The following is a 57,671-nucleotide window of genomic DNA, read 5'->3' on the forward strand; positions in this document are numbered from 1 at the left end:
TTGGTCATAAACACCTCTCCATCTGTCAAAATTGAGGTGTCTACTTTTTCGGGGTCGCTCCACGGAAGCCGCGATAGCGGCTATCCGGGACCTCGCATGGTGGGCGGCCTTGGCTGAGTGCCAGCTGAGGTGTGCGAGGTCCCGGCTCTCCGCTTCGCGGAGCCTGCCCCGGACTTGATCCGGGGGCCGGGACGACAGGGGGTTAGGTCGTATTGTCGTTTCGTCGTTTTGTCATCCCGGAAACCGCGGAGCGGTTATCCGGGATCTTGCATGGTAGACAGTGGCATGGCTTGGCTGAGTGCCGGCTGGGATGTGCGGGGTCCCGGATAAGCGCACCGCGCTTTCCGGGACGACAAGGGGAGGGGCGGCGTCGCGGCAGTGGTTTGCGAATCGTACAAAAATGTACGATAATTCTCATGAACGGAAACGAATTCATCAAACGATTGAATCGGCTGGGCAAGCGGCGGAGTGTTTCCGTTCGCTACGAGGCGCATGGGAAGGGCAGTCATGGCCGCATCTATTTCGGTGAGCGGTTCGCCACCCTCAAGGACCGGAAGAAGGAAATCGGCAAGGGGCTGTTGAGAGCCATGTGCAAGCAGTTGGGTATCGATCCAAAGGATCTGGAGCGCTGATCGTCATGCGATATGTTTATCCGGTAACGCTGGAGCGCGATGAAGACGGGCGTTTTGTTGCCCTGGCCCGTGATGTGCCGGAGGCGATGGCTGACGGGGAGACATTCGAGGGTGTCTGTTCGGAGATGTCGGACGCGCTGGGAGCGGCACTGGCGGGATATTCTCTGGAGGGCAGGGGCCTGCCGGAGCCATCGGCCGAGGAAGGTGATGAAGTGTTAATTCCAGTCTCGCCGTTGGTGGCGGCAAAACTCTCCTTGCGTGAGGTGATGCGTCAGAAGGGCATCAGAAACACGGAGCTTGCCAGGCTGATCGGTGTTTCTGAAGGCGCCGTGCGCCGGCTGGTGGATCCGGATCATTCGTCACGGCTGGATCGCGTTGTTGCTGCGCTTGATGCACTGGGACATCATCTGATCATCGAGGACCAGCCTCGGCGGGTGGCGTAGGTTTGTTGTTTCGTCGCTTTCCGGGACGATACGTAGGGGCCTAGTCAGGTTGTCACTTGACAACCTGACTAGTGGGGCGCAATATATATGGCAAGAAAACGGCATCCTAAAAAAGCGGTTGAAGCTGCGGTACGGGTTGCCGAATCAGCGGTGTACTCACTTCGAACCGGAGGAGTCGGACCCATGAATTATGAATTCGAGTTAATTTTCCAGCTTCCTGCCTCTGAACGCCGTTCCTTTTGGGAGTTGGTCGAAGCCTTGATGGAGGCTGGTTGCGATGACGCGATTGTTGGGACGGGGCATCCGGGGCGTTTGGCGCTGCAATTCGATCGGGATGCTGACTCGGCGGAGGCGGCCATATGCTCGGCATTCGACAACGTGGAGAGTGCAGTGCCTGGAGTGGACCTTGTCGAGGCCGTTCCGGATTACGTGGGGCTGACCGAGATTGCCGATATTATTGGAATATCTCGTCAGGCATTGAGAAAGCAGGCCCTGAGTCATCCTGAGTTTCCAAGGCCCATTCATTTTGGAAAACCGTCTCTCTGGCATCTTTCGCCGGCTCTCGATTGGTTGAAACGTTATCGAGGAGATACTGTGGATCCTGAGCTGGAGAGTATCGCGAAAGTTGCCATGAGATTGAATATCAAAGCGCAGCAGGTGCAGGCTGAACGAAGCCACGGAGTTGTTGCGGTTGGTGGGTGAGTCTCATGCGTCGGATGAACGTTTGAAAGTCGCGGCACTGTCCGCGACTTTTTTGTTTTGGGCGGGTGGTTCGGTCTCGTGCGTCGGCGACGTCGCGCCGACCTACGGCTCGGTGGCCCACATCAGGTAGGTCGCGGCAACGTCCGCGACGTCTTGTCATTCCAATTCCATTCCGGAAATCCGTTTGGGCTCGGCCGTGCCCCAGCATTTTGTGTATGCGCCACGGGCTAGCCAGGCATGGAAGCTGCTCCAGCGGTATTGGCAGGCCATGGCAACGTAACCGTGCTTGACGGGGTTGTAGTGGATGTAGTCGAGATGGCGCCGGAAGTCCTCGTCGTCGCGGAGGATGTGGTCGTAGTAGCGGCGCTGCCACAGGCCGTTCCAGGATTGTCCGCGATGGTGGCGCTTGAAGTTGACGGTTTGTTTGAGCCGGGACACCAGTTCCGGCACCGAGGCAGTCGGGCCGGCGATCAGTAGCCAGTGTATGTGGTCATCGAGGATGACGTGGCCGAGATGTCGATAGGGGTGTCGTTGCTTGAGCTCCCGCATCGATTCCAGCAGCAGTTTCTTGTTGGCCGCAGGACGCAGCCATGGCCGCCGGTTGCCGGTGACCAGCGTGAGGAAGACCCAGTAGTGGCGCTCGAAGTAGCGTCGATAGCGTGGCATGGGCCCATGGTGGGCATGTTGTCGGGTGGGGGCATCGGGAGTTTGGTGCGGGGTGGTGTAGGAATTTTGCGTGGCGGTTCCCGATGGTCCGGGATTCTTAGATTTCGGGTGCGGGGGGTGATTCGACCTCGTCCGTCGGCGGCGTTGCGCCGACCTACGGGGCTTCGATATGTGTACGGGGGGAAACGATGGTGCCCAGGGGGAGACTCGAACTCCCACATCCTTTCGGATACTAGCGGTTAAAGCGCTCCGCAGGCGCTTCTTTGTGCTCGCGCACAAAACCGCACCTGCTGCGCGATTTGTTCATATCGCTTCAGGTGCACGAGGCTGCAGAAAGTGGGGGATTAAATGGTGCCCAGGGGGAGACTCGAACTCCCACGTCCTAATGGACACTAGCACCTGAAGCTAGCGCGTCTACCAATTCCGCCACCTGGGCAGGTGGAAGCGCGGCATTATAGTGCAAGCCGCGGGGGTTTTCCAAATTTTTGTCCCCCCAAAAAGAAGGCGGCCGGAGTGCGGGTACTCCGGCCGCCGGGGTAGGTGTGGCCCGGGCAAGGGGGGAACCCGGGCCACGATCCGGATGGGGAAGGGGGGAACCCCGGTCCGGAGATTATGATTGTACGGGGCGCTCAAGCGCTGTCAAGCGCGATTTTGCGGGTTCGTGAGGCAGTTCTCATTCGAGATTTCGAGCTGTCGGGGAGTTCATGTTTGCCCTGCGGGGGTGCCTGGGGCTCGCGGTGGGGCTTCAGGCACTCGCATTGCCTGTCTTCACCGGTCTGGGGGAGTATAATCGCGAGCCTGAATTCACTTGCCAGGAAAGCGATTCTGATGGATTTTGCACTGACCGACGAGCAGCAGATGATCCAGGCTGCTGCACGCGATTTTGCGCGTGACGAGATTGCCCCGATTGCCCCCGAATTCGACGCCTCCGGCGAGTTTCCGCTCGAGACGATCCAGCGCATGGGCGAGCTGGGCCTGATGGGCATCGAGGTGCCGGAGGAATACGGTGGCTCCGGGCTGGACACGATCGGCTATGCGCTGGCCATGATGGAGGTCTCGGCCGCCGATGCCGCCCACGGCACCATCATGTCGGTCAACAACTCCCTGTTTTGCAACGGCATTCTCAAGCACGGCACCGAAGAGCAGAAGCAGCGGTACGTGCGCGCCATCGCCTCGGGCGAGGAAATCGGCGCCTACGCGCTGACCGAGCCGCAGTCGGGCTCGGATGCGGCCAACATGAAGTCGCGTGCGGTGCTCAGCGACGACGGCAGCCACTACGTGATCAACGCGCGCAAGTCCTGGATCACTTCCGGGCCGGTGGCGCGCTACCTGGTGCTGTTCGCCATGACCGATCCGGATGCCGGCGCCAAGGGCGTGACGGCGTTCATCATCGACGCGGAAAAGGAAGGCTTTCACCGCGGCAAGCTCGAACCCAAGCTGGGCATCCGCGCCTCGGCCACCTGCGAGATCGAGCTGACCGACTACAAGTGCCCGGTCGAGGATCGACTGGGCGAGGAAGGCCAGGGCTTCAAGATCGCCATGGGCGTGCTCGACGCCGGTCGCATCGGCATCGCCGCACAGGCCGTCGGCATTGCGCAGGCGGCTTTCGACGCCAGCGTGGAATATGCCCAGGAGCGCAAGGCCTTCGGCCGGGAAATCGGCACGTTCCAGATGATCCAGGCCAAACTGGCCGACATGAAGACGCGCCTGGAAGCCGCGCGGCTGCTGACGCTCAAGGCCGCCTGGACCAAGATGAAGGCGATGGAGACCGGCGGGCGCTTCACCCAGGAAGGCTCGATGGCCAAGCTGTTCGCCTCCGAGGCGGCGATGTGGATTGCCCACCAGGCGGTGCAGATCCACGGCGGCATGGGCTACAGCAAGGAAATGCCGGTCGAGCGCTATTTCCGCGACGCCAAGATCACCGAGATTTACGAGGGCACCAGCGAGATTCAGAGGATGCTGATAGCGCGCATGGAAACCGGCCTACGCTGAGGGCCCGCCGCAAAACTACTGCGCGTGCGGCTGACGGCGTCCGGCAATGATATTCGGGGTAATAAACAGGGTTTGATGGAATGACCCAGCACAGCGAGAAAAAAGAGCGGATTCTGGAGGAGGTTGCCGGGATCGTGGCCCGGGGCGAGGGCCGTGAGCTGGGCAGCGGGTTTGCCCGGCGATTGTTCCGGCGGGTGCCGGTCAACGAAATGGCCGAGCATTCGGTCGAGGACCTGGCCGCGATGGCGACCGGTTTTCTCGACTTCGCCCGCCAGCGCGTGGGCGACGAGATCCGCTTTCGCATCTACAACCCCCACAGCGACCGGCACGGCTGGGAGTCGAGCCACACGATCATCGAGATCGTCAACGACGACATGCCGTTCCTGGTCGACTCGGTGGTCCTGGCGCTGTCCGAACTCGGCATTTCGGCGCATCTGATCATCCACCCGGTGATGCGCGTGGTGCGTGATCAGGGCGGACACATGATGACGCTGGCCGCCGACGACGACAAGGACACCGGCCATCCCGAGTCGATGATGCACCTGCAGGTCGACCGCCAGAACTACCCGGAAATGCTGGCGAAGATCGAGCGCCGCATCCTTTCGGCCCTGGCCGACGTGCGCCTTGCGGTGGCGGACTGGAAGTCGATGCTGGCGCGCTCGCGCGAGATCGCCGCCGAACTGCCCAAGACCCACACCCACCTGTCCGAAGAGGCCCGCCAGGAAGCGCGCGACTTCTTCGACTGGCTTGCCAACGATCATTTCACCTTCCTGGGCTATCGCGAATACGTGATCGAGGAAGGCGACGACGGCCGCGTGCTGCGCGCCGTGGCCGACAGCGGGCTGGGCATCATGCATCCCGAGCATCGTGATGCGCCGGTGCGCCCGCTCAAGGAACTGGGCCGCGGCAGCGAGCAGCCCTCGCCGGACGACCCGATCATCATCACCAAGACCAACGCCACCTCCAGCGTCCACCGCGGTGGCTACATGGACTACATCTCGGTGCTGTATTTCGACAAGAACGGCACGGTGACCGGCGAGAAACGCCTGATCGGGCTGTTCACCTCCGGCGCCTATATCCGCCGTTGCCAGGACACGCCACTGGTGCGCCGCAAGGTTACCGAGGTGGTCGAGATGTCGGGCCTGCAATCCGGCAGCCACGCCGGCAAGGCGCTGATGCACATCCTCGAGACCCTGCCGCGCGACGAGCTGTTCCAGGCCTCCAGCGAGGAGCTGCTGGACATGGCGATGGGCATTCTCGACCTGCAGGAACGCAGCCAGACGCGCCTGTTCATCCGGCGCGAGCGTTTCGGCCGCTTCTTCTCCTGCCTGGTATTTATTCCGCGCGACCGCTTCAACACCGAAAACCGCGAGAAGATCCAGAACATTCTCAAGCGCGCGCTCAAGGGCGAGCGGCTGGATTTTGCCGTGCAGGTCGGCGAGTCGAAGCTCGCGCGCGTGCACCTGGTCATCCGGCCCAAGGGCGATGCCACGGTCGATTTCGATATCGAGGCCATCGAAAACCGCATCAAGCAGGCCATCCGATCCTGGGAAGACGAGTTGACCGAGATCCTCGTGCGCGAGCACGGCGAGGAACACGGCCTGGAACTGGCGCGGCGCTTCGGCCGGGCCTTCCCGGTGTCGTATGTCGACGACGTCTCGCCCAATGTCGCCAGCTATGACGTGATCAACGTTTCCAGGTTGCGCGATCTCGACGACTTGCGCATGAGCCTTTACAAGCCGCGTCGCCGCGGTACCGGCCTGCTGCGCTTCAAGGTCTTCAAGCACAGCCAGCCGCTGCCGCTTTCCGACGTGCTGCCCATGCTCGAGAACCTGGGCATGCGCATCGTCTCCGAGCGGCCCTACGAGCTGACCGTCTCCGACGGGCATCGCGTCTGGATCCAGGACTTCGACATGCGCCCGCCCAACGACAGCGAGGTCCAGCTGGATCGCGTTCGCGACAAGTTCCAGGAGGCCTTCGAGCAGATCTGGCGACGGCGCTGCGAGAACGATGGCTTCAATCGCCTGGTCATGGTGGCGGGGCTGGACTGGCGGCAGGTCAAGCTGCTCAGGGCCTGCAGCAAGTACCTGCTGCAGACCGGCATGCCGTTTTCGCAGAACTACATGGAGCAGACCCTGGCGGCCTGGCCGCTGGTCGCCCGCCTGCTGGTCGAGTATTTCGAAATGCGCTTCGACCCGGCCCGGCGGGGCGAGGGGCGCCAGCACCGAAGCAGCGCCCGCAAGCGCCTCGAGGCCCAGTGCCGGGAATTGTGCGCGAGTTTCGATGACGATGTGCTCTTTGAATACCTCGACGAGGTCTGCCGCTCGCGCGAGTCCGAGCCGTCGGAAAAAACTGAATTCCACCTGCGCAAGACCATCCTGCGCGCGGTCGACAGCGTCAGTTCCGCCGACCAGGATCGTATCCTGCGCGCCTTCTACGACCTGATCCGCTCCATGCTGCGCACCAACGTCTACCAGCGCGACGCGCGGGGCGAGTGGCACGAATATTCCAGCTTCAAGCTGGACTCCTCGATCGTGCCGGAGTTGCCGCAGCCGCGTCCCTGGCGCGAGATCTGGGTCTATTCGCCGCGGGTGGAAGGGATTCACCTGCGCGGCGGCCAGGTCGCCCGTGGCGGCCTGCGCTGGTCCGACCGGCGCGAGGATTTCCGCACCGAAGTGCTGGGCCTGATGCGTGCGCAGAGCGTCAAAAACACCATGATCGTGCCGGTCGGCGCCAAGGGCGGCTTCGTGGCCAAGCAGCTGCCCGAGGGTGACGACCGCGAGGCGATGATGGCCGAGGTGGTCTACTGCTACCGAAGCTTCATCAACGGCATGCTCGACATCACCGACAACCTCGACGGCGACGACCTGCTGCCGCCACGCGATGTCGTGCGCCATGACGATGACGACCCCTACCTGGTGGTCGCCGCCGACAAGGGCACGGCAACGTTCTCCGACATCGCCAACGCGATTTCGGCCGAACACGGCTTCTGGCTGGGTGACGCCTTTGCCTCGGGCGGTTCCAACGGCTACGACCACAAGCAGATGGGCATCACGGCCAAGGGTGCCTGGGAGTCGGTCAAGCGCCATTTCCGCGAACTGGGGCTGGACACCCAGAACGAGGACTTCACGGTTGTCGGCATCGGCGACATGGGTGGTGACGTGTTCGGCAACGGCATGTTGCTGTCGCAGCATATCCGGCTCAAGGCCGCCTTCAACCACATGCACATCTTCATCGACCCCGAACCGGATGCAGCGGCCAGCTTCAAGGAACGCAAGCGGCTGTTCGAAACGCGGGGAACGACCTGGGCGGACTACGACGAAAAGCTGATCTCGAAGGGCGGCGGTGTGTTTTCGCGCCAGGCCAAGACGATCGAACTGTCCGACGAGGTGCGTGAGTGGCTGGGCGTGGATAAAGAGGCCCTGGCGCCGCACGAGCTGATCAAGGCCCTGCTCAAGGCACCGGCCGACCTACTGTGGAACGGCGGCATCGGCACTTACGTCAAGGGCGAGAACGAGGCCCAGTCCGATGTCGGCGACCTGGCCAACAACCTGGTGCGCATCAACGGCCGCGAGATCGGCGCACGCGTGGTCGGCGAGGGCGGCAACCTGGGCCTGACGCAGGGCGGGCGCATCGAATTCGCCATGGCCGGCGGTCGGATCAACACGGATTTCATCGACAACTCCGCCGGTGTCGACTGCTCCGACCACGAGGTCAACATCAAGATCCTGCTCAACGACGCCGTCGAGCGCGACATGATCACGCTCGAGGACCGCAACGAGCTGCTGGCCGACATGAGCGACGAGGTCAGCGACCTGGTGCTGCGCTCGAACTACCTGCAGAACCAGGCGCTGAGCATGATGGAGTCGATCACCAGCGACCGGCTCGGCGCCGAAGCGCATTTCATCGCCGTGCTCGAACACCAGGACGTCATCGACCGCGATCTCGAGCAGTTGCCCGACGACGAGGAACTGCGCGAGCGCGTCGCACGCGGCCAGGGCCTGACCCGGCCGGAGCTGTCCCTGCTGCTGTCCTACAGCAAGATCACGCTATACCAGGACCTGGTCGCCTCCGACGTGCCCGAGGACCCCTATCTCTCGGCCGAGTTGAAGGATTATTTCCCGACGCCGTTGCAAGAGCGCTTCAGCGACCTGATGCCGGAACATCGCCTGTGGCGCGAGATCATCGCCACGCGGGTGACCAACAGCATCGTCAACCGCATGGGTGCGCCGTTTGTCATGCGCATCCGCGAAGACACCGGCGCCAGCTCCGCCACGGTGGCCAAGGCCTACACGGTGGCACGCGAGATCTTCGCGGCACGGGATCTGTGGCAGAAGATCGAGTCGCTGGACAATCAGGCGCCGGCATCGGTTCAGCTCGATGCACAGCTGGAGATGTGGAACCTGCTGCGCCAGGTCACCCGCCGGCTGATCACATTGCCCGGCGGTTATGCCATCGATATATCCAGCAAGGTCGAGCGCTTCGCCCCGGGCATCGAGCGCTATCGCCGGGCGCTGCCCGAGATGCTGCACGGCGATCTCAGGGAAGCACTGGATTCACGCCGGGAGGAACTGGTGGAGGCCGGTTTTCCGGAAGAGCTCGCGTACGATATCGCCGGCTTGCGCTATGTCTTCTCCGCGCTCGATATCGTCGACGAGGCGCGCCGGCAGGAGCTCGAGGTCGAGGCAGTCGCGCGGGTCTACTTCCGCCTGTTCGACTACCTGTGCCTGAACTGGTTGCGCACCCAGATCGAGGAGCTGCCGGTCGAGCGTCAGTGGCACGCCCACGCACGCGGCCACCTGCGTGATGACCTCTACCGCTGCCACCGCGAGCTCACCCGTCGTATCCTGACCGAGACCGGCGACAATCCGGAGCCGGTCAAGGCCTGGATGGAACGCAACGACGAGGCCGTCGACCGCATCAGCCTGATGCTCGAGGAGATGCGCAATACCGGTTCACGCGACTATGCCGTACTGCAGGTGGCGGTGAATGGGCTCGGACAACTCCTGCACGCGACATCGGAATGATTGTCGATTGGGCTTGTTGTCGCTTCGCCGCTTTGTCGTCCCGGCCTTGAGCCGGGACCTCGCACGCGGAGTATCGGCACGGCTTTAGATATGCCATGCTAAACGGTCAGGTGCGAGGTCCCGGATAATCGCATTCGCGATTTCCGGGACGACAAAGTGACAAAACGACCAAACGACGAAGCGACGCCGATGAAGTTCTCCATCCTCGCCAGCGATCACCCCGGCTCCCAGGAAGCCGCGCGGGCGTTGCGCGAGCGGTATGGCGAAGTGGACCTCGATGATGCCGAGGTGTTGGTGGTACTCGGTGGCGACGGCTTCATGCTGCACACCCTGCACGAGCACGTCGATCGCAACCTGCCGGTTTTCGGCATGCGCTTGGGCGAGGTCGGTTTCCTGATGAACCGCTTCGCCGACGATGACCTGCCCGAGCGTATCGCCGCCGCCCGCGAGGTGGTGCTCAATCCGTTGGAGATGCTGGCCACCAACGTGGACGGCGGGAAGCACCGGGCGGTGGCCATCAACGAAGTCGCACTGCTGCGCCAGATCAACCAGGCGGCCCATATCCGCATCCTGGTCAACGGCCGCGAACGCGTCGCGCAACTGGTCGCCGACGGCGTGCTGCTGGCCACGGCCGCCGGCTCGACCGCCTACAACCTCTCGGCCCACGGCCCCATCCTGCCGCTGGGCACCGAGGCGGTGGTGCTCACACCCATCTCCCCCTTCCGACCACGCCGCTGGCAGGGCGCCATCCTGCCGGCCTCCGCCGAGGTGCGCTTCGAGATCGTCCACCCCGAAAGACGCCCGGTCAGCGCCACGGCCGACTACGACGAATTCCGCAACGTGGTCAGCGTCGACGTCAAGCAACAGCGCAATGTCACGCATCGGCTACTGTTCGACCCCGAGCATTCCCTGGAAGAGCGGATCCTCTCGGAGCAGTTTTTCCAGTGAGGATCTAAGTGTGAAGTGTGAAGTATTGAGTGTGAAGTGTGAAGTGTGAAGTGTGAAGTGGCGGGCGCTAGATTGCTTACACTTTACACTTCACACTTTACACTTAGACCCTTCCTCCCCACCGTTATAATCAACCCATGGCGAAGAACGCAGCCAAAAAACCCGACGAAAATCCCGGCCCCCTGACCATCGGGATCTCCTCGCGGGCGTTGTTCGATCTCGACGCTTCGCATCGGGTGTTCGAAGAGGAAGGGCTCGAGCGCTACATGACGTATCAGCGCGAGCGCGAGGACAAGATCCTCGGCAAGGGCGTGGCCTTTCACCTGGCCGAAAAACTGCTACGGCTCAACGACGACGGCATGGACCACCCCGGCGTCGAAGTCGTGTTGATGTCGCGCAACAGCGCCGATACCGGGCTTCGCATCTTCAATTCGATCGAGCATTACGGGCTCAATATCGAGCGCGCGGTTTTCACCAACGGCGCCAGCCCGGCCGACTACATCGAGCCTGCGGGTGCGCAGCTGTTTCTCTCGGCCAACGAGGACGACGTCCGGCGCGTGCTGATGGCCGGCTACGCGGCTGCGACCATTCTGCCGACGGCCATTCGTGAGAATCGGTCGGATCAGCTCAAGCTCGCCTTCGACGGCGATGCGGTGATCTTTTCCGACGAGGCCGAGCGCATCTACAAGGAACAGGGCCTGGAGGCGTTTTCCAGCAGCGAGCGCACGCAGGCGGGCAGTCCGCTCTCGGCCGGTCCCTTCAAGAGCGTGCTGGAAGGTATCCAGCGCATCCAGGCCGCCTATCCGATGGAAGAAAACCCCATCCGAACGGCGCTGATCACGGCACGCTCGGCGCCGGCCCACAAGCGCGTGATCCTGACGCTACGCGCATGGGGCATCCGCATCGACGAGGCGATGTTCCTCGGCGGCCGCGAAAAGACGCCTTTCCTGCGCTCCTTCGGCGCCGATATCTTCTTCGACGACCAGACCCTCCACACCGGGCCGGCAAGCCGAGAGGTTGCTACTGGTCATGTTCCGCATGGCGTTGCTAATGAACAGGCCAGCGAAGACGATTGATGAAATTTAAGTGTTAAGTGTTAAGTGTGAAGTGTGAAGTTCGGCAGCCTGAACACTTCACACTTCACACTTAACACTTCACACTCAAGTTCCATAACCCAACCCAAGAGACTTAAAGATGCCCCATAGATTGCTGTTGATGCTTCTCCTTTTCGTTCTGGCTCTGCCGCTTGCGGCGCAGGAAAACGGGGAGGGCGATGATGCCGAGAAGGAGTCCGCCGCCGACTGGTCGGTGACCGAACCGCCGGGTGACTGGGAGACGGTCACCATCGATACCGACGAGGTGACCTGGTCGGATGTCGATGTTCATCCCGACGGCGAGATGCTGGTCTTCCACATGCTCGGCGATATCTACACCGCTTCCATCGACGGTGGCGGGGCGACGGCGTTGACCGGCGACCTGGCCTGGAACTTTCAGCCGCGCTACAGCCCGGATGGCTCGAAGATCGCCTTCGTCTCCGATCGTGACGGTGCCGAGAACGTCTGGATCATGGATGCCGACGGCAGCAACCTGACCCAGGTGACGGATGAAAGCGATCACCTGCTGCACAATCCGGCCTGGTCGCCGGACGGCGACTACATCGCCGCGCGCAAGGGCTACGTCTCGCGCCGCTCGATTCCGGCCGGCTCGATCTGGCTCTATCACCGCGGCGGCGGCAAGGGCGTGAGCCTGGTCGATCGCCTGCACGGCGAGGACTCGCAGAAGAACATTGCCGAACCGGACTTCTCGCCCGACGGTCGCTACGTCTACTACAGCCAGGACATGACGCCCGGTTCGACCTGGGAATACAACAAGGATGCCAACGAGGGCATTTTCGCGATCCGTCGTATCGACCGCGAGACCGGCGAGACCGAAACCGTCGTCTCCGGCCCCGGCGGCGCCATCCGGCCGGTGCTCTCGCCCGACGGCAGCAAGCTGGCCTTCGTGCGCCGCAACCCGACCGAGTTGACTTCCCGGCTGATGGTCAAGGATCTCGAGTCCGGCATCGAGCGCACGCTGTTCACCGAGCTCGAACGCGACAAGCAGGAAACCTCGGGCGACATGGGTAACTTCCCCGGCTTTTCCTGGACGCCGGACGGCGAGTCGCTCGTGGTCTGGACCGACGGCAAGTTCCACCGCATCGGCACCGATGGTTCGCATGAACCGATCGAGGTTCGGGTGACCGCCGAGAAGAAGATCCACCCGGCGCTCAAGCGCCAGGTCGAGGTCTCGCCGGATACCTTCCCGGTGCGCATGGCGCGCTGGACGCAGCGCAGCCCGGACGGCCGTTACGCCATTTCCCAGGCCATGGGCTATCTGTGGCTGCACGACCTCGAAAGTGACAGCCGGCGCCGCCTGACCGATCAGGACGAGCACTGGGAGTTCTACCCGCGGTTCTCGCCCGACGGCCGCTCGGTGGTCTATACCACCTGGCACGACGAGGAACTGGGCTCGGTGCGTATCACCCCGGTCGGTCGCGGCCGCACCCGCACGATCACCGATGAACCCGGCCACTATATCGAGCCGGCCTTCTCGAGCGATGGCGAGCGGGTGGTATTCGTGCGCACCACCGGCGGCTACCTGACTTCGCCGGCCTGGTCGGAGCGGACCGGCCTGTACGTGGCCGAGGCCGACGGTGACGGCATGCGCCGCGTTCACGATTCGGGCGGCAATCCGCAGTTCTCGGCCGATGGCGAACGGATTCTCTTTTCGCAGAACGGCGGTGACGGCCTGGCGCTCAACAGCGTCAACCTGGAAGGCAACGACCCGCGCGAACACCTGCAGGGCAAATGGGTGACCGAGTACCAGGTCTCGCCCGACGGGCGCTGGGTGGCCTTTACCGAGCACTACAATGCCTATGTCGCGCCCTTTTTCCCGGCCGGCGGCAAGCTCACCCTGGGTGGCAATGCCAAGGCCTTTCCGGTGCGACAGGTTTCAGCGCGAGCCGGTGATCACCTGCATTTCGACGCCGACAGCTCGACCATCGGCTGGTCGCACGGGGCGACGCTCTACCGGCGTGAGCTGACCGATGCCTTCGCTTTCCTGGAGGGCGCGCCCGAGGAACTGCCCGAGCCGGAAACCGAGGGCATGGACCTGAGCTTCGAGGTGGAATCCGATCGCCATGACGGCCGCATCGCGCTGGTCGGCGGCCGCGTCGTGACCATGCGCAACGCACAGGAAGAAAAGGAGATCATCGAAGACGGCATCGTGCTGGTGGACGGTCATCACATCGAGGCGGTGGGCTCGCGCGACGAAGTCGAAGTGCCGTCCGGCTACGAGACCATTGATGTCTCCGGCAAGACCATCGTGCCCGGTCTGTTCGACGCCCACGCCCACGGACCGATGAGCTCGCGCCAGATCACGCCGCAGCAGAATTGGGCGCAGATGGCCAACCTGGCCTTCGGCGTGACCAGCATCCACGACCCGTCCAACGACAATGCCGCCATCTTCTCGATGGCCGAGCTGCAGCGTGCCGGGGAAGTGCTGGCCCCGCGCATCTGGTCCACCGGCCGGATTCTCTACGGCGCGATTTCGCCGGGAGCGACGGCCAAGGTCAATTCCTACGAAGATGCCGAATTCCACGTCCGGCGCCAGAAGGAGCTGGGCGCGATCTCGGTCAAGAGCTACAACTACCTCCGGCGCGATCAGCGCCAGCAGGTGCTCGAGGCCGGTCGCAATCTCGACGTGATGGTGGTGCCCGAAGGCGGCATGCGCCTGGAGCAGAACCTCAACCACATCGTCGACGGTCATACCGGCCTGGAACACAGCCTCTCGGTCAAGACCGCCTACGACGATATCCGTCAGCTCTGGCGCCAGACCGACGTGGTTTATTCACCCACCTTCGTGGTGGCCTACGGCGGCCTGATGGGCGAGGAGTACTTCTACGATCGCTTCGATGTGTGGAAGAACGAGCGGCTTTTGAACTTCGTGCCGAAGTTCATCGTCTACCCGCGCTCGATCCGCCGCCAGAAGGCGCCGGACGAACACTACAACCATATTTTCGTGGCCGAGCAGGCCAAGGCCCTGAACGAACTGGGCGTGCCGGTGGTCATCGGTGCCCACGGCCAGCTCGCCGGCCTGGGCGCGCACTGGGAGATGTGGTCGATGGTGCAGGGCGGTTTCTCACCCTGGGAAGCCCTGCGCGGGGCGACCATCGACGGGGCCGAGTACTTCGGAATGGGTGAGGACGTCGGCTCGATCGAGGCCGGCAAGCTGGCCGACCTGATCGTCATCGACGGCGACGTGCTCTCCGATATCCACCAGAGCCAGAACGTGGCCTACACCATGCTCAACGGCCGGCTGTATGAGGCCGCGACCATGAACCAGGTCGCCCCCGAACAGGTCGAGCGGGATGAATTCTTCTTCGAGCGCGAAGGCGGTGACGCCTGGGTGCCGGAGACGATGGAGTACATCGAGAGCCTGGGAAGGGAGCACGGCTGGCATCACCACTGAGGTGGCCATCGAAAGGAGATTAGTGAACCCCTCGCCTTTGGGCGATGGGTTCACTCTTGTAATTTTCAAATTCCAGGCACCAATTCTCAAACAAGGACCAATGTTTCAATGACCGAATGATCAAAACAGGGCCGCAGGCGTTCGAAGCGCCCCGATTCGTTTCGGTCACTTGAAATTTCGGTCATTGAGATTTGTTTGTAGATTGGTGCTTGGTCCTTGGACATTGAAGTCCTGAGGCAATCGGCCGCATGGCCGATCAATCCCGATTTAGACGGTGGTCGTTGACAGAATCGGAGCCCCGCCGGGACTTCCCGGCGGGATCGAAGCAGGTGGGTTATCAGTTGCTGCGTTCTTCGCGCATATTGGCGGCGCGCTCGATGATTTCCTCGCCGGTCATGCCGTCGAGCGTCTTGTAGAGATTGGGCAGGCCCTTCCAGGCAGCCGTGTCGTAAGTGCCGAGGAAACGCAGCGCTGAATCGAGCTGCCGGTACTGATCCTTCGAGGTGTCCATGGCGATCAGCTCGAGGCTTTCCTGGAACGCCTCGGGGCTGGAACCGTCGACGACCATCGTCAGGCCGTAGCCTTCCTCGTCGGCGCTGCCGTCAATGCGCGGAATCTTCTTTTCGGGATCCGCATCGCGGTCGCGCAGCGACTCGGGCTCTTCTTCCTGTTGCCGCTCGTCGCGTCGAACGATTTCGCGCTGGTCATCCGCCGATTCCTCCTGGGCGGCCTGCGTGGTTTCTTCGGGCGGCGGTTGTTCGTCGGTACCGCAGCCGATCGCCAGAAAGGCGACGCTCAGAATGCAGATGGTTTTTTTCACTGTGTTCTCCATGAGTTTGCGTATCGGGAAAGCTTTCAGCCTGCTTAGATGGCCTTGGAGCGCTGCAGTTCCGATTCATCGACCGCTTCGGCCTGCAGGTCGTATTCGTCGGCCCGGGTGATGCGCACCATCAGCGCGTCGCCGGGCTGCGGGTCGATCGCGCCGGATACGACCACCTGGCCGTCGATCTCCGGGGCGTCACCATAGCTGCGCGCAATGGCAATATCGCCCTCGATCGAGTCCACCAGGACCGGCTCGATGCCGCCCACACGCCGCTGCAGGCGGCGGGCGCTGATGGCGGACTGATGCTGCATGAACCTATGCCAGCGTTCCTCGGCGACTTCGTCGGGAACCGGATCGGGTAGTTCGTTGGCGGCCGCGCCTTCGACCGGTGAGTACTTGAAGCAGCCGACCCGGTCGAGTTGGGCTTCGTCGAGCCAGTCGAGCAATTGCCGGAAGTCGTCTTCGGTTTCGCCCGGGAAGCCGACGATGAAGGTCGAGCGGATGACGAGTTCGGGGCACTGCTTGCGCCATTTGTGAATACGCTCGAGCGTATTCTCGGCCGCGGCCGGGCGGCGCATGGCCTTGAGTACCGAGCGGCTGGCATGCTGGAAGGGGATGTCCAGGTAGGGCAGGATGCGCCCGGCGTTCATCAGTTCGATGATGTTGTCGACGTGCGGGTAGGGATAGACGTAGTGCAGTCTCACCCAGATGCCCAGTTCACCCAGGGCGTCGCACAGATCGTACAGTCGGGTCTGGTATTCGCGGTCGCGCCAGTAGTCGGTCTGGTATTTAAGATCGACGCCGTAGGCGCTTGTGTCCTGGCTGATCACCAGCAGTTCCTGCACACCGCGCTCGGCCAGTTGTTCGGCTTCGCGCATGACCATGCCCAGCGGGCGGCTGACCAGTCGGCCGCGCATCGAGGGGATGATGCAGAATCTGCACTTGTGGTTGCAACCCTCTGAAATCTTTAGGTATGCATAATGCTGCGGGGTCAATTTCAGCCCGCCGGGCGGCACCAGGTCGAAGCGCGGGTCGTGCGGTCGGGGCAGGTTCTGATTGACCGATCGCACCACGGCCTCGGCCTGGTGCGGGCCGGTGATGCCGAGCACTTTCGGATGAATGCGCGTGATGTCTTCGGGCTTGGCCCCCATGCAGCCGGTGACCAGCACCTTGCCGTTGGCGTTGAGCGCCTCCCCGATGCTCTCGAGCGATTCGGCCTTGGCCGAGTCGATGAAGCCGCAGGTGTTGACGACCACCAGGTCGGCGTCTTCGTGGGACGGCGCAATGTCGTAACCCTCGCTCTTAAGACGCGAGACGATATCCTCGGAGTCCACCAGGGCCTTGGGGCAGCCCAGGGAGACCAGGCCGACCGACGGTCGCTTGTGGGATTGGGGTTGCGTCATGGGGGCGTATTCTACTCTGACGAGTAAAGTGTGAAGTGTTCAGTGTGAACGTCTGTAGTGTGAAGTGTAAAGTGTTAAGACTCAACGAGTTGGCTTTGTGCCAACACCTGACATGCAACAGCTAACATGGACCACATCACCCGCAAGTCGAAAAATCCAAAACATGAACCATCAGCCTAACGCCCGCCACTTCACACTTCACACTGAACACTTCACACTTTCAACGACTTCGCGCAACTTCCTGATCCCGTCGATGAGCCTGGGCCCCGGCCTTCCCAGCCACGCCTCGCTGATGGGAAAGATTTGCTCGTTCGCGATTGCAGGGATGTTCGACCAGCCCTCGCGACGGCTGACGATATGCGGCCGGTACTTGCTTTCGTCGACGCCGCACCAGCTCATCACCACCGCTTCGGGCGATGCTGCGCGGGCCATGTCGGTGTCGACTTCCAGGCTTTCGGCGTCGCGGTCGTGCCAGGGATTGATGCCGCCGGCTAGCCTGAGCATCTCGTTGACCCAGGAATGCTTGCCGGGGACGATCACGGGCTTGGGCCACCATTCGACCAGGATCGGGACCGGTTCGTGGGCTGGCGGATCCGAGGCCAGTGCGGCCTCGAATTGCGCCGTCAGTTCTTCAGCTCGCTGCCGGGCATCGATAGCCTCGCCGATGCGACGTATATCGGCGGCCACATCCGCCAGGCCGTGAGGCCGGGTGACCAGCAGCGGCAGCCCGGCTTTCTCCATGCGCTCCAGGCAGCGTTCGTGTCCCGGAACGGTCAGGGAGGTGATCACCAGGTCCGGCTCGAGCGCGAGGATCTTTTCGACATCCACTTCCAGATCCGGCCCGATCCGCGGCAGGCGCTCGACCACCTCGGGCGGGTAATCGGAGTGATCGTCGACACCGACGAGCCAGTCGGCCCGGCCTAAGGCGCAGACGATCTCGGTGTTCGAACAAGTATGGCTGACGATCCGCATGGCGGATAGTGTGAAGTGTTCAGTGTGAAGTGTGAAGGTATGTAGTGTTAAGTGTGAAGTGTGAAGTGTGAAGTGGCGGACGTTGGACAGGTGGTGCATGTTTTGATTTTTTCGGCTTGCGGGTGGCGTGGCCCGTGTTAGGTGTTATGTGTTGGGTGTTAGCGCAAAGCCATCTCATTGATTCTTAACACTTTACACTTCACACTTTACACTCCTCTTTCACACTTCACACGCGGAAACTATCCGCAGCGCGATGTCCGCGGGCTTCGTTGATTGGCCAGGCGGTGAGGATCGCGGCGCCAAACAAAACCAGACAAAAGACGATGGCGGTGGCCAGCCCCAGCCAGGCCTGGAGGAGCCCCAGGCCGAGGATGCCGAAGATGGCGGCCAGTTTGCCGGCCGTGCCCCAGAAGCCGAAGAACTCCGCGGCCTTGCCGCGCGGCGTGAGCATGCCGACCAGGGCCCGTCCGGCCGACTGGGACGAGCCCAGGCTCAGCCCGGCCAGCAGGCCGGCGAACAGGAAGACGTGCTGGGCCTGCCAGTTCAGGTCGAACCAGTCCCGGGCCAGGGCGGCCACCGTCGGCGTCTGCCAGATGGCGGTAATGGCCGCCAGCCAGAGGAAGAGGGTCAGCAGGTAGGTGAAGCGGGCACCCAGGCGATGCTGCAGCAGGCCGAATATGACCGCGCCGAGTGCGGCGGTGATCTGGACGGTGACGAACATGGCGATGCGGACCGACTCGTCCCAGCCGATGACCTGCGCGCCGTAGATGAACGCGAAGCTGATGACGATGTAGATACCGGCCATCTTGAAGAAGATCGACACCAGCAACCAGCGCAGGTCGGGGAAATGCGCCGCCTGGGTAAAGGTGTTGGCCAGGCGTCGAAAACCGGCCCTGACGGCGGACTCGCCGGGTGTGAGTTCTCGTTGCCGTCCGCGGTCGCGCACCCACAGGAAAGTTGGAAGGGCCGTGATCAGGAAGAAGACGGCTGCGAAGGGTCCGACCCAGCGCACGTTGTCGTAGTTGGCCAGGCTGACCTCGCCGAGAAAGAGCAGGGCGAAGGCCGTCGACACCAGCCCGCCGATGTAACCGAGCGACCAGCCGAGCCCGGAGATCCAGCCCAGATCCTTTCGCGGCCCCAGACCGGGCAGGAAGCTGGCGATGAAGCCCTCGCCGATGGCATAGGCGAAGTTCGAGACGATGACCAGGATCATCGCCACCGTGATCCAGCCCGGCTCGACGAACCAGAGCAGGGCGGTGGCGACCACGGTGAGGGCGTAGCTGGCGAACAGGAAGGCCTTGCGCCGGCGGCTGTGGTCCATGATCGCGCCACAGATCGGGTTGGCAACGACCACCAGGGCGTAGGAGACAGCCAGCGCGATGCTCCAAAGCAGGTTGCCCAGGCGATAGTCGGGCCCGTCGCCGACGATCACGCGCGTGAACAGATCGCCGAAGACCACCGTGATGATCAACAGCGTGTAAGCCTGGTTGGCGAAGTCGAACATGGCCCAGCCGAAGATCTCTCTGGGGCGGGCACGTTTTTGGGTGACCATTACGTTTCAAGAAAGTAGTAAAAAGAAAATTTTGGGAACAGAAAATAGTGAATAGAAAATAGTGATGAACCGCCACAGAGGTTCGGAATGCTCCGAGGCTTCATTTCTATTTTCTATTTACTATTCTCTATTTTCTCCCTGACTAATGTCTGTTCGCCATCGGCTTTGCCGATCAGCTAGGATGAGGCAATGACCGACTTCCAGCAACTCATCCGCCGGCTTATCGCTGACCTCGAGGGCCGGGCCGAGTCCAGTCGTGAGGCGACGGCGACGGTGGAGCTGGACCAGACGCGACAGGGGCGGCTCAGCCGTATGGACGCGCTGCAAGGGCAGGCCATGGCCCAGGCGGCAGAGCGGCGTCGGGCGCATGAGATCCAGCGGCTGAAGGCTGCGCTGGCGCGTCTCGAGCGCGGCGAGTTCGGCGAGTGTCTGGAGTGCGGCGAGCCGATCGCCGAGGCGCGACTGCGCGCCGATCCCGGCGCGACGCTGTGCCTGGATTGCGCGAGCGAACGCGAGCGGGGCTAGACCAGGAAACGTCGCCGGAACCACATATAAAGCCCGACGCCGAGGACGGCCATGAGGCCCAGCGCCCCGAAGTAACCCCACTCCCAGCCCAGTTCGGGCATGTTTTCGAAGTTCATGCCGTAGATGCCGGCAACGAAGGTCAGCGGGATGAAGATGCTGGCCATGACGGTCAGTGTCTGCATGGCCTGGTTGCTGCGCTGGGCGCTGAGCGACATGTGGAGTTCGATCAGGCTCGCGGCCAGCTCGCGCGTGGCGTCGACCATATCCTGCAGTTGTGTGGTGCGGTCGTGTACGTCCTGCAGGTAGATGCGCAGCTGAGGCCGGAACATGGTTTCTTCGCGCAGTAATCTCGAGAGCAGGTCGCGCTGGCGCCAGCAAAGCCGGCTCAGGGCGATCAGGCCACGGCGTTGGTCATGGATCTCGGACAGGATCTCCGTACCGCGGCCTTCGAGGACCTGATCCTCCGTCTGGTCGATGCGCGCGGCAATGGCTTCGAGTACCGGAAACAGGTTGTCGATGGCGACGTCAAGCAGGGTATAAGCCAGGTAATCCAGGGGATCGGTCCGCAGGCGGCTGTCGGGTCGCTCCAGTCGATCGTAGATGGGGGAAAACAGGCCACCCTGCCGCTCGCGAAAGCTCAATAGCCAGTCATCGCCGAGGGCCAGGCCCAGAGTGTCGAGGCCAGGATGACCATTTTCCGGATCGAGCTGCGGGACCTGGGTGACGACCAGGTGAACCCCCTCGGCGCTATCGGTCTTGGTCTGTGGTTCGCGGTTGACCAGGTCGGCGAGCATCAGGGGGTGCAGGGCGAATTCCTGTCCGATCGCCTTGAGCGTTTCATCGCTGCCGAAGCCGGTCAGGTCGATCCACAGGCGATCGCTGTTCGCCCGGGCATCGCGTAGCGTGGCCAGGTCCGGGTCGGTGAGGATTTCGACTTCGCTGCCGCGGAAGCATACGGCGGTCAGCCGGGTCGGCGCGGCCTCGGGATCGATGAACAGCGTGCCCGGTACGGTGCCGGGCGGACGGCGCGCCCCGGAAAGGGCCACGCCGAGCAGATGCTGTGCCGGCAGCGCGACGAGTTGGTGAACGAATCGCTTGCTCAGATCCTGGAGATGATTGAGCTGGTCCGTGATGCCCATGTGCCGCTTTCCTGACTTGTGTTCATGTCAACCCTCGCCGAGAATGCCGCCATGGACGAATCGACGAAATCGCATCATACCGCGCTGATCACCGGTGGTGCATCGGGGCTGGGCGCCGCCATGGCGCGACGTTTCCATCAGGCCGGGTGGTCGGTGGTGGTTGCTGACCGGGATGCCGAGGGGGCGCGTTCATTTGCCGACGAACTGGGAGAGCGGGCGTCGGACCTGGCCATGGACGTGACCCGCTGGGAAGACTGGGAGCACGCCCGTGAGCAGGTGGGTGAGGTGGATGTCCTGATCAACAACGCCGGTGTCGCCGTGGGCGGCTCCCTGGAAGAGACCCCGCTGGAAGACTGGCAGTGGGTCATGGATATCGACCTGATGGGCGTGGTCGCCGGATGCAAGGCCTTCGTACCCGGTATGCGTGAGCGCGGCCGCGGGCACATCATCAATGTCGCTTCCTTTGCCGGGCTGGCCGGTGCGCCCCAGATCAACGCGTACGGCACGGCCAAGGCCGCGGTGATCGCCATGTCCGAGATGCTCAGGACCGAGCTCGCGCCGGCGGGTGTGCATGTTTCCGTGCTGTGCCCGGCCTTCGTGCGTACCCGATTGACCGAGACCATGCGCGCGCCCGACAGCGGATACCACAAACGCGTCGAGCGCTGGATGGACAAGTCCGGGGTCAGTGCCGAGGACGTTTCCGAAACGGTGTACCGGGCCGTCGAGAAACCGCGTTTCATGCTGCTGACCCACGCCAATACGCGTTGGCTGTGGCGGCTCAAGCGGTGGTTCCCCAACCTCTACTTCCGTTTGATGATGCGCGGCGTTCGCCGCGCAACCCGACGCTGATCCGTCAGTCGATCACGCCCAGGCGTTTGCCAACCCGGGTAAAGGCGTCGACGGCCTGCTCGAGATGCTCGCGGGTGTGCGCTGCCGAGATCTGCGTTCGAATGCGTGCCTGGCCCTTGGGCACGACCGGGTAGAAGAAGCCGATCACGTAGATGCCTTCCTTGAGCAGTTCGTCGGCCATCTTCTGCGCCAGCGGGGCATCGTGCAGCATGACCGGCACGATCGGGTGCTCGCCCGGCAGCAGTTCGAAGCCTGCGTCGGTCATGGCCTGACGGAAGAAACGGGTGTTTTCGGCCACACGATCGCGCAGCTCGCTCGACTCGGTCAGCATCTCGAAGACCCTGAGGCTGGCGGCGACCAGGTGCGGCGCCAGGGAATTCGAGAACAGGTAGGGCCGCGAGCGCTGGCGCAGCATGTCGATGACCGGCTGGCTGGCCACGGTGAAGCCGCCCATGCCGCCGCCCAGAGCCTTGCCGAGCGTTGAGGTGAAGATGTCGACCTTGTCCATCACGCCATGATGTTCGGCCGAGCCGCGGCCGGTGGGGCCGAAGAAGCCGGTGGCGTGACAGTCGTCGACCATTACCAGGGCGTCGTACTTTTCGGCCAGGGCGGTGATCTCGTCGAGCCTGGCCACGTAGCCGTCCATGGAGAACACGCCGTCGGTGGCGATCATGCGCGTGCGCTTGTCCTGGGTCTCTTTCAGGATGTCCTCGAGCGCGTCCATGTCGGAGTTGGGATAGCGGTAGCGCTCGGCCTTGCACAGGCGCACGCCGTCGATGATCGAGGCGTGGTTGAGCTGGTCGGAGATGATCGCGTCCTCCGGCCCCAGCAGCGGCTCGAACAGGCCGCCGTTGGCGTCGAAGCAGGCGGCATAGAGAATGGCGTCGTCCTTGCCGAAGTACTCGGCCAGGGTCTTCTCCAGCTGCTTGTGCAGATCCTGCGTGCCGCAGATGAAGCGCACCGAAGCCAGGCCGAAACCGTGATCATCCAGCGCTTCCTTGGCCGCGGCAATGACGTCGGGATTGTCGGCCAGGCCGAGGTAGTTGTTGGCGCAGAAGTTGAGGACCTTGCCGCCTTCGAGCGTTTCGATTTCGACACGCTGCGGCGTCGTGATCTGCCGCTCGCGCTTGTAAAGCCCGTCGGCCTCGATCTGCGCCAGTTCGTCTTGTAGCCGATTCAATGTTGTCTGATCACCCATTGCACCATCCTCGGTATTCCAGAATCTATTGGCTTGCGGAGAGAGCGTCGAGCAAGGTGCGGTCGGGGATGTGACCCCGACCTACAAGCACCCACTTCACACTTCACTCTTCACACTTTACACTTCTCCCGTCCAATCGCAGACGATCTTGCCGCACTGGCCCGAGGCCATCAGTTCGAAGCCCTTTTCGAAGTCGTCGATGGCGATCTGGTGGGTGAGCACCTTGTGCAGCGGAAAGCCGGTGAGCACCATCTGGGTGATCTTGTACCAGGTCTCGTACATGCGCCGGCCGTAGATGCCGTGCACCTCCAGGCCCTTGAAGATGACCTGGTCCCAGTTGACGCCGGCGTCCTTGGGCAAGAGTCCCAGCAGGGCTACCTTGCCGCCGTTGTACATCAGGCTGAGCAGGTCGCGGAAGGCGTACGGGTTGCCCGACATTTCCATGGCCACGTCGAAACCGTCGATGTTGAGCTCTTCACGGATGTCGAGCAGGTTTTCGTTCTTGACGTTGACCGTGCGCGTCGCACCCATGTCGCGAGCGAGTTGCAGGCGGTAGTCGTTGACGTCGCTGACGACGATGTGGCGCGCACCAACGTGCTTGGCGATACCGGCAGCGATGATGCCGATCGGGCCGGCACCGGTGATGAGCACGTCTTCGCCCACCAGGTCGAACTGCAGCGCGCAGTGCGCGGCATTGCCGAAGGGGTCGAAGAAAGCGGCCAGCTCGGACGGAATCTCGTCGGGGATCGGCCACAGATTGGTGACGGGCACGACCACGTACTCGGCGAAGCCGCCGTCGCGGTTGACGCCGATGCCCTCGGTGTTGGGGCAGAGGTGCGGCTTGCCTGCGCGGCAGTTGCGGCACACGCCGCAGACGACGTGACCTTCGGCGGAGACGCGCTGGCCTTCCTCGTAGCCCGACACGCTCGCTCCGAGTGCCTTGATGCGTCCGACGAATTCGTGGCCCAGCACCAGCGGCGGACGAATCGTGCGCTGCGACCACTCGTCCCACTGATAGATGTGCAGGTCGGTACCGCAGATCGAGGTCTTGTCCAGTTCGATCAGGACCTCGTTCGGGCCCGGCGTGGGAACGGGAACCTCGCGCAACTCCAGGCCGGGAGCGGCATCGGGCTTGACCAGCGCGCGCATGGTGCTCGTCATGGGATAACTCCGCTTGAAATAAGGTCGCCCATTATAGTCGACAGACCCAATTCCCCGAGGAAGCTCTGAACAGTTCAGTGCGAGCGCAAGGCCGCGGTGCCCTATCTCCGGCCGTTTGCAAGTGAATCGACCAGCGCGGGCAGCCAGGTTGCCGACGGTCCTGCGAGATGCCAGTCGGCCAGTTGGGTGAGTTCGTTTCCCTCCGGATTGATGTCGATCACGGTCGCCCCGGCACGGGCGGCCGTCACCGGCAGGCTGGCGGCCGGCTGCACGGCGCCGCTCGTCCCGGCGGTGATCATGACGTCGCAGGTCTCGGCGGCCGAGAATGCCGATTCGAGCATGTCGCGATCGAGCGCCTCGCCGAACCAGACGACATCGGGGCGCGCGAACCCCTCCGGGTGATGTGGCGAGGGCGGCGGCCTGTGCGCTCGGTGCTGCTCGATCCAGTCGGCGTCGATCGGCCGTTTGGTGCGCGAGCAGATGTTGCGCTGGATATTGCCGTGCAGTTCGAGCACATCGTTCGAGCCGGCCAGGGCGTGGAAGCCGTCCACGTTCTGGGTGACGGTCACCAGCCCGGGGATATGGCGCTGGAGCTCGGCCAGCGCCTCGTGGCCGGCGTTGGGGCGTGAGCGGGCAATGAGTTCACGGCGCCACTGGTACCAGTCCCAGACCGTGGCCGGATCGCGCTCGAAGCCTTCGGGCGAGGCCAGCTCCATCGGGTCGTGCCTGGCCCACAAACCGGTCCGGGCCTCGCGGAAGGTCGGAATGCCGGACTCGGCGGAAACGCCGGCGCCGGTGAGCACGACAACCGCCCGTGCCCACGAGAGACACTCGACGAGGGTGTGGGGTATGCTTTGGATATCGGTGCAGGGGGTGCGCGCCATGATCACTCCGTTGCTCCGGGGCCAATTGTTGCACAGGGAGGCATCATGCGGGGTACGCAAAAGCGCAGATGATCGACTGGATCGGACATTGGGGGCCGGGGATTCTCGCTGGGTTGCTCATTGGCCTGGGTTGTGGCTGGTTCGTCTTCAAGCGCCGCCGACCCGGCCGGGATGGTGCTGCGAACCCCGATGACGACCAACACGGGCGCTCGCGCGCGACGGTCCTGCATGCCCTGGCCCGGGCGGCGCGCATCCTCTTCAGCGCCGAAGGCAACGACGAGGTGATGCCCTCGGCGCTGGCCGTGCTGGGTGAAGCCGTCGACGCCGACCGCGTGTATGTTTTTGAAAACCATCGGGATCCGGACTCCGGCGAGTTGCTGGCCAGCATGCGATACGAGTGGTGCGGAGAAGGGGTCAGCGCGGAAATCGACAATCCCGACATGCAGGCCATGTCCTACGATGGCTTGCTGCCCAATTGGCGCCCGATATTCGAAGCGAGGCAGCCCGTCGCCGGCCTGGTCGAGGACATGCAGCCGGCCGAACGGGATCTGCTCAGGCCCCAGGGCATCCTGTCGATTCTCGTGGTGCCGATCTTCCTCGACGGCGCGTTCTGGGGCTTGATTGGTTTCGACGACTGTTCCAGCCGTCGCACCTGGGGGCAGGCGGAGGTCGATGCACTGGAAGTCGCTTCCGGCACGATCGGCGGGGCGATACGCAGCATGCGGGCCGAGGAGGAATTGCGTCGCCTGGTCAGCACCGATTCCCTGACCGGCGTAAGCAGCCGCCGCGCCTTCATCGAGCAGGCTCGCGAATCACTCGAGCGGGCATCCCGCCGGGGCGAGCCGGTCTCGCTCATGATCATGGATCTGGATCATTTCAAATCGATCAACGACAACCACGGTCACCCGGCCGGCGATCAGGCCCTGGTGCGTTTCGCCCAACTCTGCCAACAGATACTGCGCGACGACGACATCATCGGGCGGACGGGGGGCGAGGAGTTCGCGGTGGTACTTCACGGCGCCGGGCAGGCACAGGCCAGGCGGCTGGCCGAGTCGTTGCGCCGTCACGTCGAGTCCTCCAGGATCGACACCGCCGCCGGGAGCTTTCGGCTCAGTGTCAGTATCGGCGTGGCCATGCCGGCCGAGGGCGAGCGTAGCCTCAACCGGCTACTCAAGCGTGCCGACGATGCCCTTTACACGGCCAAGCGAGCCGGCCGCAACCGTGTCGAAACGGCCGATCAGCTTTCCTGATCGCTGTCGCGACCGATGTCGTGCTTGCGCAGGATGCCACGCAACTGGTCATAGCTGAGGCCCAGTCTTTCCGCGGCTTTGCCCCGGTGCCCGCCGGTCGCCGCCAGCGCTGCTTCGGTCAGGCGTTTCTCCTGGGCATCGAGCCACGCCCGCAGGTCGATCGGTTCCCGGGCCGGGTCCGGCAACTGTTCGGGTCCGTCGGTGGGGCGGGTGGGTCGCCACGGCGAGTCGAACGGATCGAACTCGATAGTCCCGACCGGGGCTTCGGGCTCGTCCAGCCGGTAAACGGCGCGCTCGACCACGTTCTTGAGCTCGCGTACGTTGCCCGGCCAGGGGTGGACGAGCATGGCTTCAAGCACGGGCCGGCTGAAGCCGGCGAAAAGTTCGCGTCCGAGCTCCCGGCTCATGCGCATGGCGAAATGCTCGGCAAGCGGCAGGATGTCCTCGCGGCGTTCCCGCAGCGGGGGCAGGGTGATGACGTCGAAGGCGAGGCGGTCGAGCAGGTCGGCACGGAAAAGCCCCCGGTCGGCCAGTTCCGGCAGGTCGACATTGCTGGCGCCGACCAGGCGGACATCCACTTCCAGCGGCCGGGTCGAACCCAGGCGCTCGAACTGGCCGTACTCGATCACGCGCAGGATCTTTTCCTGCACGGCCAGCGAGGTGTTGGCCAGTTCATCGAGAAACAGCGTGCCGCCGTCGGCCCGCTCGAATCGCCCGGCCCGCTGGCGCGAGGCATCCGTGAAGGCGCCGGCCTCGTGGCCGAACAATTCGGATTCGAGCAGCGATTCGCTGATGGCCGCGCAGTTGAGCTTGACCAGCGGCCCGTCCCAGCGCGGCGAGAGAAAGTGCAGGCGCTCCGCAATCACTTCCTTGCCGGTACCGCGTTCGCCCACGATCAGCACCGGCCGGTTGAGCCCGGCCGCGCGCGAGACCTCCTCGAGCACGCCGAGGAAGGCGGGAGATTCACCAATAACAGGCTGGTCGGTGGGGTTCATCGTTTCCCTGTGGCTTCGAAAGCGGGAGTGTCAAAATGGCGAGTCCGCTGCCGATAGGCGCTGAAATCCGAAATCCGAAGCACCAAATCCGAAACGGGTGAGTCGTAAGCAGCCGCCTCGGCTCGTGCACAGCTTGGTTTCGTATTTGGGTTTTCGAATTTGTTTCGGATTTCGAATTTCGGATTTCGAATTTGGAGTCCCTCTTTCAGCACCGCCCTCTCGATCTTCATCTCTGCCAGAATAACCGCATGCCCAAGCCGAAGTCAGTCTATACCTGCCGCGAATGCGGCGCGAGTTTCCCGAAGTGGACCGGGCAGTGCCCGGACTGCCAGGCGTGGAATTCCCTGGAGGAGGGCGTGGTCGAGTCGGGCCCGGCCGCCAAGGGGCCGAAGGGGCGCGGTAACTGGTCGGGCACGGCATCGGCGAGTGTCAGCAACCTGGCCGAAGTGCGCGCCGAGGCGGCGTCCGACCGCCTGTCCTCGGGCCTGAGCGAACTCGACCGGGTGCTCGGCGGCGGCCTGGTGCCCGGTTCGGTGGTGCTGCTTGGCGGCGATCCTGGCATCGGCAAGTCGACCCTGCTGTTGCAGGCCCAGGATGCCCTGGCCGCCGGCCACGGCAGCCTGTACGTGACCGGCGAGGAGTCGGCCGCCCAGGTTGCCATGCGCGCACGCCGGCTCGGCCTCGATCCCTCGCATCTGGACTGCCTGACCGAGACCAGCCTCGAAGTCATCCTCGCCACGGCGGCCGAGCGCAGGCCGGCCTTCATGGTGGTCGATTCCATCCAGACCTTGTGGACCGAGGCTTTGCAGTCCGCGCCGGGGGCGGTCGCCCAGGTGCGCGAGTGCGCCGCCCGCCTGGTGCAGTTCGCCAAGCAGACCGGCTGCGCCGTGGTATTGGTCGGTCATGTCACCAAGGAAGGTGCGCTGGCCGGCCCGCGCGTGCTCGAGCACATGGTCGATGCCGTGCTCTATTTCGAGTCCGATTCCGGCAGCCGTTACCGGCTGGTGCGGGCGGTCAAGAACCGCTTCGGCGCGGCCAACGAACTGGGCGTGTTCGCCATGACCGACAAGGGGCTCAAGGCGGTCGCCAACCCTTCGGCCATCTTTCTTTCGGGCCAGGAGGAGCCGGCCGCGGGCAGCTGCGTGCTGGTCACCCGCGAAGGCACCCGGCCGCTCATGGTCGAAGTGCAGGCCCTGGTAGCCCCTTCCAATCTTTCCAATCCACGGCGCGTGGCCGTCGGCGTGGATCCCAATCGCCTGGCCATGCTGCTGGCGGTCATGAATCGTCATGCCGGGATCGTGGTGGGCGACCAGGACGTGTTCGTTAACGTTGCTGGCGGGATGCGCATCAGCGAGACCGCCAGCGATCTGGCCATCGCCCTGGCGCTGCAATCCTCCCTGCGCGAGAAGCCACTGGCAAAGGGGTTGGTGGCTTTCGGTGAGGTCGGCTTGTCCGGTGAGCTACGACCGGTCTACAACGGCGAGGAGCGCCTGCGTGAGGCGGCCGGGCAGGGCTTCGACCAGGCTCTGGTGCCCGAGGCAAACCTCAAGGGCGCCAAAGCGAAAATTGCCGCGCGAGGTTGCCGCCGCCTGGCCGACGCCCTGATGGTCGCACGTGAAGGCGGCGACTGAGCGTTCCCACAGCAGTTTGTCAGGGCGTCTGTTCAAACCGGTCGGAGAACAAGTCGTTGACGAACAGCGCAGCCGCACCCAGATCGTATGGCCCCAGATCTACGGTGTGATTGGGGGTGAGCGTACCGCGCTGCTCGAACTTGATATCGGTGTTCATGGCATCGGCCCCGAGGAAGACTTGGTCACGGTCGTCGCAGATATTCACCGCTGGCGAGCCGGGCTGGAGAAAGTAGTTTTCGTCGAACATGGGGTCGGCGGTAATCACCGAACCCGCGTTGGGCAAGTTGGTCGTGGTTGACGACAGCAGGCAGTCGCCGTGAGTCAGGCTCGACTGGCCGTCGGCGTCCTCCCACAGCGTGTCATCGCCGTTCCAGTAGATGCCGCCGACCACGTGCACTTCCATGTCGCCTTCGCTACGGATGCCGGCAACTTCGTTGAGGTCGGCAAAGGTGTTATACATCAAATACATGGAATTGGCCGAGTCGGCGGTAAACAGGTAGTCACCGCCCCCAGCGATACGGTCGCTGACCAAGCTATTGTGCATGACCATCCGACTGCCAGGCGTCAGATGGGCAACGGCCGCTTCGCCATCACTTCCGTTGTCTTCCAAGTGGACGCGCTCGAGCAGCAGGTAAGGCAGACCGTTGTTGCCTTGGCCGCCATTGTCGAGGTAGGCGAAACCGCCGCCGTGCAGTTCGCTGGAAGCGCCGGCATGGTTGCGCCAATGCCAGGAGCAGCTGATGCCGGCACTGCCGGGGCAGCCCGGCTCGGTCTCCGATTGCTGCCCGATACGCGCCTGCACGCCCTGTACCAGATGCAGAGCACCGCCGGTATCCCCGGCGTTATTCGTTCTCAGACTGGTGTTGCCCAGGTTGAGTTCGATAGGCGCGGAGGCATCGCCAGCGATATAAATGGCGCCCCCTTCTTCGGCGGAGCCACCATGGATGCTGAGATGCCGATGGGCCAGAGATTCCGGGTCGCCGGTGGTGATTTCAGTTCCCAGGCTGAATATGGCGCCGCCACTTAGAGCGGCCGTATTGCCGGCGAAAATGTGTCGCGGATAGGTCGGACCCGAACCGTTGTACAAGCGCAGTGCCTCGCAGCCGTTGGTCAGCGCAATGGCACCACCGGATCTGGCCTGGTTGTCCCGGAAACTGCTGCTACCCAATTCGATATGGGCGCCGGCTTCACCGCAGGCTATGGCGCCGCCGAAGATCGCGGCCCGATTGTCCCGGAAGATCGTTCGGCCCTGGGTTTCGAGGCGGGTATCGACGCCCAGATAGACGGCGCCGCCGCTGGCGGGGTTCGATTCGACTGCGCTTACACGGCCATTCTCCAGGGTCGTGTTGTCCAGCAGCAGGTGAACTGAACCGCTGATGTGGACCAGGCCGCCGAGGCCGACGCCATTGTCATGTCCCTGACCGTCGAGCAGCAGATTCTCGAGGGAGATCTTGCGGCGACTTGGGTCGAGATTGGCGTTGATTGTCAAAAGTCTCGCCTCATTTGCTTGCAGCAGCCTGATCGTCGTTGGATCACCGGTCAGGGGTTGATCGTCGGCACAGGACTGAAAGCCACCGATAATGCGAAGGTCACGCTGCAATTGCCCGATCACAAGGTCCTGGGCAGTAAACCCGTCGGGGACGGCCAGCCGGATAGTGGCCGTATCGCCCGCGGGCATCGACTCTACCGCGTTGATCGCGTCCTGGAGGTTCTGGTAGGCGTAGTCACAGTCGCCATCGCCGCCATCGATGTCGCCGACGGTAAGTAGCGGTTGCGCGTATGCCTGACCCCACACGAGGACGGATCCAAGGAGCAGGAGGTGGAGCAGTGATGTTCCTGGTCGCATGAGTGTTTCCTGATAACGTGAAATGTCGAATGCACTCAACGAACTTTGTGGACGGAATATGCCACCGACATGCTGAGGCGTGCCATCGGATGATTCCGATTCAGGCATAATTCAGCCTACGCATGCGACATTGCAAGCAGATCATTCCGGGAGTACCGACCATGCATCGTTTCCTTTCCATGACATCCATCGCCGGCGTGCTGTTGTTGGCGGCCTGCGTAACCATCAACGTGTACTTTCCCGAGGCAGCGGCGGAGCGTGCGGCCGACCGGTTCATTCGCGATGTACTGGGCGACGATGTGCCGGCTGCGCCGTCGAGCGAGCCGCAGGCTGCGCGTACATCCTGGTTGCACGCGCTGTCGCCCGTCGGTGTGGCGAATGCCCAGAGCGTGGATATCGATATCGATACGCCGCAGATCCAGCGCATCAAGGAACGCATGGCCGAACGCCAGAGCGAGCACCTGGCCGCCTGGTTCGACGCCGGCGCCATCGGCTTCACGCGTGACGGCCTGGTCGAAATCCGGGACCGTTCGGCCGTGGGGCTGTCGGAGCGGCGCAACCTCGAACGTGTCGTCGGCGAGGAAAACGCCGATCGCAATGCCGTCTATCGCGAGATTGCCATCGCCAACGGCCATCCCGAATGGGAGGACGATATCCGCAGGACCTTCGCCCGGCGATGGATCGCCAATGCGAGATCCGGTTGGTATTACCAAACCGAAGACGGGAGCTGGACGCAGAAGTGAATTTCAGTGTGAAGTGTTCAGTGTGAAGTGTTAAGTGGTGGCGTCTAAGGTGGTTGAGCGCGAAACGACGAAGCGACAAAACGACGAAAAGACGAACTAGCCAACCAGCCAACTAGCAAACAAGCGAACCAAGATTTACATGGGTAGAAGACGCCGGCGTCTGCCGACTGAGCCGATTACTGTCGACATCACCGATCTTTCGCACGACGGGCGCGGCGTGGGGCGGCATGGGGAGAAGGCCGTGTTCGTGCACGGCGCGCTGCCGGGTGAGAAAGTCTCGGCGAAGTTGATCGGTCGTAATCGCCGTTTCGACGAGGCGCTTTGCGAGGAGGTGCTGGAAGCATCGGCCGAACGTGTCGAGCCCGACTGTCCCTGGTTCGATCGCTGCGGAGGTTGCGCGCTTCAGCATCTCGATCACGCCGCGCAGGTGGACTGGAAGCACAAGCGCCTGGTCGACAACCTGGAACGCATCGGGGAGGTCAGTCCCGGTGAGTGGTGGGATCCTGTTTCGGCCGAGCCCTGGTACTACCGGCGCCGCAGTCGACTGAGCGCGCGCCTGGTCAAGGGCAAGGGGCGCGTGCTTGTGGGGTTTCGTGAACCACAGGGGCGTTTTGTGGCCGACGTGGGCGACTGCCGCGTGCTGCACCCGGATTTCAGCGATCGACTTCAAAGCCTCTCGGAACTGCTGGGAGATATGTCGGTGGCCGATGCGGTTCCCCAGATCGAGACGGCCAGTGGCGACGAGGATTCCGCGATCGTCATCCGCCACCTGCGCGAGTTGACCTCGGAGGACATCATGTTGCTCAAGCGCTGGTCGGACGACAACGGCATCGCCGTCTATCTCCAGCCCAAGGGCCCGGATACCGTCCATCGGCTCTGGCCGGAAGCGCATGAACTGAGCTATCGCCTCGAAGACTTCGATCTCGAACTGGCCTTTCATCCGCAGCACTTCATCCAGGTCAACGCGGCCATCAACAGGGCCCTGGTCAATCGGGCCGTCGAGCTTCTGAGCCCGGGTCACGACGATCGAATCCTCGACCTGTTTTGCGGCCTGGGCAACTTCACGCTGCCGCTGGCTACGCGCGCCGGCCACGTCACCGGCATTGAGGGCGCTCCCGAACTGATCGAGGCGGCCGGCGCCAATGCGCGCCGCAACGGCATCGACAACGTCGAACTGGAAGTGGCCGACCTGACCGAAGACATGTCGTCGCGACCCTGGTACCGGGCCGGTTTCGACGGTGTGCTGATCGACCCGCCGCGTAGCGGCGCCTTCGAGATCCTGCCGATGATCGCCGGCTCCGGGGCGAAGCGCGTGGTCTACGTCTCCTGCAACCCCGGCACCCTGGCACGCGACGCCGGCGAGCTCGTCAGGGAGCACGGCTTCCGGCTCGCGGGTGCGGGTATCGCCGACATGTTTCCGCACACCGCGCACGTCGAATCCATCGCCTTGTTCGAACGCGCATGAGCATTGAACGGCCGCTCGGACCGTTGATCGTGGGCATCGACGGCACTGCACTCGATCAGGCCACGGCGGAGCGACTGTGTCATCCGGCTGTCGGCGGCGTCATCCTCTTTTCCCGAAACTACGAGTCGCCCGAACAGCTTCGTGCCCTGGCAGGGGAGATCGGCGCGCTGCGTTCGCCGAGGCTGCTGCTGGCAGTCGACCAGGAGGGTGGTCGCGTGCAGCGTTTCCGCGAGGGGTTCACGCCGCTGCCGCCGCTGGGCCTGCTGGGCCGGTGGTATGCCTCGCATCCCGATCGTGCCCGCGACCTGGCCTATCGCCACGGACGCGTCATGGCCGCCGAGGTGCTCGGCCACGGCGTGGATTTGAGTTTTGCGCCGGTGCTCGATCTTGACCGCGGCAGCAGCGTCATCGGCGATCGCAGCATGGCGTCGGAGCCGGCCGCCGTCGGCGACCTGGCGGCCCATTACATTGCCGGCATGAAGGATGCGGGCATGCGTTGCTGCGGCAAGCATTTTCCCGGGCACGGTTCGGTCGAGGCGGACTCCCACGATGAGGTGGTCGTCGATCGTCGCGACCTCGATGATCTGGAAGCGGATCTCGCGCCGTTTGCCGAATTGGCCGGTTCGCTCGACAGCGTTATGATGGCGCACGTTTGCTATCCGGCGCGCGATGCCGAACCCGCGGGTTATTCGCGGGCCTGGATCGTCGATACTCTGAGGGAGCGCCTGAATTTCCGGGGCGTGGTGATTTCCGACGACCTGGATATGGTCGGCGCCGGTCCGGCCGGCTCTCTGGCGGAACGGGTTTCGAAGTCGCTGGCCGCCGGTTGTAACGCGGTGCTGGTTTGTCGCCCCGAGTCGGTTCGCGAGTTGCTGGATGGCGCGAGTGACTGGGTGACGCCCGAGCCGGGCACGCTCGAGCGGCTGTACGGACGTGCGATGGCCAGCCTGGATGAACAGATGCTGGTCCCCGAATTCCGGTCCTGGCGTGAATCGCTGCGGGCCCTGAGCTGAGGTGAGACATGCAGGAACTGATTGATAATCTGGACGGTCTGGCGGGTATTCCGGGCTGGGTGATCAAGGCCTTCGCCATCATCCTGGCAGCACTGCTGCTGGAGCTGGTCTATCGCATTTTCGTCAATCACCTTGAGCGGCTGTCGGGAAAGAGCGAGCACATGTGGGACGACGCGGTCGTCTATGCCGGCAAGCGGCCGGTTTCGCTGTTGATCTGGTGGCAAGGCCTGATCATGGCCGCGCGGGTGATTACGCCGAACACCAACATGATCGCGTTCGATCCGGTCCTGCTCAGCATCGCCCAGCAGCTCGGGCTGGTGGTGGCGGCCACCTGGTTCTTCTCCAGCCTGACGAGCGGTTTCGAGAAAGCCTTCGTCGAAGAGCGGCGCAAGCGCGACGAGCACGTCGATATCACCACGGTGACGGTGCTCGGCCGCATCGTGCGCATTGCCGTCGTGTTGACCGGCGTCATGACGGGGATGAGCATTCTCGACATACCGATTTCCGGTTTACTGGCCGCCGGCGGCGTAGGCGGTATTGCCGTGGGCCTGGCCGCCCGCGACCTGCTGGCGAATTTCTTCGGCGGCTTTACGGTGTTCATGGACCGGCCGTTTTCGGTCGGCGACTGGGTGCGTTCGCCCGACCGAGAGATCGAGGGTACGGTCGAACATATCGACTGGCGCGTCACCCGGATCCGCAAGTTCGACAAGCGGCCGATGTATGTACCCAATGCCACCTTCACCACCGTCACGCTGGAAAACCCCTCCCGCATGACGCATCGGCGTATCGCCGAGCATATCGGCGTGCGCTATGACGATTTCGGTGTCGTGCGCAAGGTGGTCGAGGACATCCGCGAGTACATCATGAACCACGAGGCGCTCGACACCACGCAGACGACGATGGTGCACTTCGATCGCTTTGGCGCGAGTTCGCTCGACATCATGCTCTACTGCTTCACCAAGACGGTGGTCTGGACGGAGTACCACCAGATTCGCGAGGATGTATTGCTGAGCATCGGCGAGATCATCGAATCGCACGGTGCCGAGATCGCCTTCCCCACGCGCACGCTCAAGGTCGACATGGCCGAGCAGCTGGCCGACGAGGTGCGGGAAGCCATTCCGGGCGACTCCCCGGCGCCTCGGGACGCCGATCCGGACGAATCGCGCTCGAAGGGTGATGCTGGCACGTCCTCATCACGCTCGCGCCGGGCGAAGAAAACCAGCAAACGGGTCAAGACCGACAGCGGCAAGGACAAGCGTGAGCCCCGCGGTGGTGACGTCGGCGGGGACAGCGGAGACGGTGGCGATGCCTGATTCGGTTCACGAAAATCCACGCTGGCCGGACGGTGCCGAATGCCTGTTCAGTGAACAGGATGTGTCGCGTGCCCTTGACGCCCAGGCCGAGCGTATCGGTCGTCTGGCCGCTGCGGACGAGGTGCTTTCGGTCATCGCCCTGATGAAGGGCGGGATGTATCCGGCCGTCGAGCTCAGCCGTCGCCTCGGCAGCGCCCTGCGCATCGACTATGTTCATGCGACCCGCTATCGCGAAGCCACCAGCGGCGGCGAAATCCACTGGCAGCACTGGCCCGGAGAGCTCTCACCGGGCGACCACGTCGTTGTCGTGGACGATATTTTCGACGAAGGCTACACCATGCAAGCGGTGGTCGAACGACTCGAGGAACAGGGCGTGCAACGAGTCACCACGGCCGTGCTGGCGCGCAAGCAGCACGACCGCGGCCTTGACCGCGACTGGGTGGACGATCATGCCCTGGAAGTGCCGGATCGCTACGTCTTCGGTTGCGGCATGGACTACCAGGGTCTGTGGCGTCAACTCGAAGGCATCTGGGCGTTGCCGTCATGAGTCGGGTTGCACTAGGCATTATCGGCGGGACCGGCGCGCTGGATCTGTTCGATGTGCGCGAGGAAAGGCGGGTGGAAACACCCTATGGCCGTCCTTCCTCGGCGCTGGCTCGTGTGCGCGTCGGCGAACTGGATGGCTGGTTCCTGGCGCGCCACGGCCGACCGCACCGTATTCCGCCGCATCGCATCAACTACCGGGCCAACATCGACGCGCTGCATCGTCTGGGGGTCGAGCGGATCGTGGCGATCAACGCCGTGGGCAGCATGGATCCGGTATGCGGGGCGGGCGAACTGGTCGTACCCGATCAGTTGATCGACTACAGCTGGGGACGTTCCCACAGTTTCAGCGACGATGACATCAGCCCGTTGCGCCACATCGAGTTTGCCGAGCCCTTCGCCGGTCCCACGCGGTCGGCCCTGCTGGCTGCCGCCAGGCGCTCCGAGGTGGCCTGTAGCGACGGCGGTTGTCTCGCCGTCACCCAGGGGCCGCGTCTCGAGACGGCGGCCGAGGTCAAGCGCATAAGTCGCGACGGGGCGACACTGGTGGGCATGACCGCCATGCCGGAGGCGGCCCTGGCGCGCGAGGCCGGCATGGACTACGCCAGCCTTTGCATCGTCGCCAACGCCGCGGCCGGCCTGGACGACGAGCCGATCAGTGAGGAGGCTATCCACCAGGTCCTGGCGTCGGCGATGGGCCATGTGCGCAAGCTATTCGATGCCCTCGATTTAGAGTCCCCGTTGGGGGATCCGTAATCCAAAAGTTCCAAATCACAAGCACCAAATATCAAACAAATTCGAATAACCGAATTTTCAATGAATGAAACGGGCATGGTGCCGAACTGAGAGCCCTTGGCGCATGAGCAGGCAGCTAATCGAAGTGTCGGTAAAGGCGGAGTCGGGTCGAATCGTGGCTAGTCGCATGATCCGACCGCCGTCGCGGTTTGGGTCATTGGGATTTCGTTCATTGCAAATTGTTTGAAAATTAGTGCTTGTGATTTGGTGCTTTAGCCGGTGGTCGTTGACAGAACCTTCGCGGAACACTCACCAAACTGTGACCTCCTTCTCCCTGATTATTATTGGGTTTTTTCCGTCAGCGACTTATCCTGTAAGCCATCGTTGAACCACTCCGCGAGGCTGATGGCATGCCCAAGAACCCGACCCTTTCCGTGCTGGAAACCGGCCAGAAAGAGCGAACCGTCATGCGGTCGCTGCTCAATCTTGCCGGGGTGCCTAACGGCGCGGGGGCGTGGCAGGTCATCGACGGACCGGGCGGCGACGTCACGATCATCGATGTCGATTCCGACGAAGGCGAATCCCGCTGGCTGGCACTTCGTGACTCCGGCCAAAATCCCATTGCGCTGACGAGCCGTCGCGGCTTCCCGGCCGACTACTTGCTCCGAAAACCGCTCAGCGCACGCAAGTTTCTCGACTTGCTCGAGCATGTCAGTTCCGGGGACATTCCGCCGCCGGTGTCGGAGCCCATCGAGGAACCGGATCGCGGCGGCGCGCCCGAGTGGCTGCGCCTGGAGCAATCCGACGATCCCGAGCAGGCCACCCTGGCCGAGCACCTGCGCGCCCAGACCTGGAACAGTGCCGTCGTACTGGAAGTGAGCGGCTGGCCGCGCCTGGTCATCGACCCCGGTTCGGGCAGCTGGTACTACGACGGCGCCATTGTCGACATGGAACCGCGGATGTTCGCGCAGCCCATGCCGGCTTCGGCCGGCAAGCCGGTCTCGAGCGGCGACCTGGTCGACGAGGTGGGAGGTGCCGTGCGCCGCCCCCTGAGCGAACTGAAATGGTTCGCCGGGCTGGCGCAGTCGCGTGGAAGACTACACCCGGATCTGCTCGGCAATGTCGAGTTCATGCTGACCCAGGCGCCGAGCGAGGCGATGAACAACGAGCACTATGCCCAGCTCGCCCGCATTCTCATCCGCGCCCCGGTGGACGTCGATGAACTGCACAGGCTATCCGGAGAGGCACCGGAGGATATCGCGGCGTTTCTGAATGCGTGCTACACGACTGGACGGCTGTTGGTGAATCGGGAAGCGAAGGTTTCAGGGTTCTGACCGGATCAAATTCGAAATTCGAAGCACCAAATCCGAAACAAATCCCAATGACCGAATTTTCAATGACCGAAACGAAACCCTTCTGACCTGAAGCGCCCGTAGTTTGGTCGTAGGCTGTAATCCGTTTCGAACTTTGGGTTTTCTGTCATTCGAATTTGTTTCGGATTTGGTGCTTCGGATTTGAAATTTGCGAGCTTCAGCGAGCCCTAGTACTTCAGCTTAACTGCACCGATTCCTGAAACGCCTCTTAGCGCAGCCAACAACTCAGTCGACGGTGTAACGTGCCACTGGGTGCCGAGGTGGAGGACGGCCTGGGCCGAGTGGTTGCGGTACTGGACGACCACGGGGGTACGGCCGGGGCGATAGGGTTGCAGGGCGGCGGCCAGGTCGTGTTCGAGTGATTTCTGGGGCTGGTTGATCTCGATTTCCACGCGACGGGCGAATTGTGAGCGCGCCTCATCGACGCTCATCACCTCTTCGGCCACCATGCGGTAGCCGCCGCGGAAAGTGTCGATCTCCACCCGGCCCCGGACCACCACGATTTCATCGGCGATCAATCGATCCGAGATTTGCTGGAACAGCCGGTCGAAGATTGCGACTTCCAGGCGCGCGGTACCGTCGTCCAGGGCGATGAAGGCACCCTTTCCCGGTCGTCGCCGGATGGCGGAAATCAGGCCCGCCAGGGTCATGGGCTTGCCCTTGCCGCGTCGGCCGCCTTCGCCGCCGCCGTGGCCCAGCAAGCCCTCGATACCCTCGAGGGTGGTGGTCGTCGTGTCGGCCAGTTCGTCGCGCAACTCGTCCATCGGGTGGCCGGAAAGATACAAACCCAGGGTTTCCTTTTCCGCGCGCAGGCGCTGGCGCAGCGTCCAGTCATGCACGTCGGGCAGGGGGCGTTCCTCGCTTGCCGTCTCTGCCTGCGGCGAGGCGCCGCCGAACAGGCTCGACTGGCCGGCCTCCCGGTCGGCCTGGAAGCGTTCGGCCTCGGACAGGATGTCGGGCAGGGCCTGCATCAGGGCGGCGCGGTTTTCGTGCAGGCAGTCGGCCGCGCCCGAGCGGATCAGGGTCTCGAGCGTGCGGCGATTGAGCCGGGACAGATCGGCTTCCCGGCAAAGATGGGCCAGCGACGTGAACCCGCCGCAGTCCGCGCGGACGTCGACCAGGTTTTCGACCGCACTGCGGCCCACGCCCTTGAGTGCGCCCAGGCCGTAACGGATGGCGCCGTTTTCCACCTCGAAGCGGTAGGCGGAGCGATTGATGTCCGGCGGCAGGATCTCCAGGCCCATCAGCCGGCAGTCCTCGATCAGGTTGGCGATCTTGTCGGTCTTGTCCAGATCGGCTGACAGGACGGCCGCCATGAACTCGGCCGGGTAGTGCGCCTTCAGCCAGGCGGTCTGATAGGCCACCAGGGCATAGGCGACCGAGTGCGACTTGTTGAAACCGTAGCGGGCGAAGGTTTCCATCAGGTTGAAGATCGACTCGGCTTCGCTGGCCTCGATGCCGTTGTCGGATGCGCCGGTCACGAAGATCTCGCGCTGGCGTTCCATTTCCTCGACCTTCTTTTTGCCCATGGCGCGGCGCAGCAGGTCGGCGCCGCCGAGACTGTAACCGGCCAGTTCCTGGGCGATCTGCATGACCTGTTCCTGGTAGAGGATCACGCCGTAGGTCGGTTCGAGGATCGGTCCGGCCTTCGGGTGCGGGTAGCGCACCGGTGCCTTGCCGTGCTTGCGGTCGATGTACTCCTCGACCATGCCCGCGTCCAGCGGTCCCGGGCGGTAGAGGGCGACGGCGGCGACGATGTCGTTGAAGCTGTCGGGCTTGAGCTTGCGCAGCATTTCCTTCATGCCCGGCGACTCGAGCTGGAAGACGGCGGTGGTGTGAGCCGCGCGCAACAGTTCGAAGGCCTTGTCGTCGTCGAGCGGCACGTCGTCGAGATCGATCGGCGCCTCGCCGGTCTTCTCGCGCGAGGCGTTGACCGCCTTGAGCGCCCAGTCGATGATGGTGAGGTTCCTCAAGCCCAGGAAGTCGAACTTGACCAGGCCGACTTCCTCGACGTCGTTCTTGTCGAACTGGGTCAGCACCGAATGCCCGTCCGGTTCGGTATAGAGCGGGGTGTAGTCGGTCAGCGGCCCCGGCGCGATGACCAGGCCGCCGGCGTGCTTGCCGGCATTGCGCGCGAGCCCTTCGAGCGAGCGCGCCAGGTCGAGAACAGTGCGGGTGTCGTCTTCCTTTTCGTAGCGGGCCTTGAGTTCGGGCTCCTCGGCCAGGGCCTTGTCCAGCGTCATGTCGAGCTGGTTGGGGATGAGCTTGGCGATCGAGTCGACGAAGCCGTAGTTGTAGCCGAGTACGCGACCGCAGTCGCGCACCACGGCCTTGGCCGCCATGGTGCCGTAGGTGATGATCTGCGAGACCTGCTCACGGCCGTAGCGCTGGGCCACGTATTCGATCACCCGGTCGCGACCCTCGACGCAGAAGTCGATGTCGAAGTCAGGCATGGAAACGCGTTCTGGATTCAGAAAGCGCTCGAACAATAGCTCGTAACGCATTGGATCCACGTCAGTTATTCCCAGGCACCAGGCCACGACCGAGCCGGCGCCGGAACCCCGGCCGGGGCCGACGGGCACGCCGTTGTTGCGCGCCCAGGCAATGAAGTCGGCCACGATCAGGAAGTAGCCAGAAAAGCCCATCGAGACGATGACTTCCAGTTCGCGTTCCAGGCGCTGGTCGTAGTCCTCCCGCGACACGTCCCCGGCCAGGCCGTGGCGGTTGAGGCGTTTGTCCAGGCCCTCGGCAGCCTTTCGGCGGACGAAATCGTCTTCCGTTTCACCGTCGGGGACCGGGAAGGCCGGCAGGAAATATTCGCCGAGCCGCAGTTCGAGGTTGCAGCGTCGTGCCAGGTGCAGGGTGTTCTCGAGCGCCACGGGCAGGTCGGCGAACTGCTCGGCCATTTCCTCGCCGCTTTTTAGGTATTGCTCGTCGACGTACTCGCGCGGTCTTCGTTTGTCGTCTAGTAAGCGACCCTGGTTGATACACACGCGGGCTTCGTGGGCGAAGAACTCGTCGCGGGTGAGAAAGCGGACGTCGTTGCTGGCCACGACGGGCAGCCCACGCTGCACGGCCAGGTCGAGCAACCCGGATTCGATCACGCGTTCGTTGTCGCGGCCCATGCGCTCGAGCGTGAGATAGAGGCGGTCGGGAAAGAGGGTTTCCCACTCTTCCAGCCGGTTGCGGGCGAGGTTGGTGCGCCCGTTCGACAATGCCTCGCCGACGTTGGACTGGCGACCGACCAGGGCGATCAAGCCGTCGGTGTGGCCGCGCAGCCAGGCCGGGTGCACACGCGGGTGGCCGCGGAAGCGCCCCTCGAGAAAGCTGCGCGAGAGAATCCGGCACAGGTTGAGATAGCCCGTGCGGTCCTGGACGAGAAGGGTGACCACGCCGAACTGCTCGGCATCGCCGGCATCCTGGACTCGCACGTCGGCACCGATGATCGGCTTGATGCCCTTTGCGATCGCCGCCCGGTAGAACTTCACGAGTCCGAACAGGTTGTGCCAGTCGGTCACCGCCACCGCCGGCATCCCCAGCTCGGCCGCCCGCTCGACCAGCTCGCCGATGCGCACCATGCCGTCCTCGAGCGAGTATTCGGTGTGCAGGCGGAGGTGGACGAAGGGGCTCGGCGGCGCGGAGGGCTTTGGGGCTTCGTCGGGCATGGGGGGATTATAGACGGGACGGGCCTATTGGCCCAGTGTGAAGAATTGAGTGTTAAGTGTGAAGTGTTAAGTGTAAAGTGAATGGATTCAGATGGTTATGCGGCCTTTCTGATAATCGGTGCAATTTTCCGCATGGTATCGGCCCTGATCAATTATCGCTACACGTGGAGGCACCCCCAACCTCATCCGCTACAACGGTGGATGCGAGCAGCCAGCCTGAACGAGCCGGCTCCTTCACACTTCACACTTCACACTTAACACTTCCCTTCCCATCATCCGAACCCCCACAATTAGAGCCAGGGCGCCAATCGGCAAACAGATCCACCACGGCACGCCGAAACCCGCTGGAAGGGTACCGAGAACGATGGCGATGACGCCGGCGAACACGGCGTAGGGCATCTGGGTGCGAACGTGCTCGATGTGATCGCACTGGCTGGCCATCGACGACAGGATGGTGGTGTCGGAAATCGGGGAGCAGTGGTCGCCCCAGACCGCGCCGCCCAGGACGGCGGCCACCGAGCCGTAGAGTATCGGCATGTGCTCGACGCCGGTCATGCCGTTGTTGCTCATCAGCGCCCAGGTGAGCGGCAGCATCAGCGGCAGGAGAATGCCCATCGTGCCCCAGCTCGAGCCCGTCGAAAAGGCGGTTGCCGCCGCCAGCACGAAAACCACCGTGGGCAGCAGACCCGGGTGCAGTCGATCACCGAGCAGCTCGGACAAGAAACCAGCCGTGCCCAGTGCCTCGGTAATGCCGGCCAGGGCCCAGGCCATGACCAGGATGACCACCGCCAGCAACATGCTGCGAAGGCCGGTGAACCAGGCGCCCATGAGCTCCGGGATGGACAGGCTGCGATGCATCATCGTCATGATGACGGCCGAGACCACGCCCAGCAGCGAACCCCACAGCAGGGCCTTGTAGGCATCGGCGCTCTCGAGCAATGCCTGGAGGGTCTCGCCCTCTCCGCTGACGAACAGGCCGGCAATCACCGAGACGACCAGGATCGCGACCGGCACGACCGCATTCCGGGCCAGTCGGCGGGTGCCCTCGGCGGGCTGGACCTGCTTCATGTCGTCGTCGACCAGGGCGGTGCTCACCGACTCCGGCGCCACTTGTCCTTCTTCTCGGGCGCGGCGTTCGGCCGCGTGCATGGGGCCGAAATCGCGGCTCGAGAGCACCACGGCGAAGACCAGGACGAGGGCGAAAAGTGGATAGAAGCTGTAGGCGATCGAATTGAGGAAAACGAAGTAGGCGTTCGCATCCAGGCCGGCGATGCCTTCCATGGCATCGCGAATGAGGCCGACTTCGTAACCGACCCAGGTGGTCACCAGGGCCACGGAGGCGATCGGCGCAGCGGTGGAATCGACCAGGTAGGCGAGCTTTTCGCGCGAGACCTGCATGCGGTCGGTCACGGGCCGCATGGTGTTGCCCACCACCAGGGTATTGGCGTAATCGTCGAAGAAGATCGCCAGGCCCATGGCAACGGTCGCCAGGCTGGCCCGGCGGGCCGAGTCGGCAAAGCCGACGATCAGCTCCACCACGCCCTGGAGCCCGCCGTTCTTGGAAATGATGCCGACCATCCCGCCGATCATCATCGAGAACAGGACCACCGACGCATTACCCGAATCGGCCAGGGCGGCGACCACGTGCACTTCGAAGGACTCGAGCAGGCCCGTAAACAGGCCGACGAGCGTGAAATCGTTGAGTGCCCAGGCGCCGACCCAGATGCCGACGAACACGGCGGGTACGACCTGGCGGATGATCAGCGCCAGGGCGATGGCCAGCAGCGGCGGCAGCACCGAAACCCAGCCGTAATGACCGGCTTCTTCGGCGGCGAACAAAACGGGGCTGGCGAGCAGGGCCATGCACAGCGCGAGGCTGCGCAAAGCCGGGATAATTTTTGTAGTCATTGGACTAATGCAATCGGAAGTATGGCCACATTCAGCTTGTCTCTCGGCGCTTGTGGCAAGGCGTCGGGCGCCAGCACAGGCAACGGAGGGAGCGCGGTTTCGCGCAGCGAAGGAGCGCTCGTGGAGTGCCGTCGTGCGTGTAGCCGGGCGCCTACATCAAGCGCCGAGAACGAAGTCCACAAGCGCCGAGAGACAAGCCCGACGGGGGCTCCGGACGAATCCGCCTGCAGCGCAGGCCGTAACCAGGGTGCGGTTTGCGTAGCAAGAAGCGCCCTGGTGAAGGCCGCAGCGCGTGTAAAAGTGCCTCGACGTAGATCCACTATGCCTTCGCCACTTTGCCTTGCAGGCGAATCCGTCCGGAGCCCTGAATGAGGCCATACTTCCGATTGCATTAGTCAGTCCCCGACATCGACTCGAGTACATTCTGGCACTTCCGGAAACGCTTTGCCATGTCGTCATGGGTCTCGGCCGGCTGCGGGAAACTGGCGTACCAGCGCCGGCGTAGTTCGGCCAGTTCTTCGGCCAGGCCGGGCGTTTCGGCTCGCTCGCTCATGCGTTTGGCCAGGCGTTCGACCTGGAAGTTCATGCGTGCCTCGCGATCCTCCGGCGGCGAGTCCAGCCCGGCGAGGAACTCCATTTCGATGACCACCTTCCGCGCCTGTTCGCCGTTTTCGGCCACCTGTTCCGCGATCGTTTCGGTGTCGACGGATTCATCGGCGAGCCTTCGGGCGGCGGCCTGGAGGGATCGGGCGAGTTCGTCGTCGGCGTCCGTCTGCGGCATTTCGATGTCCGGCGCCTGGCCGGATTGCCGGCTCTGCCAGGCGGATTGCACGCGCCCGGCGAATTGCTCGAGCTGCTCGAGCGCCCGGCGTCGGGCGGCCAGGCGTCGGTCCTCCAGCCGCCTGTCGAGGGCATGCCCGGCCTTTTCAAAGCGCTCGGCCAGATGGCCGGGCCGGCGACCGGCCGTCTCCCACTGAGACCGCAGCGCTTTCATCTTTCCTTCGGCCTGGTCGAGTTCGGCCTCGTCGACTTTCGCCAGTTCTTCGGCCTGTTCGACCAGCTCGCGCAGCACGGCCAGTTCGGCTTCCTGCGCTTCGCGCTTGTTGTTTTGCTCGCCCTGGAGCTTCTCGAACAGCGGGTCGATCGGGGCGCGGAATTCCTTCCAGAGTTTCTGTTCGACGCGTCGGCGGCCGGTGCCGGTTTTCTGCCAGCGTGCCTGCAGCGCCTTGGCCTGTTCGATGGCGGTCTTGAGATCGGCTTCGTGTTCCAGCGCCTGTGCCTCGCGCACCAGCCGCCGCTTTTCGTTCTCGATCGTCTCGAAGGCCGCGTCCAGGCGACCGGACAGCGCGTCCATCACCTCTCTCAGTTGCGCGGCCGATTTACCGCGCGCCTTCGGCGGCAGGTCGTCGAGCCGGCGAATGGCCAGCCGCGCGCTCTTGAGGAACTGCTTGAGCGTATCGATGCCGGTCTCGTCGTCGTCTGCCAGGGTCCGGGCGCGCTCGAGGAAGGCCTCGAGTTGCTCCAGGTTTTCGGCCTGTACCTCGTGGCGCTTTTCGAAGAACGGCTGGGCCTGTTCGAAGGCGTTCTTGCAGGCGGCCTGGAATCGGCGCCACTGGCCCGCCGGTGCGGCGTGCCGGCGCTTGTCCCCCGGCAGCACTTCCAGGTCTTCGAGATGTTGCCATTCCTTTCGGGCTTCCTTGAGTGCCGCGGAAATGGCGTCGGGATGCTGGCCGGAGTCGGCCAGTTGTTCGATCCGCTCGATCAGCTCGTCGCGGTGTTTGTTGTTCGACCAGTGTTCCCAGTTGCGCATCTCGCGCAGGCGGCCTTCGAGCCGGCCCAGGCGTCCGGCGGCTTCACGCGGTCGCTGCTTCGGCTTGAGCCGGTCGAGACGGCTGCGCAGATCCCGTAGCGCGGCCTGGGCCTTCGCGATGTCGCCGGCCTCGATCAGCCGGGTGGCGGCATCGAGCTCGGCCTGCCAGTCGGTGCTGTCCTGCTCCGACTGTTCGGCGGGCCGGGGCGCTTCCTTTTTGTTTGACGCCTGCTTGTTCGACGCCTGCCGGCGCTTCTGCAGGGCTTGCAGGATGGGGAGTGCTCGCTCACGCAGTTCCTGATCGGCCGGACCGGGCTGGTCAATGGCCTGCCAGACCCGATCGAACTCGCCCAGCAGTTCGGCTGCCCGATCGATGCCGAGCGCGTCGATATTCTCGATGGCCTCGAGTCGCTCGACCGTGCTGGCCAGTGAGGCGTCGGCGGCCCGGGTGGCTGGTTCGGAGTCAGCCTTCTTGCGATTCGCGGCGCTGCGACCGGCGGTCTCGAGCGCACGGCGCACGATCTCCATTGCGCCCTGGAAACGGCGGGCGAGATGCGCCGGCGGCGAGTCCGCGGCCTGCCAGAGACTTTCGAGTTCATCGTGCTCGGTACGACGATCGCCCTCGAAATCACCGCGCGCCAGGCGTTCGGCACGCTCGACCAGGCGCGAGGCCGACGCCGAGGCCTCGTCGTAGTCGCCGCTTTGGGCCTGCAGGCGGTGCAGGCGCTCTTCGACGGCGCGGGCTCGCCGCTTGCTCTTGCGACGCAGTGCCGAGTTGATGCGTTCCAGCGTCGAAGGCTGGTCGATACGCTCGATCAGCGACAGCGCCAGTTCATCATCGGTTTCCTCGATCACCCGGTCACCCAGAAAGCCCGGTGAATCGATCCTGGAGAGCGCTTCGGCGCGCAATGCACGGTCGGGCGCGCGGCCGGCGGCCTTGCGGATGAAATCGGCGTCGTCGATGCGGCGGAACCACTCCAGGCGTTCCTTGATGAGCTTTTCGTCGGGACGCTGCAACACGGCCTTGATCAGGAAGGTATCCGCGGCCTGCACGATGGCCGGGTCGGTTTCGCGCAGGCGGGCATCGAGCCAGAAGGGCTCGGTATTGATGCGACGCAGGGCGGTCAGGCGCACTTCGGCCGATTCGTCGTGTTCGGCAATGTGTCCGAGTTCGGCTTGCAGCTCCGGGTCGTCGCTTTCGGCCACGGCCTGGCGCCGGATCGAGGGATCCTTCTGCTGCCAGGGCTTGCCGAACAGTCGTGCCTTGATGCTCATGAGGGCCTGTGTCGAGATTTGCGGATCAACCCGTATTATAGGGTTGGAAGCGGTGCCGTCGGCCCGCGTCTTTAGCGTCGCCGATAGGGGCGCGGTAAACCCCTTGCCTTTAGGCGGTGGATCGAGCTTGAAAATTGGTGCTTGTAGTTTGGTGCTTCGACCAGTCGGCCGTCTGGCCGATGGATCCGGCTTTAGCCGGTGGTCGTTAGTACAACTGTTGCACCATCCGGAATCCGGCCACCCAGGTACCGACGGCCGAGCCCAGGTTCGACAGGAAGAACACCAGCAACACGCGCGAGACGCGGTTTCGCCACCAGCCCGACAGTTTGACGACATCGTCGCGCAGGGTCTCGAAATCACCCACGCGCGGCTTCCTCAGACTGGCTTCGACCGCACCGGTGACCATGCCGGCGCCGATGGTGGGGTTGAGTGAGGTCAGCGGGGCGGCGAGCAGGGCCGTGCCGACCGTCAGTGGATGGCCGCCGGCAATCAATGCGCCCAGGGCCGACAGGGTGCCGTTGATGACCACCCAGGTCGTAACCAGCGCCCAGCCCAGTTCCGGTGAGCGCGAAAAGCCGATGATGAAGCCGGTCGCGACCAGACCCAGGACCAGCCAGGGCAGAGCCTTGAGCAATTTCGACGCCGGCGGCATGACATTGAGCGACTCGACGGTTTCGGCCGGGTCGCTCTCGGCTTCGAGTGCCTTGGCCGTGCCTTCGAGGTGCCCGGCCCCGAGCACGGCGAGCACCTTGCGGGGTGCGCGCTGCTCGTTTTCCTGCCGTAGCCGCGCGGCCATGAAGCGGTCGCGTTCGGCAATCAGGGACTCGAACAGTTCGGGCGCGGATTCGGAGAACTCGCTGAAGGTTTCCGTCAGCAGGTCGCCCTGCTTGAGGCGCTCGATGTCGTCCTCGCTGATTTCCTGGCGCGAGAACATCGACATGACCAGGCCATTGAGCATCAGCCATCGCTTCCACCACGACAGGCTCCGGGAAGCGCGTCGCAGGGTGATGCCGATATCGCGGTCGATCAGATGGACGGGCACGTCGGCCCGCCGGGCAGCCTCGATGGCCACCTTCATTTCCGCACCGGGCTCGATACCGAACTGCTCGGCGATGCGGCGCTGGTAGGCCGACAGTGCGAGTGAGGCCATCATCATGCCGGCCTTGCCCTGGCGAATGACTTCGAAGAGGTTCATGTCGCGCCAGGCGTCGCGTTCGGTCAGCGTCTGGTAGCGCGCCGCGCACAGTTCGATGGCCACGGCGTCGTAGTGGCCGCTGTCGATCAGGCGCTCGACCGCCTCGGCGCTGGTGCGCGAGACGTGCGCGGTGCCGAGCAGGGCATAGTCCACGCCGTCGCGCGTGACGTGGGTTACCGGTTCTTCACCGAAGAGTTCGGATTGGTCGTGAGTCATCGAGGCCACTCGGGCAAAAGCGATGCGGCAGTTTAGCGGATCGGGGGCGGTTGCTGTCGTGCCTGCCTCACTTGAGGAGGCGTTCGAGGCTGTCGAGGGTGCGATCGAGCGAGTTGCCGACCGGGGCGTAGTGCGGCTTTTCCCGCGCCAGGCTGTCGGTGAAGCTGCGTTCGGCCGCCAGCAGCTCGCGGTTGACCATCAGGCCGAAAGGTTCCAGGAAGGATTCGAGCTCGTCGGCACGCGCCAGCAATTCCGCGCGGGTGATCTGGTAGGCGTGGTTGACCAGGTCGTTGCGCGAGGAGTAGCTGAACACGTTGGTATAGAACATCTTCTCGTCGTTGCGGTTGGGCTCGACCAGCATGATGGCCGATTCCGGATAGCTGGTCTCGTACTTGCGCATGCCGATCTGCATGCGCGACTGGATCAGCGACCGGAAAGTCTGGGAAAGCACCACGGGCAGGCCGCCCTTGATCATGCGCTCGCGGGCGCGGGCCGTGCTGGTTGCGTCGCCCTCGGTGTCATAGGGCACCAGCGGATTGATGGCGAACAGCAGATCGGCGCCTTCTTCCAGGGCGGCGGAGGCGTGCAGGGTCCGGCGCAGCGCGCCGTCGACATAATAGTTGCCGCCGATCTCCACCGGCGGATAGAGACCGGGCAGGGCGGCCGAGGCCTGTACGGCCAGCGAAATCGGCACGTCGTCGTATCCGGGTTCGCCGAAGCGCACCGCCTGGCCCGATTCCAGCTCGACGGCCACGACCCGCAGCCGCGCCGTGAGTTGGCGGAAATCGTTGGTCCGACCCGGCTTGTCCAGTACGCGTGCGAGAAAGCGGTGGATGCTGTGGTTGTCGAAAATCCCGTTGGGGATCAACTGGCTCAGCCCTTCGAGGCTTTCCAGGCTGGTCAGCCGCTGGGGGTGCCGGATGGCTTCGGTGAGCATCTCGAAGACGACCGATGGAATGCTCGTCGCCCGGTTGAGATATTCGCGCAGGGCCGGTCTCAAAAACTGTTCCGGCCGGAAGGAAAACTCGGCGTCGGGTGTGCTCATGAAAACGCGTGCCATCTGGCTGATGGTGATGCGGTTGGCCAGATTGGCCGACATCACCGCACCGGAGCTGACCCCCACGTAGATATCGAGGTCGTGCATGTGCACGCCGTAGATGGCCTCGTCGATGGCCTGGAGGGCACCCAGTTCATAGATGGCGCCGAGCGGGCCGCCGCCGGCGATGGCCAGGGCGATGGTCGGGTGGCGGCTGGTTTCGCGAGGCGTGCGTGCGGGGGTCAACTTGAGCATGCAGATATTATAATGCAGGTCATGACAATCCGAACCGGCGACGCCGCCCCCGATTTTTCCCTGCGTGATCAGGATGATGGCCTGTTCACGCTCGCCGAGCACCTGGGAAAGCGCCTGTTGCTGGTGTTTTATCCGGGTGACGACACGCCGGTCTGCACGCGCCAGCTCTGCGATTACCGCGACGGGATCGAACAGTTTGCCGATCTGGATGTGGAAGTCGTGGGCATCAGTGGCGACGATGCTGCCTCCCACAGGCGGTTCCGGGACAAGCACGAACTGCCGTTTACCCTGCTGAGCGATCCCGACCTGGCGGTTGCCGAGGCGTATGGCTGCAAGAGCCTGCTGGGCATGAAACGCGGCGTTTTCCTGGTCGACGAGCATGGTGTCGTGCGCTACGCGCATGTCGAGTCGGTGGCAATGTTCCGGCGCAGCCGTGACGAACTGATCGAGGTCATCCGGCACCTGGAATGAGTCACGTGGACGCTGCCCGGCACCTGGAAAAGCAGGTCGAGCGCAATCTGGCGATCGCCGGGCGGATTCCGGACAAGGGCGCCTTGCGCGACTCGCTGGATCGCTTGCAGCGCTGGCAGCGCGCCCGGCTCAACGAGACCTATGCCGATCTTTCGGCACAGCCGCGTTTTCGCCCGGCCTGCGATTTTTTCCTGGACAAACTCTACGGCGGTCGCGACGTGCACGCGCGTGATCGCCAGCTCAAACGGGTGCTGCCGATAATGCGCCGCACACTGCCTGAACACCTGCTTTTTGCCACCGGCGAGGCGATGCGGTTGCAAGCGGTGAGCCTTGAATTCGATTTCGATCTGGCGGAGATTCTTGTCGACGTCACTGATATTCGGCAACCGGACTATGCCCGGGCCTATCGACAGCACGCGCAATGGACCGCCCGCCGCGAGCAGATCGAGTTGATTCAGAGCCTGGGTGAATTGCTGGACCGGACGGTGCGCCGAACCATGGTGCAACGGTTGGTGCGCATCATGCGTCGACCGGCCGAGGTGGGTGGTGTCGGCCTGCTGCAGGACTTTCTCGAACGCGGTCTCCACGCCTTCGCCAGGCTGAACGGCGCCGACGAGTTTCTGGCCACGATTCGCGAGCGCGAGACGCAGGCGCTCGATGCGATGGCAGCGGGAGAAGACTGGCCCTTCGAGCCCTGGATCGGCTCGGGCCCGAGCCATTATTGATCAGTGCCCTTCAGGAATAGTCGCCAAGCGGTCGGGGCCGGGCGACATCGGCAACCCTTAGCGCAGTGATTCCGGTTTCCCGGCACACCAGCGCTTCTTCCGGCGTATCGCAACGGATGGCCAGCCTGATACCGAGCTCATCCAGGCTGCTTCCGAGTTGTTGCAGCGTCGCCAAGTCCAGTTCGGATGCATCGACCCGACACGCCAGCCTGAGGCGGCGAAACCGTCCGGCAAGCTCGCCGAGTTCATGCAGGAGCACGCCGGCGTCTTCCACCTCCAGGGCGTCGATGGGCAGAACAATCAGGGGATGGTCCAGGCCCGCCTCATCGGCGACCACCATTGCCACTTCCCGAAGGATGCCGTGATAGCGGGCTTCTTCACCGATCTGTCGGGCCATCCGAACCAGTCGCTCGTGGCCGGCATTCAGTGCCGGGTGCGTACTTCGGCCACCCACCAGCAGCGCTTCTTGCGGGTTGTCTTCGAGTGTCGCCGCCACGGCCGTCGGTTCGAGCAGCGCATCGTTGAGTAGTTCATAGAGTTGCGGCGCCTGTACCGGAAACCCGTCGGGGTCTTCGGTAAAGCCGGCAATGGTCTGCCCGGCCAGGGTCTGGGGTGCACCGCCGCGCCGGCTGGACTCCCGACCCAGCTGTTCAAGACTCTGTACCTGGAAGGCGTAGTCGGCGATATGTAGGCGGTCGCCCGGCCGGAGCTCTGCCGGATCCGACAGCCGTTCGTCGTTGACGAATGTGCCGTTGGTACTGCCCAGGTCTTCCACGATGACCTTTTCTTCGTCGAGTGCCAGGCGGAGATGCCGGCGGGAAATGCGGTGAAGATTCAATCGGGTTTCGCACTCGCGACTTCGGCCGATGATGCAGGGAAATCGTGTGACGCGGATCGGGCCGGTCTCCTCCCGTGTGTCGTCGATCGGCTCGAATACAAGTAAATCGGTCATGGTTGCCGCTCGCTCTTTGTGTTGTCACCCATCCGTCGGCCCGTGCTGCACAGCACCTTCCCCGGAAACTCGCCAGTACACCAGTCGCAAGGCTTCGTCAAACAGGATCTCCGGATCGTCTTCTTTGTCGAGGTTTGGAAACTGCACGGCAAAACGCACGTCGATCGGCACTTCCATGCTGGAAAAGTGCATGCGCGTGCCGACCAAACGCTCCCGCAGGCGACGGGTCAGGATGCGCGCATCCTGACGTCCGGTGGCCATCAGGATGACGCTGAACAAGTCGTCGGCGGTGCGATGAACGCTGTCCTCGTCACGCAGCTCTTCGACCAGGATGCGATCGATGTTGCGCATGACGGCGTCGGCCCAGTGGCGACCGAAGCGATGGTCGAGTTGCCGATAGCCCTGAAACTGCACGTGCAGGAGGGACAACTCGAGTTGCCGGCGCTGGTGGAAACTGATGGTTTGCGCCAGTCGGTGGCAATAGCCCGCCGGCTCTTCCGGTTGCTGGAAGGGACCGGGAGTCGAAGGCCGGGTTTCGGGTTCGGACGGCAGACCGTGCAGGTTGGGGCGCGACTGCCATTTCGAGCGATTCTTCGGCGTCAGAGCATGACGCAGATCGTCAGGGGTGAACGGCTTGGCGATAAAATCGCTGGCACCGTCCTCGAGGGCCTGTTTGCGTGCCCTGCTTTCGTCGTCTCCGGTGACAACCAGCACGGGCAGTTGGCGAATGCGCTGATCGGAAGACCGACGGATGCGGCGAAGCAGTTCATGGCCGTCCATGACCGGCATCATCAGGTCGGTGAAGACCAGGTCGATCTGATCATCCCGGTTCAGCATGCGCCAGGCTTCGCGGCCGTCGCCGGCAAGCGCGATGTCGCAGTGGCCGTAGAGGAACTTGCTGCCGGCATAGCGCATCAGCCGGGAGTCGTCGACAAACAGAACCCGCCGAAGTTTGTTGGGTTGGTCGATTGCCTGCAGCATGGATGTCCGCCTGCCCGATCTGGCGGGGTGAACCCCCGTTCCCTCAATGGATTCATTCTGCGTCAGGCTGGGTTCGACTGCAAGCGTAAACGGTGTACCGCGGGCCCTGTGACGGATGACAGAGGACCATCTGGCGCGTATATTGCATTAACAAATGGATCTAAGGTGAAATCCAGCGACGACATGACCCTGAGCCGCCTCCAGGCCCCAACTAACGGAATGCCCGCGCGCAGTGCTGGCTTCACGATGATCGAGTTGATCGTCGTGCTGATCATCCTGGGCGCCCTGGCGTTCGTGGCCATACCGCGTCTCGACCTGCCTTCGCTGAAGGTCATGCCGGCGGCCGAGCAGATCGCGTCGGAAATTCGCTATGCGCAGAATCTGGCATTGACGCGAGCGGAGCCCTATACCTTCGAGCTTGCTGGTAACACCATCTCGATCAGTGGTCCCGATGCTACGTTGTCAACCGGCGATGCTTCGAAAACGTTCGATGGCGTATCAATTAGTGGATCGAATATCACGTTCACGTCGCGCTTTGGAGCACCAGTGCCGCCTGTTGCCAACCCGACCGTTACCGTTGCGGCCGCTTCAGGAAATGCTGTTGATATTGTGGTCGAAGGAGAGACAGGCTATGTCTACATTGTGGAGTAGACGATCTCACATTCAGGCGCAGGCTGGCCTGACCCTGTTGGAAATGATCCTGTTCATCGTCGTACTTGGCGTGGCCGGCGTGGCGCTGCTGGCAACATTGTCAGCCCCCCTGACCGGGGCCGGTGAGCAGACTCGTGCGTTGACCGCAGCCCAGGTTGTGCAGGCGCGCATGGAACTGGTGCTCGGCCAGAAGCGAAAGGCAGGCTATCCGGAGGATGTCTCCGATTGCAAGGCAGAGCTCGATCCATGTCCGGGAGCCGGTCTGAGCGCTTGCGCTCTGCCCGCAGGCTGGAACGAGCCCACAGTGTCCTGTGAGGCCTGGAATGGGAACCCGACCGACGAGCATGTGGTGGTCGTTGTCAGTGCCACGAGCGCTGAAGGTACAAGTTCGAGCGCGCGCACCTTGATTACCAATCTCGGGGGCAGCTAATGGGTGCACGTGGCTTCAGCCTGATTGAGTTGATCCTGACCATCACCCTTATCGGAATTCTGGCAATGGTGAGCTTGCCGATGCTGGTCAGCGGGTTCGGGGCTTTTAGTCAGCAGCGGGAGACTGCCGCTATCGAACGGGAGGCCATGCTTGCGCTCGAGCGAGTCGCACGCGAAATCCGGATGAGCCGAAATTTTGCCATCAGCCCCGATCAGAGTTCAATCAGCTTTGACAGGTTGGACGACGGCGGAAATCTGGTCAACGTTACCATCGAACGCCGTGGCGGCGAGTTGGTAATTGATCGTGAGGACAGTATCGGGGTACTTGCAGCCATTGATGGTGAGCCGCAGTTCATATCGGAACCTTACGAGAACGCCTGCTATATCACCGCGGAGTTCTCCACGCCGGATATCAACGAACCCTGGCGTGTAGTGACCTATACGAGGAATAATTCATGTTGACGGCTGCCCCTCGAAAACAGAACGGATTCATGGCCATCATTCTGGTTGTGTTTCTGGTCGCCTTTGTCGCTATTGCGGCCGCAATCGTTTCAATGAGTACTTCCGGGGCGCGTGGCGCGGGAGACCACGTGAATGCATCCCGCGCCCTGTTCATGGCCGAAAGCGGTATTGAGTGGGCGGCGCTTGAATTATTCGACAGCGCTGATCCTGAGAGTGCCTGTAGCGACCTTCAAAACAATGCGGCCCTGCCGGAGTCGGTCAATGGTGAGGGCAGCTTTGATATCACCGACTCAGAATATGACACTGCGGATGGCGGTTGCCGATTGACCGCTGTCGGCATCGTCAATGAAACCCGGCGAGTGTTGAAGGGGAAGATTCCAGAAAGCGTGCTCGAGGGCGATACCGGGGGTGGTGATGATCTTTTTGAGGATACCGAGTTCAATTGTAATTCGAATAATGTTGAGTGTCAGGATGGTGAGCTGATCTTTAACCGACCGGGCGGAAAAGGACAAGGTCAGCCTCCGACTCAAGCGAATGGCGCTGATTTGATTTCTGATAATTTTGTGGTTGGTGATGAGGTCTATTTTACCGCCAACATAGATTGGGATGCGAGTCCGACAAACAATATGTTTGGACTGGAAATGAACATCGATACCGGTGCTAATATAGATTGCGATGTTCCGCTTCCTGGATTGAATAGCACTTGCAGCGCGCCGGCGGAAAATGAGCTGTATGAGAATTTTGACATTGTCCTGGCTTTAGGAGACTACTTCGCAAGCAACAATGTCGGACAAGTAAAGATTCGCCTGGACTGGGCGACAAACCCATCCAATCAGGTTGTTCTTGCTGATGGTTGCATCGGCCGAGCTGGATACTGCTCCGGCAGTGGAGATGATCCCGTTGATGATGGTACTTGGGACGAAAATCCTTAATTGAATATCAGGAGTGTTCGGTATTGCATAAAGATTGCCAGTGGACTGATCGACCCAGCCATTCTGCACAGGTCACCGACGTGTCGACGACGGCATCTGAATAAGGGGCTTAACCAACGTTGAGTCCGAATTTGACGTCTCGTTAGAGTTGCCTATTAGCGCAAGGTGCAGTCGAGACCGCTTTCGTGCGCAATATGCCTGGCCTGGTCCTTGAGAACGAGCCACCTATTGATCCTGCGCGTTGGGTTGAGCGGCGCTTCCATCCAGAGTACTTGAAGCCTTCTGCAGGCTTTTTGAGCCAGGCCATCTACCAGCTGCAGTCGTGTCCATAATTCGATCGTAAATGGGTCGAATCGCTGTTTCTGGGCGTTCAATAACTGCTGCTTTCTCTCTGCGCGATCTCCATCGTGAGAGGCGAGGCGCTCGCGAGCACGGTGTATCCAGTAGCGCGTTTCAGCGTGGCCCGAAAAAGTAGCGTTTTCTTCCAGGGCGAACAACATCTCTTTGATGTCTTCGATCTCCACCGCGCCGCAATTCTGCCCAACACGCGTTCGGGTCAATATGTAAAGCGCATGGGCGAGGTTTCTATCGTAATTAGCTGTTCGTAGTTCAAAGCGCAGTTCATTTGGAATTTCTGATTCTGAGTCTGGGTGGTACGCGCACGTCAAGTAGAGCTTGGTGGTCTTCAAGCGCTCCGAGGCGACGCCGTTCTCTATGGCCTGGTCCAGTAGCAAGATGGTTGGTCCGACTGCATTTACAGCCAGAAGTTGTCCGCCGAAATGACCCACGGCTCGAGAGCTCATTGGATTGGCCAGATGCTGTTCCTGGGCTTCGCGCAAGGGCTGGCCCCACATACTCGTGACAACCCAGAGTGTCGTGGCCAATAGCCCAATGTACGCCGTCATCGCCCCAGAGGTAAATAAGGGGCGGGAACGGGTGAAATGCACTGCAGCCCAAGCGAGAGCGAGGCACGGCCCGATAAGCGGCACGTAGTTTCTGTGTTCGAAATACAGGTCGAGGCTCGCAACAGATGATTCTACTGAGTGCCCCACGATGAACCACAGCACTGCAAAGCTGAAAACCGGTACTTTTCTTCGGCATATCAGTGCAAGTCCGAGCAAAGTCAGCCAGGCTGCTGTGGCGAGAAGGGACAATGGCTCGAACAGTGATCGCGACGGCTCATACGTGTCGTGAAAAGGCCCCAGATCCAGGGTGTCGATCGGAATGAAGGCGTGAAACAGGTATTCCCAAAGGATCCTGCTCTGGGTAATAAGTCGTTCCCACCCGCCGAAGCCTCGCATGGCGACAAGATCGTCACTATAGGGAACCATCGAAAGCAGCTTGACTGCTATCACCAAGGTTGGTACCCACAGAAACACGGCGCACCATCGGTGCCAGGTTTTCCGGGCAATCGATTGTGGGGCTGCAAGCAAGGTCCATTCGAGCACCAGCACCAGTGTCGGAAGCAACGCGCCGTTTTCCTTGGAAAGAGCCGCGAGAGTCGTGAATATTCCAAGGCTTATCGCCATCGGCGCTAGAAAAAGGCCGGGACGGGCCGTGATTCTTGAGCGCAGCAGAATATGGCAGACCAACCCGAGCAGAACGAAGGTTGCCGAGAGGCTGGTCATTCGCTGAATGATCAGCAGGGAAGTCGAAGCCAGGATTGGCAGCAGGACCCAGAGGCTCGCGGTGAGCGCCGCTCCGTAGGCCGCCGTGTGTTTGGATGCGTTGCCTGCGATCAGAATCCTGAAAGCAAACCAGGCGACCAGCAGGCCGTTGATCAGGTGAAGGAGGACGTTCGTGCGGAGAAACGTACTGGTTTTGTTTGGCCACGCGTGCTTTTCAGGAAGAAAAGTCGCGAGCGAGAGCGGTCTGCCGAGTGGGCCGGCGTTGCCTCCTGTTATGAACCGCAGGGCGCTCTCGGCACCGTCGACATTTTGCAGTCGTGAGAGGTTCGGGGTGTCGTCAAAATGCAGGGCAGCGTTGAGCCCCGGCTGGTAGCAGAGCCAGGTTCCAATGAGGGCTAATGCGAGGAGGCAGCAGGATAGAAACTGGTTGTGGTAAGAATCTGATGTGCGCCTGGAAAAGGATCCGATAGGCACGAGTTCATTCTTCCCAGTAAATGAAAAAGCCCCCGCTAGCTATGAGCGGGGGCTGAGGACGTCATGGGCAATCAGAAACGAGAGAATCGTCCAGGGTGACGGTAGTTGATTCTCCATTGGAGAGAACAACTTCGAAATCACATGCACTGGAATTTCCAGTATCGATGGACCAACCGTCCTGGATAACACCTGCTTGAATATCAGAGTTGGAACCAGCCGTTCCGGGTGTTCCGTCTGCAATCAGTATGGCTGCCGTGCTCGCCAGTGCGCCACG

45 protein-coding genes and 1 tRNA gene (1 of these 46 running past the window's edge) are annotated in these 57,671 nt (G+C 62.9%); 25 read left to right on the top strand and 21 right to left on the bottom strand.

Annotated elements, in window-relative coordinates:
* Positions 1-416 precede the first annotated feature (416 nt).
* The 3 genes from DZK26_RS11070 to DZK26_RS11080 all read left to right on the top strand — a co-directional run bounded on the left by DZK26_RS11070 (position 417) and on the right by DZK26_RS11080 (position 1,777).
* Entirely contained in the window at positions 417-632 is a 216-nt protein-coding gene (locus DZK26_RS11070) for a type II toxin-antitoxin system HicA family toxin (RefSeq protein WP_116897371.1), read from the top strand.
* Positions 633-637: 5 nt separating this feature from the next.
* Complete coding sequence (locus DZK26_RS11075) at positions 638-1,075, top strand: type II toxin-antitoxin system HicB family antitoxin (protein ID WP_116897370.1); 438 nt, start codon at positions 638-640, stop codon at positions 1,073-1,075.
* A 183-nt stretch (positions 1,076-1,258) separates the two neighbouring features.
* Positions 1,259-1,777, top strand: a complete 519-nt coding sequence (locus tag DZK26_RS11080; protein ID WP_116897369.1) for an AlpA family transcriptional regulator — start codon at positions 1,259-1,261, stop codon at positions 1,775-1,777.
* A gap of 156 nt (positions 1,778-1,933) precedes the next feature.
* On the opposite strand, the gene DZK26_RS11085 is transcribed toward DZK26_RS11080, so the two are convergent.
* Both DZK26_RS11085 and DZK26_RS11090 read right to left on the bottom strand, forming a co-directional pair.
* Positions 1,934-2,443 (bottom strand): REP-associated tyrosine transposase, encoded by a 510-nt coding sequence (locus DZK26_RS11085; protein WP_116897368.1) that lies wholly within the window; start codon positions 2,441-2,443, stop codon positions 1,934-1,936.
* 349 nt (positions 2,444-2,792) lie between these two features.
* Positions 2,793-2,879, bottom strand: a tRNA-Leu gene (locus DZK26_RS11090).
* Positions 2,880-3,271: 392 nt separating this feature from the next.
* On the opposite strand from DZK26_RS11090, the gene DZK26_RS11095 reads away from it, so the two are divergent.
* The 5 genes from DZK26_RS11095 to DZK26_RS11115 all read left to right on the top strand — a co-directional run bounded on the left by DZK26_RS11095 (position 3,272) and on the right by DZK26_RS11115 (position 14,919).
* A complete protein-coding gene (locus DZK26_RS11095) occupies positions 3,272-4,435 on the top strand; it encodes an acyl-CoA dehydrogenase family protein (protein ID WP_116897367.1) in 1,164 nt (387 codons plus the stop codon).
* Between the two features lie 80 nt (positions 4,436-4,515).
* Positions 4,516-9,462: an NAD-glutamate dehydrogenase gene (locus DZK26_RS11100; RefSeq protein ID WP_116897366.1), complete on the top strand. Its 4,947-nt coding sequence runs from the start codon at positions 4,516-4,518 to the stop codon at positions 9,460-9,462.
* A 156-nt stretch (positions 9,463-9,618) separates the two neighbouring features.
* Positions 9,619-10,410 carry an NAD kinase gene (locus DZK26_RS11105; protein ID WP_220337035.1) on the top strand — a complete coding sequence of 264 codons (792 nt, stop codon included), beginning with the start codon at positions 9,619-9,621 and terminating at the stop codon, positions 10,408-10,410.
* A 137-nt stretch (positions 10,411-10,547) separates the two neighbouring features.
* Complete coding sequence (locus DZK26_RS11110) at positions 10,548-11,486, top strand: 5'-nucleotidase (protein WP_116897365.1); 939 nt, start codon at positions 10,548-10,550, stop codon at positions 11,484-11,486.
* A gap of 118 nt (positions 11,487-11,604) precedes the next feature.
* Positions 11,605-14,919, top strand: a complete 3,315-nt coding sequence (locus DZK26_RS11115; RefSeq protein ID WP_116897364.1) for an amidohydrolase family protein — start codon at positions 11,605-11,607, stop codon at positions 14,917-14,919.
* A 337-nt stretch (positions 14,920-15,256) separates the two neighbouring features.
* Here DZK26_RS11115 and DZK26_RS11120 read toward each other — a convergent pair whose 3' ends face one another.
* The 4 genes from DZK26_RS11120 to DZK26_RS11135 form a co-directional block, all read right to left on the bottom strand.
* Positions 15,257-15,739 (bottom strand): hypothetical protein, encoded by a 483-nt coding sequence (locus DZK26_RS11120; RefSeq protein WP_147306604.1) that lies wholly within the window; start codon positions 15,737-15,739, stop codon positions 15,257-15,259.
* A 44-nt stretch (positions 15,740-15,783) separates the two neighbouring features.
* Entirely contained in the window at positions 15,784-17,145 is a 1,362-nt protein-coding gene (gene rimO / locus DZK26_RS11125) for a 30S ribosomal protein S12 methylthiotransferase RimO (protein ID WP_116897362.1), read from the bottom strand.
* A gap of 198 nt (positions 17,146-17,343) precedes the next feature.
* Positions 17,344-18,117 carry a cobalamin-binding protein gene (locus DZK26_RS11130; RefSeq protein WP_116897361.1) on the bottom strand — a complete coding sequence of 258 codons (774 nt, stop codon included), beginning with the start codon at positions 18,115-18,117 and terminating at the stop codon, positions 17,344-17,346.
* Between the two features lie 226 nt (positions 18,118-18,343).
* The gene (locus DZK26_RS11135; protein WP_116897360.1) at positions 18,344-19,669 is read right to left on the bottom strand and encodes an MFS transporter; all 1,326 of its coding nucleotides are present in this window, start codon (positions 19,667-19,669) and stop codon (positions 18,344-18,346) included.
* 189 nt (positions 19,670-19,858) lie between these two features.
* Here DZK26_RS11135 and DZK26_RS11140 point away from each other — a divergent pair, with 189 nt between their 5' ends.
* On the top strand, positions 19,859-20,194 hold the full coding sequence (locus DZK26_RS11140; protein ID WP_116897359.1) for a TraR/DksA C4-type zinc finger protein: 336 nt from the start codon (positions 19,859-19,861) through the stop codon (positions 20,192-20,194).
* On the opposite strand, the gene corA is transcribed toward DZK26_RS11140, so the two are convergent.
* On the bottom strand, positions 20,191-21,333 hold the full coding sequence (gene corA / locus DZK26_RS11145; protein WP_116897358.1) for a magnesium/cobalt transporter CorA: 1,143 nt from the start codon (positions 21,331-21,333) through the stop codon (positions 20,191-20,193). The two genes, DZK26_RS11140 and corA, sit on opposite strands and share 4 nt — an antisense overlap.
* A gap of 24 nt (positions 21,334-21,357) precedes the next feature.
* Here corA and DZK26_RS11150 point away from each other — a divergent pair, with 24 nt between their 5' ends.
* Positions 21,358-22,182: an SDR family NAD(P)-dependent oxidoreductase gene (locus DZK26_RS11150; RefSeq protein WP_116897357.1), complete on the top strand. Its 825-nt coding sequence runs from the start codon at positions 21,358-21,360 to the stop codon at positions 22,180-22,182.
* A gap of 4 nt (positions 22,183-22,186) precedes the next feature.
* On the opposite strand, the gene kbl is transcribed toward DZK26_RS11150, so the two are convergent.
* From kbl to DZK26_RS11165, 3 genes are all read right to left on the bottom strand, one after another.
* Positions 22,187-23,380 carry a glycine C-acetyltransferase gene (gene kbl / locus DZK26_RS11155; RefSeq protein ID WP_116897356.1) on the bottom strand — a complete coding sequence of 398 codons (1,194 nt, stop codon included), beginning with the start codon at positions 23,378-23,380 and terminating at the stop codon, positions 22,187-22,189.
* Between the two features lie 117 nt (positions 23,381-23,497).
* Positions 23,498-24,529 carry an L-threonine 3-dehydrogenase gene (gene tdh, locus DZK26_RS11160; RefSeq protein ID WP_116897377.1) on the bottom strand — a complete coding sequence of 344 codons (1,032 nt, stop codon included), beginning with the start codon at positions 24,527-24,529 and terminating at the stop codon, positions 23,498-23,500.
* A gap of 113 nt (positions 24,530-24,642) precedes the next feature.
* On the bottom strand, positions 24,643-25,425 hold the full coding sequence (locus DZK26_RS11165) for an NAD-dependent deacylase (RefSeq protein WP_116897376.1): 783 nt from the start codon (positions 25,423-25,425) through the stop codon (positions 24,643-24,645).
* Between the two features lie 68 nt (positions 25,426-25,493).
* On the opposite strand from DZK26_RS11165, the gene DZK26_RS11170 reads away from it, so the two are divergent.
* Positions 25,494-26,675: a sensor domain-containing diguanylate cyclase gene (locus DZK26_RS11170; protein WP_116897355.1), complete on the top strand. Its 1,182-nt coding sequence runs from the start codon at positions 25,494-25,496 to the stop codon at positions 26,673-26,675.
* Here DZK26_RS11170 and pspF read toward each other — a convergent pair.
* Positions 26,663-27,670: a phage shock protein operon transcriptional activator gene (pspF, locus tag DZK26_RS11175; RefSeq protein WP_116897354.1), complete on the bottom strand. Its 1,008-nt coding sequence runs from the start codon at positions 27,668-27,670 to the stop codon at positions 26,663-26,665. The two genes, DZK26_RS11170 and pspF, sit on opposite strands and share 13 nt — an antisense overlap.
* 248 nt (positions 27,671-27,918) lie before the next feature.
* Between pspF and radA the strand changes: the two genes are divergently transcribed.
* Entirely contained in the window at positions 27,919-29,301 is a 1,383-nt protein-coding gene (radA, locus tag DZK26_RS11180; RefSeq protein WP_116897353.1) for a DNA repair protein RadA, read from the top strand.
* Between the two features lie 19 nt (positions 29,302-29,320).
* On the opposite strand, the gene DZK26_RS11185 is transcribed toward radA, so the two are convergent.
* Entirely contained in the window at positions 29,321-31,096 is a 1,776-nt protein-coding gene (locus tag DZK26_RS11185) for a hypothetical protein (RefSeq protein ID WP_116897352.1), read from the bottom strand.
* Between the two features lie 212 nt (positions 31,097-31,308).
* Here DZK26_RS11185 and DZK26_RS11190 point away from each other — a divergent pair, with 212 nt between their 5' ends.
* The 7 genes from DZK26_RS11190 (at position 31,309) to DZK26_RS11220 (ending at position 38,293) form a co-directional block, all read left to right on the top strand.
* On the top strand, positions 31,309-31,890 hold the full coding sequence (locus DZK26_RS11190; protein ID WP_116897375.1) for a YdbL family protein: 582 nt from the start codon (positions 31,309-31,311) through the stop codon (positions 31,888-31,890).
* Positions 31,891-32,029: 139 nt separating this feature from the next.
* Positions 32,030-33,355 carry a 23S rRNA (uracil(1939)-C(5))-methyltransferase RlmD gene (rlmD, locus tag DZK26_RS11195; protein WP_116897351.1) on the top strand — a complete coding sequence of 442 codons (1,326 nt, stop codon included), beginning with the start codon at positions 32,030-32,032 and terminating at the stop codon, positions 33,353-33,355.
* Positions 33,352-34,368, top strand: coding sequence for a beta-N-acetylhexosaminidase (nagZ, locus tag DZK26_RS11200; protein WP_116897350.1), 1,017 nt, complete (start codon positions 33,352-33,354; stop codon positions 34,366-34,368). Before rlmD ends, nagZ begins: the two co-directional genes overlap by 4 nt.
* Before the next feature lie 8 nt (positions 34,369-34,376).
* Positions 34,377-35,681 (top strand): mechanosensitive ion channel family protein, encoded by a 1,305-nt coding sequence (locus DZK26_RS11205; protein ID WP_116897349.1) that lies wholly within the window; start codon positions 34,377-34,379, stop codon positions 35,679-35,681.
* Positions 35,674-36,228 (top strand): phosphoribosyltransferase family protein, encoded by a 555-nt coding sequence (locus tag DZK26_RS11210; RefSeq protein WP_116897348.1) that lies wholly within the window; start codon positions 35,674-35,676, stop codon positions 36,226-36,228. Before DZK26_RS11205 ends, DZK26_RS11210 begins: the two co-directional genes overlap by 8 nt.
* Positions 36,225-36,980: an S-methyl-5'-thioinosine phosphorylase gene (locus tag DZK26_RS11215; RefSeq protein WP_116897347.1), complete on the top strand. Its 756-nt coding sequence runs from the start codon at positions 36,225-36,227 to the stop codon at positions 36,978-36,980. Before DZK26_RS11210 ends, DZK26_RS11215 begins: the two co-directional genes overlap by 4 nt.
* Before the next feature lie 389 nt (positions 36,981-37,369).
* The gene (locus tag DZK26_RS11220; RefSeq protein WP_116897346.1) at positions 37,370-38,293 is read left to right on the top strand and encodes a hypothetical protein; all 924 of its coding nucleotides are present in this window, start codon (positions 37,370-37,372) and stop codon (positions 38,291-38,293) included.
* A gap of 206 nt (positions 38,294-38,499) precedes the next feature.
* Here the strand turns inward: DZK26_RS11220 and dnaE are convergent, their stop codons facing one another.
* From dnaE to DZK26_RS11245, 5 genes are all read right to left on the bottom strand, one after another.
* A complete protein-coding gene (gene dnaE / locus DZK26_RS11225) occupies positions 38,500-41,997 on the bottom strand; it encodes a DNA polymerase III subunit alpha (protein WP_116897345.1) in 3,498 nt (1,165 codons plus the stop codon).
* Positions 41,998-42,231: 234 nt separating this feature from the next.
* A complete protein-coding gene (locus DZK26_RS11230; RefSeq protein WP_116897344.1) occupies positions 42,232-43,905 on the bottom strand; it encodes a Na+/H+ antiporter NhaC family protein in 1,674 nt (557 codons plus the stop codon).
* 391 nt (positions 43,906-44,296) lie between these two features.
* Positions 44,297-46,990, bottom strand: a complete 2,694-nt coding sequence (locus tag DZK26_RS11235) for a DUF349 domain-containing protein (RefSeq protein WP_116897343.1) — start codon at positions 46,988-46,990, stop codon at positions 44,297-44,299.
* Between the two features lie 205 nt (positions 46,991-47,195).
* Positions 47,196-48,401, bottom strand: coding sequence for a TraB/GumN family protein (locus DZK26_RS11240; RefSeq protein ID WP_116897342.1), 1,206 nt, complete (start codon positions 48,399-48,401; stop codon positions 47,196-47,198).
* Positions 48,402-48,468: 67 nt separating this feature from the next.
* Positions 48,469-49,692 carry a patatin-like phospholipase family protein gene (locus DZK26_RS11245; RefSeq protein WP_116897341.1) on the bottom strand — a complete coding sequence of 408 codons (1,224 nt, stop codon included), beginning with the start codon at positions 49,690-49,692 and terminating at the stop codon, positions 48,469-48,471.
* A gap of 21 nt (positions 49,693-49,713) precedes the next feature.
* Between DZK26_RS11245 and DZK26_RS11250 the strand changes: the two genes are divergently transcribed.
* Both DZK26_RS11250 and DZK26_RS11255 read left to right on the top strand, forming a co-directional pair.
* Positions 49,714-50,163, top strand: a complete 450-nt coding sequence (locus DZK26_RS11250) for a peroxiredoxin (protein WP_116897374.1) — start codon at positions 49,714-49,716, stop codon at positions 50,161-50,163.
* Positions 50,160-50,888: an FFLEELY motif protein gene (locus DZK26_RS11255; RefSeq protein WP_116897340.1), complete on the top strand. Its 729-nt coding sequence runs from the start codon at positions 50,160-50,162 to the stop codon at positions 50,886-50,888. Before DZK26_RS11250 ends, DZK26_RS11255 begins: the two co-directional genes overlap by 4 nt.
* 10 nt (positions 50,889-50,898) lie before the next feature.
* Here DZK26_RS11255 and DZK26_RS11260 read toward each other — a convergent pair whose 3' ends face one another.
* Both DZK26_RS11260 and DZK26_RS11265 read right to left on the bottom strand, forming a co-directional pair.
* Positions 50,899-51,840 carry an FHA domain-containing protein gene (locus DZK26_RS11260; RefSeq protein ID WP_116897339.1) on the bottom strand — a complete coding sequence of 314 codons (942 nt, stop codon included), beginning with the start codon at positions 51,838-51,840 and terminating at the stop codon, positions 50,899-50,901.
* Positions 51,841-51,864: 24 nt separating this feature from the next.
* Positions 51,865-52,821, bottom strand: a complete 957-nt coding sequence (locus tag DZK26_RS11265; protein WP_116897338.1) for a response regulator — start codon at positions 52,819-52,821, stop codon at positions 51,865-51,867.
* Between the two features lie 165 nt (positions 52,822-52,986).
* On the opposite strand from DZK26_RS11265, the gene DZK26_RS11270 reads away from it, so the two are divergent.
* From DZK26_RS11270 to DZK26_RS11285, 4 genes are read left to right on the top strand one after another with little or no spacing between them, the layout of a single operon-like run.
* Positions 52,987-53,472 (top strand): Tfp pilus assembly protein FimT/FimU, encoded by a 486-nt coding sequence (locus tag DZK26_RS11270; protein WP_117238662.1) that lies wholly within the window; start codon positions 52,987-52,989, stop codon positions 53,470-53,472.
* A gap of 37 nt (positions 53,473-53,509) precedes the next feature.
* A complete protein-coding gene (locus DZK26_RS11275; RefSeq protein WP_147316867.1) occupies positions 53,510-53,902 on the top strand; it encodes a type II secretion system protein in 393 nt (130 codons plus the stop codon).
* Positions 53,902-54,363 carry a PilW family protein gene (locus DZK26_RS11280; RefSeq protein ID WP_116897335.1) on the top strand — a complete coding sequence of 154 codons (462 nt, stop codon included), beginning with the start codon at positions 53,902-53,904 and terminating at the stop codon, positions 54,361-54,363. The genes DZK26_RS11275 and DZK26_RS11280 overlap by 1 nt, the downstream gene beginning before the upstream one ends.
* Before the next feature lie 29 nt (positions 54,364-54,392).
* Positions 54,393-55,295, top strand: coding sequence for a hypothetical protein (locus DZK26_RS11285; protein WP_116897334.1), 903 nt, complete (start codon positions 54,393-54,395; stop codon positions 55,293-55,295).
* 155 nt (positions 55,296-55,450) lie between these two features.
* Here DZK26_RS11285 and DZK26_RS11290 read toward each other — a convergent pair whose 3' ends face one another.
* Positions 55,451-57,397 carry a hypothetical protein gene (locus DZK26_RS11290; RefSeq protein ID WP_116897333.1) on the bottom strand — a complete coding sequence of 649 codons (1,947 nt, stop codon included), beginning with the start codon at positions 57,395-57,397 and terminating at the stop codon, positions 55,451-55,453.
* Positions 57,398-57,458: 61 nt separating this feature from the next.
* Positions 57,459-57,671: the 3' portion of a type II secretion system protein gene (locus tag DZK26_RS14665; RefSeq protein ID WP_309545068.1), read on the bottom strand. The gene runs 153 nt beyond the window's last position; the window shows 213 of its 366 coding nt (coding positions 154-366); its start codon lies off the right edge, out of view — the gene reads right to left on this strand; the stop codon is at positions 57,459-57,461.

The organism is Wenzhouxiangella sp. 15190 (genome assembly GCF_003417465.1).
In the GTDB taxonomy this organism is placed as follows: domain Bacteria; phylum Pseudomonadota; class Gammaproteobacteria; order Xanthomonadales; family Wenzhouxiangellaceae; genus Wenzhouxiangella.

What these genes read in the sequence shown, in the direction of transcription:
- nagZ (WP_116897350.1), top strand. Translation starts at nt 33,352, where the DNA reads ATGAGCATTGAACGGCCGCTCGGACCGTTGATCGTGGGCATCGACGGC.
- DZK26_RS11245 (WP_116897341.1), bottom strand. Translation starts at nt 49,692, where the DNA reads ATGCTCAAGTTGACCCCCGCACGCACGCCTCGCGAAACCAGCCGCCAC.
- tdh (WP_116897377.1), bottom strand. Translation starts at nt 24,529, where the DNA reads ATGCGCGCGCTGGTCAAGCCCGATGCCGCTCCCGGCCTGGAGTTGCGC.
- DZK26_RS11115 (WP_116897364.1), top strand. Translation starts at nt 11,605, where the DNA reads ATGCCCCATAGATTGCTGTTGATGCTTCTCCTTTTCGTTCTGGCTCTG.
- DZK26_RS11255 (WP_116897340.1), top strand. Translation starts at nt 50,160, where the DNA reads ATGAGTCACGTGGACGCTGCCCGGCACCTGGAAAAGCAGGTCGAGCGC.
- DZK26_RS11140 (WP_116897359.1), top strand. Translation starts at nt 19,859, where the DNA reads ATGACCGACTTCCAGCAACTCATCCGCCGGCTTATCGCTGACCTCGAG.
- DZK26_RS11150 (WP_116897357.1), top strand. Translation starts at nt 21,358, where the DNA reads ATGTCAACCCTCGCCGAGAATGCCGCCATGGACGAATCGACGAAATCG.
- DZK26_RS11230 (WP_116897344.1), bottom strand. Translation starts at nt 43,905, where the DNA reads ATGACTACAAAAATTATCCCGGCTTTGCGCAGCCTCGCGCTGTGCATG.
- DZK26_RS11280 (WP_116897335.1), top strand. Translation starts at nt 53,902, where the DNA reads ATGGGTGCACGTGGCTTCAGCCTGATTGAGTTGATCCTGACCATCACC.
- DZK26_RS11220 (WP_116897346.1), top strand. Translation starts at nt 37,370, where the DNA reads ATGCCCAAGAACCCGACCCTTTCCGTGCTGGAAACCGGCCAGAAAGAG.
- DZK26_RS11080 (WP_116897369.1), top strand. Translation starts at nt 1,259, where the DNA reads ATGAATTATGAATTCGAGTTAATTTTCCAGCTTCCTGCCTCTGAACGC.
- DZK26_RS11285 (WP_116897334.1), top strand. Translation starts at nt 54,393, where the DNA reads ATGGCCATCATTCTGGTTGTGTTTCTGGTCGCCTTTGTCGCTATTGCG.
- rimO (WP_116897362.1), bottom strand. Translation starts at nt 17,145, where the DNA reads ATGACGCAACCCCAATCCCACAAGCGACCGTCGGTCGGCCTGGTCTCC.
- DZK26_RS11170 (WP_116897355.1), top strand. Translation starts at nt 25,494, where the DNA reads ATGATCGACTGGATCGGACATTGGGGGCCGGGGATTCTCGCTGGGTTG.
- DZK26_RS11130 (WP_116897361.1), bottom strand. Translation starts at nt 18,117, where the DNA reads ATGCGGATCGTCAGCCATACTTGTTCGAACACCGAGATCGTCTGCGCC.
- rlmD (WP_116897351.1), top strand. Translation starts at nt 32,030, where the DNA reads ATGGGTAGAAGACGCCGGCGTCTGCCGACTGAGCCGATTACTGTCGAC.
- DZK26_RS11250 (WP_116897374.1), top strand. Translation starts at nt 49,714, where the DNA reads ATGACAATCCGAACCGGCGACGCCGCCCCCGATTTTTCCCTGCGTGAT.
- DZK26_RS11265 (WP_116897338.1), bottom strand. Translation starts at nt 52,821, where the DNA reads ATGCTGCAGGCAATCGACCAACCCAACAAACTTCGGCGGGTTCTGTTT.
- DZK26_RS11205 (WP_116897349.1), top strand. Translation starts at nt 34,377, where the DNA reads ATGCAGGAACTGATTGATAATCTGGACGGTCTGGCGGGTATTCCGGGC.
- DZK26_RS11095 (WP_116897367.1), top strand. Translation starts at nt 3,272, where the DNA reads ATGGATTTTGCACTGACCGACGAGCAGCAGATGATCCAGGCTGCTGCA.
- DZK26_RS11135 (WP_116897360.1), bottom strand. Translation starts at nt 19,669, where the DNA reads ATGGTCACCCAAAAACGTGCCCGCCCCAGAGAGATCTTCGGCTGGGCC.
- DZK26_RS11100 (WP_116897366.1), top strand. Translation starts at nt 4,516, where the DNA reads ATGACCCAGCACAGCGAGAAAAAAGAGCGGATTCTGGAGGAGGTTGCC.
- pspF (WP_116897354.1), bottom strand. Translation starts at nt 27,670, where the DNA reads ATGAACCCCACCGACCAGCCTGTTATTGGTGAATCTCCCGCCTTCCTC.
- DZK26_RS11075 (WP_116897370.1), top strand. Translation starts at nt 638, where the DNA reads ATGCGATATGTTTATCCGGTAACGCTGGAGCGCGATGAAGACGGGCGT.
- DZK26_RS11240 (WP_116897342.1), bottom strand. Translation starts at nt 48,401, where the DNA reads ATGACTCACGACCAATCCGAACTCTTCGGTGAAGAACCGGTAACCCAC.
- DZK26_RS11260 (WP_116897339.1), bottom strand. Translation starts at nt 51,840, where the DNA reads ATGACCGATTTACTTGTATTCGAGCCGATCGACGACACACGGGAGGAG.
- DZK26_RS11215 (WP_116897347.1), top strand. Translation starts at nt 36,225, where the DNA reads ATGAGTCGGGTTGCACTAGGCATTATCGGCGGGACCGGCGCGCTGGAT.
- radA (WP_116897353.1), top strand. Translation starts at nt 27,919, where the DNA reads ATGCCCAAGCCGAAGTCAGTCTATACCTGCCGCGAATGCGGCGCGAGT.
- DZK26_RS11070 (WP_116897371.1), top strand. Translation starts at nt 417, where the DNA reads ATGAACGGAAACGAATTCATCAAACGATTGAATCGGCTGGGCAAGCGG.
- DZK26_RS11165 (WP_116897376.1), bottom strand. Translation starts at nt 25,425, where the DNA reads ATGGCGCGCACCCCCTGCACCGATATCCAAAGCATACCCCACACCCTC.
- kbl (WP_116897356.1), bottom strand. Translation starts at nt 23,380, where the DNA reads ATGGGTGATCAGACAACATTGAATCGGCTACAAGACGAACTGGCGCAG.
- DZK26_RS11085 (WP_116897368.1), bottom strand. Translation starts at nt 2,443, where the DNA reads ATGCCACGCTATCGACGCTACTTCGAGCGCCACTACTGGGTCTTCCTC.
- DZK26_RS11235 (WP_116897343.1), bottom strand. Translation starts at nt 46,990, where the DNA reads ATGAGCATCAAGGCACGACTGTTCGGCAAGCCCTGGCAGCAGAAGGAT.
- DZK26_RS11190 (WP_116897375.1), top strand. Translation starts at nt 31,309, where the DNA reads ATGCATCGTTTCCTTTCCATGACATCCATCGCCGGCGTGCTGTTGTTG.
- DZK26_RS11210 (WP_116897348.1), top strand. Translation starts at nt 35,674, where the DNA reads ATGCCTGATTCGGTTCACGAAAATCCACGCTGGCCGGACGGTGCCGAA.
- corA (WP_116897358.1), bottom strand. Translation starts at nt 21,333, where the DNA reads ATGGGCATCACGGACCAGCTCAATCATCTCCAGGATCTGAGCAAGCGA.
- dnaE (WP_116897345.1), bottom strand. Translation starts at nt 41,997, where the DNA reads ATGCCCGACGAAGCCCCAAAGCCCTCCGCGCCGCCGAGCCCCTTCGTC.
- DZK26_RS11110 (WP_116897365.1), top strand. Translation starts at nt 10,548, where the DNA reads ATGGCGAAGAACGCAGCCAAAAAACCCGACGAAAATCCCGGCCCCCTG.